Raw genomic sequence first — 56,035 nt, 5'->3', positions numbered from 1 at the left:
CGAGCGCCTCGGGCACGTCCTGCGGATGCAGCGGGACCACTACCTGCCGCTGAAGGTGATCCGCGAACACCTCGACGCCCGCGAACGCGGCGAGGAGGTCCGCATCCCGTTCCCGGGCCGGTCCCGTGAGGCCGGTGACGGGGAGCGGCTGGAGGACCTGCTCGCCGAGCCGGAGCCGCCCGCCGCCGCCCGCCTCGGCCGCGAGGAGCTGCTCGCCGCCGCGGAGATCGCCGAGGAGCAGTTGACGGAGTGGGAGTCGTACGGCCTGCTCGCGCCGCTGCCGGACGGCACGTACGACGCCGAGGCCGCCACCGTCGCCACTCTGGTGGTGGAGCTGGGCCGGTTCGGCATCGAGCCGCGGCATCTGCGGGTGATGAAGGCCGCCGCCGACCGTGAGGCCGGTCTCGTCGACCAGGTGGTGGCCCCGCTGCGCCGCCACCGCAATCCGCAGACCAGGGCGCACGCGGAAGCGCGTACCAAGGAACTGGCGGGTCTCGCGGTGAAACTCCACGCCGCGCTGGTGCAGACGGCGCTGGGCATACGCCTGCCCTGACCCGGTCGCGGGCCCGCGCTGCGCCCGCCGTGAGCGGCGTCACGGCCCGCTGTTCGCCGAGGGCGGATACCCGCCCCGATCCCGCCTCGACTACCCAAACGTCCCGCCGTCGGCCTAGGGTTGCTGTGTGAACGAGCTCGATGTCGTAGGTGTCCGGGTCGAAATGCCCTCCAACCAGCCGATCGTGCTCCTGCGTGAAGTGGGGGGCGACCGCTACCTCCCCATCTGGATCGGCCCCGGGGAGGCGACGGCCATCGCCTTCGCCCAGCAGGGCATGGCCCCCGCGCGGCCGCTGACCCACGACCTGTTCAAGGACGTGCTGGAAGCCGTCGGCCAGGAGCTCACGGAGGTGCGCATCACGGATCTGCGTGACGGCGTCTTCTACGCGGAGCTGGTGTTCGCCAGCGGGGTCGAGGTGAGCGCGCGGCCGTCCGACGCCATAGCGCTGGCCCTGCGCACCGGCACCCCGATCTACGGGAGCGACGGCGTGCTCGACGACGCGGGCATCGCGATCCCGGACGAGCAGGAGGACGAGGTCGAGAAGTTCCGCGAGTTCCTCGACCAGATCTCACCCGAGGACTTCGGCACCAGCAGCCAGTGATCCCGTCGGCTCCCGCGAGGGGCCTGCCGCCCCGGCGCACAGGGGGCGCATGACGGCGCACGAAAGGCGCACAAGGGCATTCGGCTAGCCTTTCCCCGCGGAAGGGCGCGGGAAACCACTCCCAGGGTGATTATCACTCGGCGTGCCGAGTGTGGCGATCGTTGACGCACCCCTGGTGACTGCCTACCGTCGAGAAGGCAGGTCAAGGACGGAGGTCGGCGTGAGAAGCAGCGGCGACGGTACGGCTGGGGGTGCCCCCGGACGCATTCCGGGGGAGAGCGGCCGGTATGTGCTTCGCGCCGGTGCGCCCGGCCACGCGCCGTCGCGCCCCCTTCCGGTGCCGCACGGGCAGGCCGTTTCCGCCGCCCCGGCCGACCCCGCGGGTCCGACCGACCCGGCGGAGCGGATCGGTTATCGGGGGCCCACGGCCTGCGCCGCCGCCGGCATCACCTACCGCCAGCTCGACTACTGGGCCCGGACCGGGCTCGTCGAGCCGAGCGTGCGGCCCGCGCACGGTTCGGGCAGCCAGCGGCTGTACAGTTTCCGCGACGTCGTCGTGCTGAAGATCGTCAAACGTTTCCTCGACACCGGGGTTTCCCTGCAGAACATCCGCACCGCCGTCCAGCACCTGCGGGAACAGGGGCTGCGGGACCTCGAGCGCGTGACGCTGATGAGCGACGGGGCGACGGTCTACGAGTGCACGTCGCCCGACGAGGTGCACGCGCTGCTCCAGGGCGGGCAGGGCATCTTCGGCATCGCCGTCGGAGTGGTCTGGCGGGACGTCGAGGGGGCCCTCTCCCAGCTGCACGGCGAACGCGTCGACACGGGCGAGACGCTGGTGGGGGCGCACCCGGCGGACGAGCTGGCGCGGCGCCGGAACCGGGCGGTCTGAGACCGCGACGGGAGCGCCGCCGAACGGCATGTTCTGGCGGTTTCCCCTGCGCCCGGCGGGGCGCGGACCGTGCGCGCCGCCGCGTCGCCGGTCCGCGTTGTCAGTGGTGTGGTGCAGCATCGGAGATGTGCGAAGCGCGCCCACGATCCTGCATCTCGACATGGATGCCTTCTACGCCTCGGCGGAGCAGGCAGCCAAACCCAGCCTGCGCGGAAAGGCCGTCGTCGTGGGCGGCCTCGGGCCGCGCGGGGTGGTGGCCACGGCGTCCTACGAGGCGCGGGTCTTCGGGGTCCACTCGGCGATGCCCATGGGACAGGCGCGGCGGCTCGCTCCGCACGCCGCCTACCTGGTGCCCCGCTTCGGCTTCTACCGCGCCATCAGCGACCAGGTCATGGGGCTGCTGCGCGCCCTCTCACCGCTGGTGGAGCCGCTCAGCCTGGACGAGGCCTTCGTCGACCTGGAGGCCGGGGGAGTCGCCTGGGACGAGGAGTCGGCGCGGCTGGCCGGGGTGAAGCTGCGCGCCGACATCAAGGCGGTCACCGGGCTGACGGGCTCGGTGGGGCTGGCCGCCTCCAAGATGCTCGCCAAGATCGGCTCCGAACAGGCCAAGCCGGACGGCCTGGTGATGATCCGGCCGGGCACCGAGCGGGCCCTGCTCGGCCCGATGTCCGTGCGCACGCTGCCCGGCGTCGGCCCCGCCACCGGGGACCATCTGCGGCGCGGCGGGATCACGACCGTCGAGGAGATCGCCGAGGCCGGGGAGGCGGAGCTGATCCGGCTCCTCGGCAAGGCGCACGGACAGTCGCTGTACGCCATGGCGCTCGCGCGCGACGAACGGCCGGTGGTGGCCGAGCGGGACACGAAGTCGGTCTCCGTGGAGGACACGTACGACGTCGACATCCACGACCGGGTACGGGTCCGTACGGAGGTGACGCGGCTCGCGGAGCGGTGCGTACGGCGGCTGCGGGAGGCGGGGCTCTCGGGGCGCACCATCGTGCTGAAGGTGCGGCGGTACGACTTTTCCACGCTGACCCGCTCCGAGACCCTGCGCGGGCCCACGGACGACCCGGCGGTGGTGCGCGAGGCGGCCGGGCGGCTGCTGGAGTCGGTGGACACGACCGGTGGCGTACGGCTGCTCGGGGTCGGGGTCAGCGGACTCGCCGACTACACGCAGGAGGACCTGTTCGCGCAGGCGCATCTGGAGGCCGGGGGGACTGCCGCGCCGCCGGAGGAAACGGGGCGGGACGCGGGGCCCGGGGAACCCGGCGGGGCGCCGCCGGGAGCGGACGACGACGCGGTGCGTGGAGAGCCCGCCGGAGCGGCGGAACGGCACTGGCGGCCCGGCCAGGACGTGACGCACGCCGAACTCGGGCCCGGGTGGGTGCAGGGCAGCGGGCTGGGGCGAGTGACCGTACGGTTCGAGACGCCGCAGTCCGCGCCGGGGCGGGTGCGTACGTTCCGGGCGGAGGACGCCGACCTCCAGCCGGCGGATCCGCTGCCGCTGATTTCCGCGCCGGGCCCGGGCTACGCCGGCCCGCCGCGGCGGATACCCGCGGCGAACCCGGGGGCTCCCGGCCCCGGCACGGACCCGCAGGGCTCCGGCGTCGGGGCGCGGGAGCACGGCGTCGATGCGCAGGGCCCCGGCGTCAAGGTGCAGGACTACGACATCGAGCCGCAGGGCCCCGGCGTCGAGGCGCAGGACCACGACACCGAGGCGCGGAAGCGCGGCGTCGATGCGCAGGGCCCCGGCACCGAGCCGCCTGGCCCCGACACTGAGCTGCGGAAGCGCGACACCGAGCCGCAGGAACCCGGCGTCGAGCCGCAGGAGCCCGGCGTCGAGCCGCATGGTTCAGGTGGCGTCATGCGCGCGGGCGTGGCCCAGCCGTCTCGCTCCGACGCCGAGGCGGGCGGAGGGGTTGCTGGAGCGGGCCCGGGCCCGGGCGCTGCCGAGGCCGGCGGTTCGGGCGCCGATGTCCACACGGGCGTCGGCGAGGCGCACGGCCCCGGCAGCGGGACGGGCGGGGGCAGCCCCGGCGCCAGGACGGGCGGGGGCGCCGTCGAGCCCCGTGGCTCCGGCGTCGTTGTACGTGGGGGTGCCGTCGAGCTCCCTGGCTCCGGCGCCGATGTCCGTGGCGGCGCGACGGGGGCCGGTGCCGACGCGTCCCGTGCCGACCGCCGGCCCCGGCGCGGCCGGAAGGCTCAGGACGCCTCGTCCGTGCCCGCCAGTTCGTCCGCCGGTGCCGGGAGGGCGCCGTCGGCGCCCTCGCCGACCTCCGCTCCGTCCCTGCCTCCCGCCACTCGGCCGAACGAGTGGTCCGGCGCCGGGGGAGGGGCGGCGGCGTCGAGTCCGTAGTGGTGGTAGAGCTGCAGTTCCTGCTCGGGGGAGAGGTGGCGGCCGACGCCGAAGTCCGGGGCGTCCCTGATCAAGGCGCGCTCGAAGGGGACGCGGAGGGTGCCGTCCTCCAGCGCGCTGGGGCCCAGCGGCACGAACGCGTCCCGGGAGAAGAGGCCGGTGCGTATGGCGGCCCACTCCGGGAGCCCGGTGGCGTCGTCGAGGTAGACCTCGTCGATCGTGCCGATCTTGGCGCCCTTGCGGTCGAACGCCTTGCGGCCGATCAGATTGCGCGGATCGATGTCGGTCTGCACGGTCCCGTCCCTCCTGGCGGTGCGTGTCGGAAACACCACGAAACGGCATCATCCGGGAGGCGGCCACTCGGCAACCGGTCCGAAGGACCCGCTGGTAGGCTGGTGAGCGGCCGTCGACCCCGCGCGGGAGAGCCCTCCGGAGACGATCCGGGGGCGCCGAAGGAGCAACTCCTCCCCGGAATCTCTCAGGCACCCGTACCGCGCGGACGAGGTCACTCTGGAAAGCAGAGCGGGTATCGACGGTGTCCGCTCTCACCGACGGTGAAAGCCGCAGCGCCCGCTCCGGGCCGGTCCGGCGAAGCTCTCAGGTCGAGATGACAGAGGGGGAGGCCGCCGGGGTACCCGCGCCGAGGTGCCCCTCGCAGGTCGCGCCAGACCAGGAGGCCTCCGCAATGACCGCCCACCGCACTCCGCTCTCCCAGCTCGAACAGGGCATCCCGTTCGAACAGCGCCACATCGGCCCCGACGCCGGGGACCGGGCGAAGATGCTCGCCCAGGTCGGCTACGGCTCGCTCGACGAACTGACCGCGGCCGCCGTCCCCGACGTGATCAAGAACGCCGAGGCTCTGGGACTGCCCGGTGCCCGTACCGAGCCCGAGGTACTGGCCGAGCTGCGCGGCCTCGCCGACCGCAACCAGGTGCTCACCCCCATGATCGGTCTGGGCTACTACGGCACGTTCACGCCCCCGGTCATCCTGCGCAACGTCATGGAGAACCCCGCCTGGTACACGGCGTACACCCCGTACCAGCCGGAGATCTCGCAGGGCCGCCTCGAGGCGCTGCTCAACTTCCAGACCGTCGTCGCCGACCTCACCGGGCTGCCCACCTCCGGCGCCTCCCTCCTCGACGAGGGAACTGCGGCCGCCGAGGCGATGGCGCTGTCCCGGCGCATGGGCCGCAACAAGAACGGCCTGTTCCTCGTGGACGCGGACACCCTGCCGCAGACCGTCGCCGTGCTGCGGACCCGGGCCGAGCCGACCGGCGTCGAGATCCTCGTCGCCGACCTGAGCGACGGCATCCCGGCCGGGATCGCCGAGCGGGAGATCAACGGCGTCCTCCTGCAGTACCCGGGGGCCTCCGGAGCCGTACGCGACCTCCGACCCGTCATCGAACAGGCGCACGAGCTCGGTGCGCTCGTCACCGTCGCCGCCGACCTGCTCGCCCTCACGCTGCTCACCTCGCCCGGCGAGCTCGGCGCCGACATCGCGGTCGGCACCACCCAGCGGTTCGGCGTCCCCATGGGCTTCGGCGGGCCGCACGCCGGCTACATGGCGGTGGGCGAGAAGTTCGCGCGCAGCCTGCCCGGCCGTCTCGTCGGCGTCTCCGTGGACGCCGACGGCAACAAGGCGTACCGGCTCGCCCTGCAGACGCGGGAGCAGCACATCCGCCGTGAGAAGGCGACCAGCAACATCTGCACCGCCCAGGTGCTGCTCGCCGTGATGGCCGGGATGTACGCCGTGTACCACGGCGCCGAGGGGCTGCGCACCATCGCCCGGCGCACCCACCGCTACGCCGCGATCCTCGCCGCAGGGCTCACCGCGGGCGGGGCCGAGGTCGTCCACGGCGCCTACTTCGACACGCTGACCGTGCGCGTGCCCGGCCGGGCCGCCGAGGTGGTCGCCGCCGCACGGGAGAACGGCGTCAACCTCCACCAGGCCGACGCCGACCACGTCTCGCTCGCCTGCGACGAGACCACCACGCGGGACGCGCTCGGCGCGGTGTGGGGCGCGTTCGGCGCGGTGTGGGGCGCGTTCGGCATCGAGGCGGACGTCGAGACGCTGGACGCCGCCGCCGAGGACGCGCTGCCCCAGGCGCTGCTGCGCACCGACGAGGTCCTCACCCACCCCGTCTTCCACCAGCACCGCTCCGAGACCGCGATGCTGCGCTATCTGCGCCGGCTCGCCGACCGCGACTACGCGCTGGACCGCGGCATGATCCCGCTGGGTTCCTGCACGATGAAGCTCAACGCGACCACCGAGATGGAGCCGGTCACCTGGCCCGAGTTCGGGCAACTGCATCCCTTCGCCCCGGCCGAGCAGGCGCAGGGCTACCTCACGCTCATCCGTGAGCTGGAGGAGCGGCTGGCGGAGGTCACCGGCTACGACAAGGTCTCCCTGCAGCCCAACGCGGGTTCCCAGGGCGAGCTGGCCGGGCTGCTCGCGGTGCGCGGCTACCACCGTGCCCGCGGCGACGAGCAGCGCACGGTCTGCCTGATCCCGTCCTCCGCGCACGGCACCAACGCCGCCAGCGCGGTCATGGCCGGGATGAAGGTCGTCGTGGTGAAGACCGCCGGGGACGGCGAGATCGACGTCGACGATCTGCGGACCAAGATCGAGAAGCACCGGGACGAGCTGGCCGTGCTGATGATCACGTACCCCTCCACGCACGGCGTGTTCGAGGAGCACGTGGCCGACATCTGTGCCCAGGTGCACGACGCGGGCGGCCAGGTCTACGTCGACGGCGCCAACCTCAACGCGCTGGTCGGGCTCGCCAGGCCGGGGCACTTCGGCGGCGACGTCTCCCACCTCAACCTGCACAAGACGTTCTGCATCCCGCACGGCGGCGGCGGTCCCGGCGTCGGCCCGGTGGCCGTCCGCGACCACCTGGCGCCGTACCTGCCCAACCACCCGCTGCAGCCCGCGGCCGGCCCCGAGACGGGCGTCGGCCCGGTCTCGGCCGCGCCCTGGGGTTCCGCCGGCATCCTGCCGATCTCCTGGGCGTACGTCCGGCTGATGGGCGGCGAGGGCCTCAAGCGCGCCACGCAGGTGGCCGTGCTCTCCGCCAACTACATCGCCAAGCGGCTCGAGCCGCACTTCCCGGTGCTGTACACCGGCCCCGGCGGGCTGGTTGCCCACGAGTGCATCATCGACCTGCGGCCGCTGACCAAGGCCACCGGCGTGAGCGTGGACGACGTCGCCAAGCGGCTGATCGACTACGGCTTCCACGCGCCGACCATGTCGTTCCCGGTGGCCGGGACGCTGATGATCGAGCCGACCGAGTCGGAGGACGTGAGCGAACTCGACCGGTTCTGCGAAGCCATGATCGCCATTCGCGCGGAGATCGAGAAGGTCGGCGCGGGCGAGTGGCCCGCGGACGACAACCCGCTGCGCAACGCCCCGCACACCGCCGCCGCGCTCGGCGGCGCGTGGGACCACGCGTACACCCGCGAGGAGGCGGTGTTCCCGGCCGGGGTGTCGGCCGCGGACAAGTACTGGCCGCCGGTGCGCCGGATCGACCAGGCCTTCGGCGACCGGAACCTGGTCTGCTCCTGTCCGCCGCTGGACGCCTACGCGCAGTAATCGTCCGCGCGAACGCGTCGGGGCCGGTCCGGGAGTGCTCTCCCGCCGGCCCCTTCGTGGTCGTGCTCCGTCCTCCGGCTCAGGCGGCCGTCATCGCCCGGGCGCCGCTGCGGTGCGGGGCGATGACCCGGCCGTCGGGCAGGAGCTCACCGGTGTCCTCGAAGAGCAGAACGCCGTTGCACAGCAGGCTCCAGCCCTGTTCGGGGTGGTGCGCCACGAGGCGGGCGGACTCCCGGTCGGCGGATTCTGCGGACGGACACGGTGGCTGGTGCTGGCACATGGTGGAGGGGATCTTTCGCTCTGTCGTGATGTGTGAGGTGAGTGTCGGTTCTGCCCTGCGGCTCGATGCGTCGTTCATGGCCGCCCCCCGTTGGCGAAGTGTCTTGCTCGGACCCAGTGTTGCCCTGCGGGCGTCGATCCGCAGGGATTTCGCGGCACCGCTTCTCACAGGTTCTAGACGCATCACTCGCCCGGGTGGTTCAGCCCGACAGTACCGTCACTTCGGATGGTTGGCGATGGCCGGAACAGGCTAGTCAGACCGGGCTGACCAGCGGATTTTCCCTCTAACGAGCGAGGGGGAGCGCGATTGAGCGCAGGTCCGTACCTAGGGTGTCGCGCCGTGCGCGAGGTGTGTTCGGGGAGGCGCCGTACGGCCCCTGACGGCGCGCGGCCCCGCCCGGTGAGGGGCGGGGCCGGTCCGGTCAGGCCGCCGGGGAGTCCGCGTGGGCCGGGCCCACGGGGTCCGGGGGGCCGAGGAGGGGGGACGGGGCCGTCGTGCGGAGGGTGAGCATCGGGAGCAGATCGGCGGCCCGGTACGGGCGGTGCGCGGCGATGCCGGGCGGTGCCGGCGCCAGCGGCACCAGCAGGTCGGTGGCGAGCGGGGCGCCGCTCGCCCCGTCGGCCGCGGGGTCGCCGTGCAGCCACAGCGTGAGCATGTACAGCTCCGGCACGGACAGCAGCCGGGGCTGGTACGGCTGTGCCGCCGCCTCGGCCTGGCGCAGCGCGAGCTCCGTGGAGGCGATGTACGGGCCCTCGAAGAAGTGCGAGAAGGCCCAGCCGTCGGGCGTCAGCATCGACTCCGCGGCGGCCACCGCCCGGTCGCCGCTGCGGATGAGGAACCGCCACCCGGAGAGCCTGGTGGTGGCGCCCGCGGCGGTGTTCCGCTCCAGGACGTGCACCGGGAGCGGCAGATCGGGCGTGACGGGGCCCGGAGCGGCGCGCAGCGAGGGAGTGCGCGCCTCACGGACCGCGGTCGGGGAACCGAGTGCCGTCAGGACGGAGCGCAGGGCGGGGGCGGGAGCCGGGGGGACGTGCAGCGGCATGGTGGGTCGCCTCTCATTCGACAGGCACGGTGGCGCGCAGGCGTGGGTGGGCGTGCGGACGACGCTGTCAGCTCTCGGGGTCAGAGGTGGCGGGGCCGGTACCCGGACGGATGACGGCACCGCGGTGGAAATGACGGTGCCGTGACGACAGGGCGGGGACCGCGAGCGCCAACTCTCTGCCTCGTTCGCGAATTTTATACGACGTGTGTTCGCCCGATGTTTCGTCTAGACGTTGTCGTCATCAACAACAAGCGGCTATTCGGCCGTGAAAAAGCGTGGGTTTGTCCCGGTCCGGAGTGGGTACCCGCCCCGTGACCTCGGAATACGCTGTGGAAGGGGACGGCTGAATCTCGTTGGCGTTTTTCACGAGATGCACGAGTTGGTTGAGAACCGGAACTGCTTACTGCTTCATGCCCCCTGAATGTGCCTGTGGACCACCGCTCCAGCGTAGCGGCGCGCCGGTTCGCGTGAAGGAGTAATCGAAGGAGTGGGCCATGAGCGGGACGGGACGGACGGTACGTGACCGGCCGTCGCCGACCGGGACGTTACCGATCGCCGAGCCGGGGCATCATCCCCCGTGACCCATGACAACAGCGGCCGTACCCTCGGCCTGCCCATTCGAGGAGGGACACTTCGATGGGGGAGAAGGTCGTGGCAGGGCCGTTCGACCTGTCGGATCGTCACCGGTATCGCGACAAGCTCCGGGACTGTCTGACCGGGCTGGGACGGCTGCTGGAGGAGAAGCGATTCGACCGGCCCAGGAACCTGATGGGCCTGGAGATCGAACTCAATCTCGTCGACGGCGACGGTCAGCCGCGCATGATGAATGCACAGGTCCTGGAAAGGATAGCCAGCCGGGATTTCCAAACAGAACTCGCCATGTTCAATCTGGAAGTCAACATTGCGCCACACCGGCTGGGTGAGCGGGTTTTCGACCGGCTCGCGGAGGAGTTGCGCACGTCACTCGCGTACGCCGACCGGAAAGCCGGCGAGCTCGACGCCGGAATCGTGATGATCGGCATTCTGCCGACGCTCGACCGGGACGACCTGGTGTCGTCGAACCTTTCCGCCGTCGACCGCTACACGCTGCTCAACGACCAGATCGTCGCCGCGCGCGGTGAGGACTTCAAGCTCGACATCGACGGCGTCGAACGGCTCGTCTGCACCTCCCGTTCCATCGCGCCGGAGGCCGCCTGCACCTCCGTGCAGCTGCATCTCCAGGTCACGCCCGAGCGGTTCGCCGACGTGTGGAACGCGGCCCAGGCGGTCAGCGCCGCGCAGATCGCCGTCGGCGCCAACGCGCCCTTCCTGTTCGGGCACGAGCTGTGGCGCGAGTCGCGGCCGCCGCTGTTCCAGCAGTCCACCGACACCCGCCCGCCCGAGCTTCAGGCGCAGGGGGTGCGGCCGCGGACCTGGTTCGGGGAGCGGTGGATCTCCTCCGCGTACGACCTGTTCGAGGAGAACCTGCGCTACTACCCCGCGCTGCTCCCGATCTGCGACGAGGAGGAGCCGCTGCGCGTGCTCGACGAGGGCGGCGCCCCCAAGCTCTCCGAACTCGTCCTGCACAACGGCACGATCTACCGCTGGAACCGCCCGGTGTACGAGGTCGTCGACGACGTCCCGCACCTCCGGGTGGAGAACCGGGTGCTGCCCGCCGGGCCGACCGTGATCGACGTCGTCGCCAACGCGGCCTTCTACTACGGCCTCGTCCGCGCGCTCGCCGAGGAACCGCGGCCGGTGTGGACGAAGCTGCCGTTCGAGGCCGCGGCCGACAACTTCGAGGCGGCCTGCCGGTACGGCATCGACGCCCGGCTGCGGTGGCCGCGACGCGGCCGGCTCGGCGGGGTCGCGGAGGTCGACGCGGTCACCCTCGTCCGCGAGGAACTGCTGCCGCTCGCCCGGGCCGGGCTGGACGCGTGGGGCGTGGAGCCCGCCGACCGCGATCTGTACCTCGGCGTCATCGAGGAGCGGTGCCGGCGGCGGACCAACGGCGCGAAGTGGCAGGCAGAGACGTTCCACCACGCGCTGGAGAAGGGCCTGAGCCGGGACGCGGCACTGGCGGCGACGACGCGGCGGTACCGGGAGCTGATGCTGAAGGGCGAGCCGGTGCACGGCTGGCCGGTGGGACTGCCGGAGCCGGTGCCGCTGGGAAGCTGAGCGGGGGCGCGCTCCGGCCGGGACTGCCCGCGCCCCCGCGAGGGCTCGTCCGCGCGCCGGAGGCGGCTCACGGGGCCGGGCGCCATGCGTCGGGCGTGCTCACGAGGCCGGTTCCCGTGCCTCGGGCATGCTCACGGGGCTGGGCCCCATGGGCCGGTCACCCTTACGGGGCTGAGCCCCGTCGGCCGGGCACGCTTACGGCGCCGAGCCACGCACCCGGCACGCCCCGCGGCTGCCGGCTTCCGCTGCCGGCGCCGCCTCAACCTGCCCCCCTTCGCCGGACCGCCCCTCGCGTCGGGCAAGCTGGGGGGGAAGGCGGGACGGTGCTACGGAGGCGGGTGTGCGGGTGGATGCGGAGCCGGCGGGGGATCTCCTGACCGAGGAACGGCCGGCGCGGCGGACGCTGCGGGACGAGACGCTGCTCGTGCTGGCGCTCTCGCTCGGGGCGAGCGGGGTCTCCGCACTGATCAGCTTCATCGGGTCGGTGACCAAGCCCGGCGGGCTCAAGGACCAGGCCGCCACGCTCAACGCCTCGGCCGCGCCCGGCCGCCCCTGGCTCGACCTCGCCTGGCAGCTGTTCGGGATCGCCACCGCGCTGGTCCCCGTCGCCCTCGTCGCCCACCTGCTGCTGCGCGAGCGGCAGTCGCTGCGCACCCTCGGCTTCGACCGCACCCGTCCCTGGCCCGACCTCGGGCGGGGCGCGGTGATCGCCGCGGTGATCGGCAGCACGGGCATCGCGTTCTACCTGGCCGCGCGCGGGCTCGGTTTCAACCTCACGGTGGTGCCGGAGGCGCTGCCCGACGTGTGGTGGAAGTACCCCGTGCTCGTCCTCTCCGCCGTGCAGAACGCGGTGCTCGAAGAGGTGATCGTGGTCGGGTATCTGCTGCGCCGCCTCGGGCAGCTCGGCTGGTCGCCGGGGACCGCGCTGGTCGGCAGTGCGGTGCTGCGCGGCTCGTACCACCTCTACCAGGGCATCGGCGGCTTCCTCGGCAACATGGCGATGGGCGTCGTGTTCGTCCTCCTCTACCGGCGTTGGGGGCGGGTGGGGCCGCTGGTGGTGGCCCACTCGCTGCTCGACATCGGCGCGTTCGTGGGATACGCGCTGCTCGCGGGGAAGGTGGACTGGCTGCCCACGGCGTGAGCCCGCGGTGGGCAGCGGGCGCCGTCAGGCGTGGAGTTCGCCGTCGATGACGGTCACCGCGTGGCCGGTCAGCAGGGTGCGCTCGCCGCGCAGCTCCGTGCGGACCAGTCCGGAGCGGGCGGAGGCCTGCAGCCCGGTGAGGGCGGTGCGGCCCAGGCGTGCCGACCAGTAGGGGGCGAGGGCCGTGTGGGCGGCCCCGGTGACCGGGTCCTCGTCGATGCCGATGCGCGGGAAGAAGCAGCGCGAGACGAAGTCGTGGCCCCGGGTGGGGTCGTCGGCGCGGGCGGTGGCGATGACGCCGCGCTCGAAGTCGCGGGCGAGGGCGCGCAGGTCGGGGGTCAGGTTCCGCACGGTCCTCTCGTCGGGGAGGACGACGAGCAGTTCGCCGACGCTCGGACCGGTGCCGAAGGCGGCGACCGGGGTGGCGCCCAGCACCTCGGCGAGGCCGGCCGGGACCGGCTCCTCGGTGAGCGGGGCGGTGGGGAAATCCAACGTGATCGCGCCGTCGGCGCCGGGCGCGGCCCGCAGCACACCGCTGCGCGAGGCGAACCGTACGGGACCTTCGTGGGCGCCCGTGGTGTGCAGGACGTGGGCGGTGGCCAGCGTGGCGTGGCCGCAGAGCGGGACCTCGGTGGTGGGGGTGAACCACCGCAGGGCCCAGTCGGCGTCGCCGTCCTCGGGCAGCCGGTGGGCGAACGCGGTCTCGGCGTGGTTGACCTCGCGGGCCACCTGCCCCAGCCGGCCGTCGTCCGGAAACTCGCTCCCGTCCAGGAGCAGGACTCCCGCCGGATTGCCGGCGAAGGGGCGGGTGGTGAAGGCGTCGACGATTCGGATGCGCATGGGACGACGCTAAGCGGGCCGCGGCGGAACCGGCCAAGGCCAATCCGCGGTGGGTGGCCTCGCTTCGGTGCGGGGTGCGCGTGCTGAAGCCGCAGGTCGGCAGGGGGTTGTCGTAAGTCGATTTCCGATATATCGTTGAGGCATCGCGAACGATCGACGATGGAATGGAAGTGATGAAGATGCGTACGCGTGGACAGGACTTCGGATTCGAGCACGAGCATGGACGCGGGCACGGTCACGGCGGCCGGCACGGTGGTGCGGGGCGGCACGGTGGGCCCGGCTTCGAGGGGGTGCGGGCGGCGTTCGGGCCGTTCGGTCCCGGAGGCGGTGGACCGCACGGTCCCTTCGGCGGGCCGGGCTTCGGGCCCGGCCCCTGGGGCGGACGCGGCCGGGGCGGGCCGCGGGGCAGGGCGCGGCGCGGCGACGTACGCGCCTCGATCCTGGCGCTGCTCAAGGACCGGCCCATGCACGGCTACGAGATGATCCAGGAGATCGCCGAGCGCAGCGGCGGGGCGTGGAAGCCCAGCCCCGGCTCGGTCTACCCGACCCTCCAGCTGCTGGAGGACGAAGGCTTGATCGTCAGTGAGACCGAGGGCGGCAAGAAGCTGTTCTCGCTCACCGAACAGGGCCGCGCCGCCGCCGACGAGGGCTCCGAGGCGCCCTGGGAGGAGGCCTCGCGCGGGGTCGACTGGGAGTCGCTGAACGAGATCCGGCAGGCCGGGTTCGGCCTCATGGAGGCGTTCGGCCAGGTCTGGAAGACCGGGAACAAGGAGCAGCGCGAGAAGGCCCTGACGGTCATCAACGAGGCGCGCAAGAAGCTGTACCTGATCCTCGCCGACGAGGACTGACAGCGACGCCCCGGACCTGACGGCGCTCCGAGCTCCGCAGGCATGGACGGCGCTCCGTGGACCACGGTCCGCGGGGCGCCGTTTCGTGTTCTCCTCTGCCCGGGGGAAATGCGGGGCCGTGTCATCCGTAAGGAGGAGGCGCGCGGGGTGGTACCCACCCTGCGTGGGATCCGTTGATGCTGCCGGCTGGGGATGACGTGGGGTGCCGAAGTTGATGGGGTGGGGGATGTGCCACCCACCCAGTGCCGGCCGCCGGCCGCCGTGCCCGGCCCGCGCCACAGCGATCCCGACGCGCAGCTCACCGACGACCTGGCGTCCGTCGTCGCTGCCGCACGCCGCCGGGCGGTGCGCGACGGCGACCGCCAGATCGACACCGCCCACCTCCTGCACGCCCTGCTCGAGTCGGACCCCGAAGTACGGGCCGCGATCGGGGACCCTCGTGCGGTGGCCCGGCTCCTCGGCTACCTCGTGCAGCGCAGCATCGGCTACGGGCTGCGCTGGCAGAGCAGCGTCGAGGACTCCGGCGCGGTGCCCACGCTGCGCGGCCCCGGCGGCTGGTCGCCGGCCGCGGCCGAGGTGATGGCGGCGGCATGCCGACGCGCACGGCGCGGCCGGCGCGGTGCGACGCGGGGGATGGACGTCCTGGCAGCGGTGGCCGCGGACCCCGGCTCCCGGGCGGTGGAAGTGCTGCGCCGGGTGGGGATCGACCCCGCGGTGCTGCTCGGGCGGATCGCGTTGACGGAGTACGTGACACGGGACTGACGGGACGTGCGGCCGGGGAGCGGCGGAGTGCGTGACCGGGGACTGACGGAGGACGTCAACGGGGACTGACGAAGGATGTCAATGGGGACTGACGCGCCTACGTGACCACCAGGAATCGCCGCACCGGCCGGGCGAGGCCGGTCAGGGGCCATCGGGGGTGACGGTCCTGTCGGTGGCTGGCATCATGTGCCGGTGCGTACCTCTGGAGACGGCCGGGACGGCCGGGGCGGCCGTGGACACGGTGTGGCGCTGGGGCTCGCCCTCGGCTCGGCGGTCGCCTTCGGCGGCTCGGGGGTCGCGGCGAAGCCGCTGATCGAGGCGGGGCTCGAACCCCTGCACGTGGTGTGGCTGCGGGTCGCGGGCGCCGCCGTCGTGATGCTCCCCGTGGCCGTACGGCACCGCGCGCTGGTGCGGCGGCGCCCCGTGCTGCTCGCCGGGTTCGCGCTGCTCGCCGTCGCCGGGGTCCAGGCCTGCTACTTCGCCGCGATCTCCCGTATCCCGGTCGGGGTGGCGCTGCTCGTGGAGTACCTCGCGCCCGCGCTGGTCCTGGGCTGGGTGCGGTTCGTGCAGCGGCGGCCGGTGACGCGGTCGGCGGCGGTGGGGGTCGTCCTCGCGGCCGGCGGGCTCGCGTGCGTGGTCGAGGTGTGGTCGGGGCTGGCCTTCGACGCGCTCGGGCTGGTGCTCGCGCTCGGCGCGGCCTGCTGCCAGGTCGGCTACTTCGTCCTGTCCGACCACGGCGGCGACGCGGAGGAGGCGGCCCCGGACCCGCTGGGCGTGATCGCGTACGGGCTGCTGGGCGGGGCGCTCGTGCTGACGGTGGTGGCACGGCCGTGGGAGATGGAGTGGTCCGTGCTCGGCGGCGACGCGGCCATGAACGGCACCCGGGTGCCGGCCGTGCTGCTGCTCGGCTGGATCGTGCTCATCGCGACCGTCCTCGCCTACGCCACCGGCGTACTGGCCGTGCGGCGGCTGTCGCCGCAGGTGGCGGGGGTCGTGGCGTGCCTGGAGGCGGTGGTGGCGACAGTGCTCGCCTGGGTGCTGCTCGGCGAACACCTGTCGGCGCCGCAGGTGATCGGCGGAGCGGTGGTGCTGACCGGGGCGTACGTGGCCCAGCGGGCCGCGCGGGCGGTACCGGCACCGGCGCCGGCACCCGTGGCGGCCGGCGGGGCGCACCCGCCCGCCGCCGCCCACACCGGGGAGTCTCCGCCCCGTTAGGCCGAGCTTGCCCGGGAGAGGTCACCGCCCCGGCAGATACCCCGGCACCGCCGTCCCCGGCGCCAGCCCGGGGTCGGCCACCGGTGCGCCGTATGCCGGGCGGACCGGTACCACGCCCGCCCAGTACGGCAGGCCGAGGTCCTCCGGCTCGTCGTTGACCCCGCCGGTGCGCACCTTCGCCGAGACCTCCTCGAGGTCCAGGCGCAGCACGGCGGTCGCGGCCAGCTCCTTGGCGTTGGCCGGGCGGGAGTCGGCCGAGCGGCCCGGGACCACGTGGTCGACCAGCGCGTCCAGCGCCGTCCGCCGCTCCTCGGGGTCGGTCACCTGTTCGGCGATGCCGTGCACCACCACCGAGCGGTAGTTGAGCGAGTGGTGGAACGCCGACCGCGCCAGTACCAGGCCGTCGACGTGCGTGACCGTCAGACACACCGGCAGCCCCGCCGACGCCCGCTCCTGCCCCTGCTCCGCCTGCTGGTCCCGACTCCGTCCGCGCCCCGCCATCCGCAGTGGCCGCGAGCCCGTCGACCCGTGCACGTACAGCCGTTCGCCGACCCTGCCGAACAGCGTCGGCAGCACCACCGGCGCCCCGTCGCGCACGAAGCCGAGGTGGCAGACGTAGGCCTCGTCGAGTATCGAGTGCACCAGCTCCTTGTCGTACGAGGCGCGGTTCGCCGAGCGTGTGGGAACGGTGCGGTCGGTCGGGACGTAGGCGGCGGGCGGCTCCGACGGCGGCTGCGGCGTGGTCTCCGGCGCGGTGGCGGCGGTGGCGTGCGACATGGCGTCTGGTCTCCCCTTGGATTTCGCTGACTGGGACCGGGGTGCACGGAATGTATTGCACTAGTGCATAATGGCCTTTGTGCTAGGAGAATATCGGATCGAAGGCCGGCGTGCGGCGGAGATTTCCGCGAGCATCGAACGCGGGGTGGGCAGCGGTGACCTGCTCCCCGGCCAACTGCTTCCCCCCATGCGGGAGTTGGCGACGTCACTCGGGGTGAATCCGAACACCGTCGCGGCCGCCTACCGCACCCTGCGGGAACGCGGGGTCATCGAGACCGACGGGCGGCGCGGCAGCCGGGTCCGGGCGAAGCCGGCGACCACCGCCCGGGAGTACGTCCGGGTCCAGGTCCCGGAGGGGGTGCGCAACCTCGCCGACGGCAACCCCGACCCCGCGCTCCTGCCCGCCCTGGGGAAGGCGTTCGCGGCGGCCGCCGGCCGGGCCGACCGCGCCCCCGTGCTCTACGGGGAGGACGCGGTGGAGCCGGAACTGGCCCGGATCGCCCGCACCGAACTGGACGCGGACGGCGTGCCGGACGGACCCGTGATCGTGGCCTCCGGATCGCTCGACGCGATCGAACGGGTGCTCACGGCCCACCTCAGACCCGGGGACGCGGTCGCCGTCGAGGACCCGGGCTGGGGCGGCCTGCTCGACCTCGTGCCCGCGCTCGGACTGCGTACGGTCCCGGTCCGTGTCGACGACGAGGGGCCGCTCGCCGAGGACGTCCGCACGGCCCTCGTCGCCGGGGCCCGGGCCCTCGTCGTCACCGGGCGGGCGCAGAACCCGACCGGCGCCGTGGTGGGCGCCGCCCGCGCGCGTGCCCTGCGTGCCGTGCTGGCCGCGCACCCGGAGACCCTGCTGATCGAGGACGACCACGGCCACGCCATCGTCGATCTGCCCCTGCACCCGCTGGCCGGGACCACCCGCAACTGGGCGCTGGTCCGCTCCGTGGCCAAGGCGTACGGCCCCGACCTGCGGCTCGCCGTGCTCACCGGGGACCCGGTCACGATCGACCGCGTGCACGGCAGGCAGCGGCTCGGCCCCGGCTGGGTCAGCCGGCTGCTGCAACGGGCCGTCGTACGACTGTGGGCCGACGGCGCGGTGGACGTGCCGGCGGTGGCGGCGGCGTACCGCCGGCGGCGCGAGGCGCTGATCGGCGCGCTCGCGGAGCGCGGGGTGGGCGCCCACGGCCGCAGCGGCCTGAACGTCTGGGTCCCGGTGCCGGACGAGACCGGCGCGGTGGCCCGGCTGCTGCACGCGGGCTGGGCGGTCGCCCCCGGTGCCCGCTTCCGGGCTGCGGCCCCGCCCGGCATCCGGATCACCGTCTCGACCCTCGCGCCGGAGGAGGCCGGGGCGGTCGCGGACGCCGTCGCCCTGGCGGTCGGGCCGGTGGACGGTCCGCGTTACGTGTGAGGCGGACTTCCTGTGCGTCGGCGGGCCAGTAGGGGCGCCATCTTCAGGGCCCCTACGACCGCCGCGCCCGGCTCTGTGTCAGGGCCGCACCCGCCACCACGATCACCGCTCCCACGGGCGTCGACCACGCGAGCGGCTCGTGCAGGATCGCCACACCCGCCGCCGTGGCGATCACGGGAATGAAGTACGTGACCATCTGCGCCGTCGTCGGACCGACCTCGGCGACCAGGCTGTACTGCACCAGCATCGCGAGGCCGGTGCCGAGCGCGCCCAGGGCGACGACGGCGAGCAGCGGCAGCACGGGAAGGCCGCTCGGCACGTCGGTGAAGAGCGGGGTGACCACCGCGAGCTGCACCGTCGCCAGCAGCAACTGGGCGCCGGTCAGCGAGAGGTGGGAGGAGTCGGCGCCGGTCAGGGTGCGGCGGACGTAGATCCAGCCGACGGGGTAGCTCAGCGAGGCGAGCAGGGCCAGCGCGGTGCCCGTGGCGTCCAGACCGTGGAAGCCCTGCCAGGCGCCCAGGACGGTGAGCACGCCCAGGAAGCCGAGGCCGAGCCCGGCGAACCGGCGCCGGGTCGGGCGGTCCTCGGAGAGCGCCACGAGGGACAACGCCATGCCCCACAGTGGCGAGGTCGCGTTGCAGATGCCCGCGAGCGTCGACGGAATGGTCAGCTCCGCGTAGGCGAACAGTGAGAACGGCAGCGCGTTGAGCAGCAGCGCCGCCACCGCGAGGTGCCCCCAGGTGCGGACCCCGCGCGGCAGCCGCTGCCGCTTCACCGCCATCGCGGCCACCAGCACCGCGGTGCCGAACAGCAGCCGGCCGAACGTCACCTGGAACGGGGCGTAGGCGTGTGTGCCCACCTTGATGAGCAGGAAGCTGAAACCCCAGATCAGCGACAGCGCGCCGAAGCGCAACCGCCAGTCGAGCGCGGTCCGACCCGCCGGGGCCGGGGCAGGGACGGGGGTGGGGGTGGGGACGGGGGAGGTGGGAGCGGAGGGCGGAACCGAATCCGGGGTGGGGGACGAGGCGACGGTGCTCATGGCGGCCAGCCTCGCGCAGCCAACCTCGTAGCACAATCGAGAATGCGCGCCCGATATCTCGTAGCATCGCTTACATGTTGAACCTGGAGCGCCTGCGCACCCTCGACGCCCTCGCCCGGCACGGCTCCGTCAGCGCCGCCGCCGAGGGGCTGCACGTGACGACCTCGGCCGTCTCGCAGCAGCTCGCCAAGCTGGAGCGCGAGGTGGGCCAGCGGCTGCTGGCCAAGAACGGGCGGGGCGTACGGCTGACCGACGCCGGGCGGCTGCTCGCCGAGCACGCCGCGCGCATCCTCTCCCAGGTCGAGCTGGCCCGCTCCGATCTGGAGGCCCAGCGGGGGCGCGTGGTGGGGGAGTTGCGCCTGGCGGCGTTCCCCACGGCGGCGCGCGGGCTGTTCCCGGCGGCGCTCGCGGGGCTGCGCGCTCGGCACCCCTCCCTCCGGCTGCGCTCCTGCGAGCTGGAACCGGAGGCCGGCGTCGCCGGGGTGGTCCGCGGGGACCTCGACCTCGCGGTCGTCCTGGACTGGTACAACAAGCCGATGCCGCTGCCGGACGGACTGGTCAAGGCCTCGCTCCTGGACGACCCGGCCGATGTGGCCATGCCGGCCGGGCACCGGCTGGCGGGCCGTGCGGAGGTGGACCTCGGGGAGTTCGCCGACGACGAGTGGATCACCTGGAACGAGGGTGAGTTCTGCCACGAGTGGCTGATGTTCACCCTGCGCTCCAAGGGTGTCGAACCGATCATCGGCCATCGGGCCGCCGAGACGCACACGCAGCTCGGAATGGTCGCCGCCGGGCTCGGGGTGTGCGTCGCCCCGCTGCTCGGCCGGGACCCGGTGCCGGAGGGTGTGGTCACCGTGCCGGTGCGGCAGCGGGTCCGGCGCCATGTCTACGTGGTGTGGCGGGCGGACGCCGACCGCCGCCCGTCGATCCGGGCGGCGGTCGCGGCACTGCGGGAGGCGGCGGAGACGGTGGGGGTCTCCCGCGACGGGGAGGGCGCGTGAGGCCCTACCGCCGGCCCAGTTTGCGGAAGTCCCAGGACACCGTCTTCTCCGGGGTGAGCCGGAGCCAGGCGTGGCGGCCGTCGTGCGGCATCTCCTCCAGGCCGAAGTTCTTCCGGGCGAACAGGGTCTCCGGTACGTCCAGTTCGGCACGCAGTTCGCCGGTGCGCGGTATCTCGCCCACGAACTCCACGGTCCCGGACAGCTCCACGCCCCGCAGCTCGTCGTACTCCTCGCCGGTGTCGACCACGACGGCGACCCGCGGGTCCCGGCGCAGCTGTGCCCAGCGCCTGCTGCGCACCACGGAGTACAGCCACATCGAGGCGCCGTCCCACACGAACCAGAGAGTGCTCACGTGCGGGGCGCCGTCCGCGGAGACGGTGGCGACCCGGCAGTTGCGCTGGGTGGTGAGGAACTGGTCCAGCTCCGCCGGCGTCATCATGATCCTGCGCCCCCGGCGCTGGGTGACGGACATGCGTTCCCCTTCCCCGTTTCCCCGTTCCTCCGGCTCCGTTCTTCCCGGATACCCACCCGCTGCGGCCGGGTACCCGCCGCGCACCGGTCAGGCGAGCTTGATGGACTCGCCGTCCACGGTGATCTTCGCGGCGGCCAGCGGCTGGGTCGCCGGACCCTTCTTCACGCTGCCGTCGCTGGCGGAGAACTGGCTGTTGTGGCACGGGCAGACGATCACGCCGTCGCTGATGCTGCTCACCGCGCAGCCCTGGTGCGTGCACTTGGACGAGAAGGCCTTGAACTCGCCCGCGCTCGGCTGCGTCACGACCACGCCCTGGTCGCCGAAGACCTTGCCGCCGCCCTCGGGGATGTCGGAGGTCTTCGCCAGTTCGGCGCCGCCCGAACCCGAACCCGACCCGGAGTCCTTCGTGGCGCTGTCGCCGCCGCCCGTGCCGCCGCCGGTGCTCGCGTCGGCGGCGGAGGAGTCGTCGTCCCCGCTCCCGCACGCGGTCAGCGCGACGGCGAGTCCCGCCGCGCCGACCGCCGTCACGACCGTACGACGGGTCGGAGTCGGAGCGGGGTGGAGCGATTCGCTGGTCATGCCGACGTTCCCTTCGAAGGTTGCTGCCGTGGTCACCGGCGTCCCCCGCCCGCGCCCACCGGCATGCGTGTCCTGCCGCCGGCTCGCCGCCGGTGACTGCTGGTGCTTCGACCATGGTTACGGCGGACGGGCACGGCCTGTTCAGGACGCGCCCGATCGACAGGAGATCGACAGCAGTCCGCCGGGATCCGGCCACCGGGCCGGGGACCGGGCCCACGCGGCCCCGATAACCTGGGGCGATGCTGAAGGAAGTCACCGCGACCCGCTACATCACGCCCCTGCGGGAGGGCGGTTCGCTGCCCGGACTGATCGAGGCGGACGACCTCGGCCTGTACGTGCTGAAGTTCAGCGGCGCCGGGCAGGGCCGCAAGACGCTGGTCGCGGAGGTGGTGTGCGGCACGCTCGCGCGCCGGCTCGGACTGCGCGTGCTCCCGCTGGTCACCGTCGCCCTCGATCCCGTGCTGGGCCTCGGGGAACCGGACGAGCAGGTGCAGGGGCTGCTGCGGGGGAGTGGCGGGCTCAACCTCGGGATGGACTTCCTCAGCGGCGCCCTCGGCTTCGACGCCCTCGCCTTCCCGGTGGACCCCGTGGAGGCCGGGCGGATCGTCTGGTTCGACGCCCTGGTCAACAACGTCGACCGCTCCTGGCGCAACCCCAACCTGCTGATGCGGCGGGGCGAGCTGTGGCTCATCGACCACGGGGCCACCATGATCTGGCAGCACAACTGGCCCACCGCCGAGACCTCCGCCGCCCGGCCCTACGACGCCTCCGACCACGCCCTCGCCCCCTTCGCGCCGGACGTCGCGGCGGCCGCCGCCGAACTGGCCCCGCGGGTGACGGCGGAGCTGCTGGCCGAGGTGACCGCCGAGGTCCCCGACGTCTGGCTGACGGACGAACCCGGCTTCGGCACCCCCGACGAGGTGCGCCGGGCCTACGCGGCCCCGCTGCTGGCCCGGGCCTCCGACATCCACACCCGCGTCACCGGCCTCGACACCACCGCCCGCGCGACCGCCCCGCAGGAGAACAAGTGAACGACCGGGACGTCTACGAGTACGCGCTGCTGCGGGTCGTACCGCGCGTCGAACGCGGCGAGTGCATCAACGCGGGGGTGCTCGTCTACTGCCGGGCCCGGTCCTTCGTGGCCGCGCGCACCCATCTGGACGAGGACCGGCTGCGCGCCCTGGACCCGACGGCGGACGTGCCCGGCGTGCGCGCCGCGCTGCGCGCCGTCGAGGGCGTGTGCGCGGGCGGCGGCGCGGCCGGCCCGGCGGCCGGGGACGACGCCGGGCGGCGCTTCCGCTGGCTGGTCGCGCCCCGGTCGACGATCGTGCGCCCCGGCCCGGTGCACACGGGTCTGACCGCCGATCCGGCGGCCGAGGCGGAGCGATTGCTCGGGCTGCTGGTGAGGTAATGGATCACACGCACCCGGTGTGCCGTTGACACCGGGTGCCAGGGCTTCTAGCGTCACGTCTGTCGAAGGTACTAAGCGGTCGCTCACCGGGCGTGCCGCAGGAGCCGCCACCTTCCGGAAGCCTCCGGGACCCCGGAGGCCGCCCGGTGACTTCCCCAGGACGAGGAGAAGCAGCAATGTCCACCACTGAAGCGCGGGTAGCCGTCGTCACCGGCGCGGCGCGCGGCATCGGCGCCGCCACCGCCGTACGACTGGCCGCCGAGGGCCGGGCCGTCGCGGTGCTCGACCTCGACGAGGCCGCCTGCAAGGACACGGTCGAGAAGATCACCGCCGCCGGCGGCAAGGCGCTCGCGGTCGGGTGCGACGTCTCCGACGAGGCGCAGGTCGCGGCGGCCGTCGAGCGTGTCGTCCAGGAGCTGGGCGCGCCGACGATCCTCGTCAACAACGCGGGTGTGCTCCGCGACAACCTGCTGTTCAAGATGAGCGTCTCCGACTGGGACACCGTCATGGGCGTGCATCTGCGCGGCGCCTTCCTGATGTCCCGCGCCTGCCAGAAGCACATGGTCGACGCGCACTTCGGGCGGATCGTCAACCTCTCCTCGTCCTCCGCGCTCGGCAACCGCGGCCAGGTCAACTACTCCGCCGCCAAGGCGGGGCTGCAGGGCTTCACCAAGACCCTCGCCAAGGAGCTCGGCAAGTTCGGCGTCACCGCCAACGCCGTCGCCCCCGGCTTCATCGCCACCGAGATGACCAAGGCCACCGCCGACCGCGTCGGCATGGGCTTCGACGACTTCAAGGCCGCCGCCGCCACCCAGATCCCGGTCGCGCGCGTGGGCGAGCCCGAGGACATCGCCAACGCCATCGCGTTCTTCACGGGCGAGGCCGCCGGATTCGTCTCCGGCCAGGTGCTGTACGTGGCCGGCGGGCCGCTCGACTAGGGCGACCGAGGAACCAGGGAAACAGGGAACATGACATCGGTGGAACTCTCCGGCAAGGTCGCCCTCGTCACCGGCGCCAGCCGCGGCATCGGCTACGGCGTCGCCGAGGCGCTCGTCGCCCGCGGCGACCGGGTCTGCATCACCGGCCGCAACGAGGACGCCCTCGCGGAGGCCGTGACGGCGCTCGGCGCCGACCGCGTCATCGGCGTGGCCGGCAAGGCGCACGACGAGGAGCACCAGGCCGTCGCCGTCGCGCGCACCATGGAGGCGTTCGGCCGCGTCGACTACCTCGTCAACAACGCCGGCACCAACCCGGTGTTCGGTGCGATCGCGGACGTCGACCTGAACGTGGCGCGCAAGGTCTTCGAGACCAACGTGCTCTCCGCGCTCGGCTTCGCCCAGCGGATCTGGCACGCCTGGCAGAAGGAGAACGGCGGGGCGATCGTCAACATCGCCTCCGTGGCCGGTCTTTCGGCCTCGCCGTTCATCGGGGTCTACGGCGTCAGCAAGGCCGCGATGATCAACCTGACCCAGCAGCTCGCGCACGAGTTCGCGCCGACTGTGCGGGTCAACGCGATCGCGCCCGCCGTGGTCAAGACGAAGTTCGCGCAGGCCCTGTACGAGGGCCGGGAGGCGGAGGCCGCGGCCTCCTACCCGCTCGGCCGGCTCGGCGTCCCCTCCGACGTCGGCGGGGCGGCGGCGTTCCTCACCTCCGAGCAGTCGGACTGGATCACCGGGCAGACGCTCGTCGTGGACGGCGGCATCTTCCTCAACGCGGGCGTCGGCTGACGCCGGCCGGGCCCCTGGATGCGGGCGGTTCCGCCTTCCGGCGGGGCCGCCCGCACCCGCGTGCCGGCCCTCGACGGCCGGGGGGCGGGGGCCCGTTGTCAGTGGTCGCCGGTAGGTTCTTCGGAACTGGAAGTGACCGTACGACGAAGGACGTTGAACGTGACCGACATCGCCATGCTGCCCGAGTCCTGGCAGGGCGTTCTGGGGGACGAACTGCAGCAGCCCTACTTCAAGGAGCTGACCGAGTTCGTCGAGGAGGAGCGGGAGAAGGGCCCCGTGTATCCGCCCCGCGAGGAGGTCTTCGCGGCGCTCGACGCCACGCCGTACGAGAAGGTGAAGGTACTGGTCCTGGGCCAGGACCCCTACCACGGCGAGGGCCAGGGCCACGGACTGTGCTTCTCGGTCCGCCCCGGTGTGCGGACGCCGCCGTCGCTGCGGAACATCTACAAGGAGATGCAGGCGGAGCTGGGCACGCCGATCCCCGACAACGGCTATCTGATGCCGTGGGCCGAGCAGGGCGTGCTGCTGCTCAACGCGGTGCTCACGGTCCGCGCCGGCGAGGCCAACTCGCACAAGGGGCGCGGCTGGGAGAAGTTCACGGACGCGGTGATCAAGGCGGTGGCCGGCCGGCCCGACCCGGCGGTCTTCGTGCTCTGGGGGAACTACGCGCAGAAGAAACTGCCGCTGATCGACGAGTCCCGGCACGTGGTGGTCAAGGGCGCGCACCCCTCCCCGCTGTCGGCGAAGAAGTTCTTCGGCTCCCGCCCGTTCACGCAGATCAACGAGGCGGTGGCGGCACAGGGGCACGAGCCGATCGACTGGACGATCCCGAACGTGGGGTGAGGGCGGGCGGGCCGGGTGCGTGACCCGGGGCGTCGACGGGGGCGCCTGAGCCGGATTGTCAGCGGTGGGGACTAGCGTCGGAAGGGTCGGGTTCGGCGGGACCGGAGGGACGTGACGGTGGAGCCACAGGAACGCGCGGAGGCGGCGGCCGACGCCGTGATGGGCCGTATCGGGCAGGCCGTCATGCTGCACCACGGGGGCGACCGGGAGGAGGCGCGCGGGCGGTTCCTGGAGCTGTGGGCGGAGATCGGGGAGGACGGGAACCCGCTCCACCGCTGCACGCTGGCGCACTACCTGGCGGACACCCAGGACGAGCCCGCCGACGAACTGGCCTGGGACCTGCGGGCGTTGTCGGCCGCCGAGGAACTCACCGACAGCCGGCCGGCCGCGCACGACGGCTCGCTCGCGGTGCGGGGCTTCCTCCCCTCCCTGCACCTCAACCTGGCGGCGGACTACGCGAAGCTGGGCCGTCGCGAGGACGCCCGCGGGCATCTCCACCGCGCCCGCGGCACGGCGGACGCGCTCGGGGACGACGCGTACGCAGACGGGGTACGGGCGGCGATGGACCGCCTGGAGCGGGAGCTGTCGACGGGCGGCCAACCACCGGTGGGGCCGCCGAGGCGGCCCTAGGCATGGTCGTCAGTGGCCGTACGTGTCGTCGCAGATCTGGGACTGGGGGCTGTCGGCGGGCCAGCCGCCGTAGCTGCGGCCCAGGTCGCAGATGCCCGCGTTGTCGGGGGGAGGCTTCGGAGCGGCGGGAGGTGGGGCGGCCCGGTGTTCGGTGCGGGGCTCGCGGGGGTGCTGCGCGGCCGGCGGTCGCCGGGGTGCGGGGGCCCGGGCCGCCGGTGGGGCCGGGGGGTGCGACGGGCGTACGGGGGCGTCCGGGGCGTCGGCCGACGGGGCGCGGGGGCCGGTGCGTTCCAGGGCCTCGTCCGCCGGGGCCTGGACGAGCCGGGGCTCGGCGCTGCCGTCCGGACGCGGAGCGGTCGTACGGGACGGGGACGGTGAGGACGGCGGCCCCGGAGCGACGGGCCGTTGGACCGTCGTACAGCCGGCGAGGGCGGACGCGGTCACCGTGACCAGGAGCGCTGCGGTGGTGGTTCGATGCACCCGGGCAACTCTGGCGGTCCGGGCGGGGTCTGCGACAGCGGACGGGGGCGAAATGCCCCGCACGGGTGATCGCCGTATGCTTCCCCGGAACCCGCGTCGAACACTGTGAGGAGACCACCGGTGAAGGTCGGCTGCATCGGACTCGGCGACATCGCGCAGAAGGCCTACCTACCGGTGCTCGCCACGCTGCCCGGTGTCGAACTGCACCTGCACACGCGCACGCCCGCCACGCTCACCCGCGTCGCCGACACCCTGCACCTCCCCGCCGGACAGCGCCACACCGAACTGCGGACCCTGCTGGACCAGGGGCTCGACGCGGCGTTCGTGCACGCGTCCACCGCCGCCCACCCCGAGCTCGTCGCACGGCTCCTGGAGGCGGGCGTGCCGACGTACGTCGACAAGCCACTCGCCTACGAACTGGCCGACTCCGAGCGGCTGGTGACGCTCGCGGAGGAGCGGAACACCGGACTGATGGTCGGGTTCAACCGGCGGTACGCGCCCGGGTACGTCCAGTGCGCCGACCATCCCCGCGAGCTGATCCTGATGCAGAAGAACCGCGTCGGACTGCCCGAGGACCCGCGCACGATGATCCTCGACGACTTCATCCATGTCGTCGACACCCTGCGGTTCCTGGTGCCCGGTCAGGTCGACGACGTCACCGTGCGGGCGCGCACCGAGAACGGGCTGCTCCACCACGTCGTGCTCCAGCTCGCCGGGGAGGGCTTCACGGCGCTGGGCGTGATGAACAGGCTGAGCGGTTCGGCCGAGGAGATCCTCGAGGTGTCCGGACAGGACAGCAAGCGGCAGGTGGTCAATCTCGCCGAGACGATCGACCACAAGGGCCAGCCCACCGTGCGCCGGCGCGGCGACTGGGTGCCGGTGGCCCGGCAGCGCGGCATCGAGCAGGCGGTGCTGGCCTTCCTCGACGCCGTGCGCGCCGGGAAGGTGCTCGGGGCCCGGGACGCGCTGGCCACTCACGAACTGTGCGAACGGGTCGTGACCGCGGTGCGGGAGCGGTCCGCCGGGTCCTGAACACCGGCGTGTGCCCGGTAGGCGCGCACCCCTTCCGTGACGCACAGCGCGGCCAGGACCAGCAGCGCCGCGTGGACCGGCCAGTCGCCGTGGCGCACATAGGGGGTCGTGCCGTGCGCGAGCGGCACCTCGTACACCGCCGAGATCCCGGCGTCGTCCGTGCCGAGCCGGGAGCCGAGGCGTTCACCGCCGGGGCCGTAGACCGCGGAGACGCCGGTCAGCGTGGCGTGCACCATCGGACGGCCGGTCTCGGCGGCGCGCAGCGCGGCCAGCGAGGCGTGCTGCGCGGGCGCCCAGCTGTGCTGGAAGCTCGACGTCGAGGACTGGGCGAGCAGCAGGTCGGCGCCGTCGGCGGCGAGGTGCCGGCTCATGTCCGGGAAGGCCGTCTCGAAGCAGACCAGCGGGCCGACGCGCAGCCCGTGCCCGACGTCCATCACCACCTGCTCGTCGCCGCGCCTGCGGTCCTCCCCGGCCGCCTTCCCGACGGAGGTGGCCCAGCCCAGCAGGGAACGCGCCGGTATGTACTCCCCGAACGGCACCAGACGCATCTTGTCGTACCGGTCGCCGGTGGGGCCGTCGGGGCCGACGAGGAGGGCGCTCTTGTAGATACCGGGGCGGTCGGCGCGGCGGGCGTCGACGTTGACGAGGACGTCGGCGTCCAGGCGGCGGGACAGGGCGGCGATCCGACGGGCGAGGTCCGGGCGGTCGTCCAGGTCGAAGCCGACGCTGCTCTCGCCCCAGACGACCAGGTCCACGTCCTGGCCGGCCAGCCGGCGGGTGAACGCTTCCTCGCGGTCGAAGCGGCGTTCGGGGCTGTCGTCACCGGAGACGATCCCCGACTGGACGACGGCGACGCGGACGTGGCCGTCGACGGCGGGGCGGGGCGCCCACGCCCACGCGGCCGAGGTCGCGAGCGCGACGGCGGCCAGGCCGGCGACGGGCACGACGACGGCGGCGACCGGGCGTCGCCAGGTGCGTGTGGCGAGCAGCGCGGTCACCGACACGTTGACGGCCACCACCAGGAGACTGAGCAGCCAGACCCCGCCGACGGAGGCGAGCCGCAGGGCCGGTCCGACCTGCCACTGGGTCGCGCCGAGCAGCCCCCACGGGCCGCCCAATCCCTGCCAGGAGCGGACGAGTTCGGGCAGCAGCCAGCCGGAGGGGACGACGAGCAGGGCGGCGGCGAGGCGGAGCGCGGTCGGCGGGCCGCCCGGTTCCCCCGTACGGGGGCCGAGGAAGCGGTGGACCAGCCACCCCCAGGGGGCCCACAGGGCGCCCAGCAGGGCGGCCAGGACGAAGAGGAAGACGTTCAGGCTCGGCAGCAGCCAGTGGTGGACGGCGACCATGAAGCCGAAGCCGCCGGCCCAGCCGTCGTACGCCGCCCGGCGCGCGGTCGGCGCGGAGCGGATGAGCAGCATCCAGGGGACGAGGGCGACGTACGCGAACCACCAGAGGGAGGGGGCGGGGAAGGCGAGCATCGGCAGCGCGCCGGTGAGCGCGGCGGCGAGGCTCCGCCGTGCGGTACGCCCTTCGGGCAGCAACGTCACGTGATCCCCTCCCCGGTGTGCGTCTGCGCGTGCTTTGAGTGTGCGCGGTGGGGGAGATCTCAAACGGGGATGGGATGAGGTGGGCCGCCGTGGAGCTCGGGGGGCCCGGAGGCGGAGCCTACGCCGCCTCGATCACGTCCTGGCGGATCGCCGAGGCCCACTGGATCACCAGAGCCTCGTACTCCGCCCGCTCCTGGGCCGTCAGAGACCCACCCGCACGCATCCACAGCGCACGGATCCGCTCGTTCAAGTCGGCGGCGGACCGCACGGAACCAGGGGGCACGGATTCGGGGGACATGCGGACAAGCGTAGGGGCAAGGTCTGACAGTCCGCTACCGCTCGGCTACGCACCCGCTATGGAATGGGTCACGGCGAGCCGTGACCACTCCTCGGTCCGCCCCCTCAGCCCGCCGACTCCGCCGCGTGCGGGCTCAGCACACCCGCCGCCACCAGCCCGATGATCGCCGCGCCCAACGCGATCCGGTACCAGACGAACGGCATGAACGACTTCGAGCTGATGAACTTCATGAACCACGAGATCACCACGTACCCGGACACGAACGCGATCACCGTGGCGAAGAGGGTCGGCCCCCAGGACACGTGGCCGCTCTCCGCCGCGTCCTTCAGCTCGAACACCCCGGACGCCAGGACGGCCGGAACCGCAAGCAGGAAGGAGTACCGCGCCGCCGCCTCCCGCTTGTAGCCGAGGAACAGGCCGCCGCTGATCGTCGCCCCGGAGCGCGAGACGCCCGGGATCAGGGCCATGGCCTGGCAGATGCCGTAGATCAGGCCGTCCTTGATGTTCAGGTTCTCCAGCGTCTTGCGCTGCTTGGGCGCGCGGTGGCGGCCGCCCTTCTCGTCGCGCGCGGCGAGCCGGTCGGCGACGCCCAGGACCACGCCCATGGCGATGAGCATCGTCGCGGTGATGCGCAGGTCGCGGAACGGGCCCTCGATCTGGTCCTTGAGCGTCACGCCGAGCACGCCGATCGGGATGGAGCCGACGATCACCAGCCAGCCCATGCGGGCGTCGGGGTCGTGCCGCCACTCCTTGTTCACGAGTGAACGCGACCACGCGGAGAGGATGTTCGCGATGTCCTTGCGGAAGTAGATCAGTACCGCGGACTCCGTGCCGATCTGGGTGATGGCGGTGAACGCCGCGCCCGGGTCCTTCCAGCCGGCGAACGCGGCGGTCAGCCGGAGGTGGGCGCTGGAGGACACCGGGAGGAATTCGGTCAGCCCCTGGACGAGTCCGAGGACGAGGGATTCAAACCAAGACATGGAGGCAGGAGGTCCAAGCGCTGATCGTAGAGAGGGGTGGGGTGGCAGCGTAGCGTCCCCAAGTGACGGGTCTGCGACAGGGGTTTCCCCCCACCGCCCCTGCCCTTCCCGTCCCTTCAAGAACCGCGGACCCGGCCCCGAGCCGCGCCCCCTACGGGGCGCGCAGGTGGTGGCGTTTGCGCCAGGCGATTGTCGTGGCGGCCAGGGCGGGGACGGCGATGATGGCGAGGGCGATGAGGAAGGCGGGGGAGGTGGGACTGGAGGCGCGGGCGCCGGCGACGACGTAGGCGGCGGTGTTGGGGATCGAGCCGAGCGCCGTCGCGATCAGGAACGGCGCCGAACGCATCCGGGAGACGGCGGCGCAGTAGTTCGCCGCCCAGAACGGCACCCCGGGGAAGAGCCGGGCCGCCATCATCGAACGGAAGCCGTGCCGGCTGAGCTGGCCGTCCGCCGCCTTCAGCCACCGGCCGCGCACCAGCGGCCGCAGCGCGTCCTGGCCGAGCAGCCGGCCCAGGCCGAACGCGAGCCCGGCGCCCAGCACCGTGCCCGTCAGCGCGCTGCCCGTGCCGAACTGCGAACCGAACAGGGCGCCCGCGGCCAGGTTGAGCAGCGGGCGCGGCACGAAGGCGACCGTGCACAGCCCGTACGCCACCGCGAACACCGAGGCGGCCGCGGCCCCGCCGAGCTGTGGTGGCCAGCCGTGCGTCAGCAGCCTCTGCGGTTCGAACAGCAGCACGCAGGTGGCGGCCGTCGCGAGCAGCGCCACGAGCAGGGCCAGCCGCGCCCAGGGCGAGAGCAGTGCTCTGCCGCAGCGCGCGGCGAAGGAGGGGGAGACGGCTGCGGCGACCGGGGCGCTCACCAACGACGGGGAAACGGCCGGTGCCGTGGCGGTGGTGGACTCCGTGGCGGTGGCCCGGGGAGAGGCCGTGGCGGTGCCGCCCGAGCGGGTGGTGGCATCGAGCATGTTGGTGACATTAACCGACGAACGCATGTGATCGCCGTATGGGCCATTTCACGGGTGGTGCGCTGAACGCCCGTCAGTCCCCCGGCCAGGACCGCGAGAACGTACCCTCCGGCGGGTCGGGGCGGGTTGCGATGGGTCGTGTGCGAGAGGTCGACGGCAGAGGTGCACCGGACGTACATCTCCGCGTCCACGATCCCGGGCGGGGCGAAAACCATTCGACCCGGAACGGGCGGCGGAGGCATGATCGGGGCATGTTCCGGTACGCCTTCCACCTCGCGGCATCCGCAGCCGCGGATGCCCCGAAGGCTGCCGTTCCCACTTTCCTCGCCGCAGTCGACGGCGCCCGAAGCTGACCCTCCCCGGATCGTCCGGCGGACCCCCCAGGGGGAGGGTCGGCCAGGTTCTCGGGGTCCCCGTCCCGGCCGCGCGCCCCATGCGCCGCGCCCGGGGCCGTTCACGCGTCACCACCGAAGAGACTTCGAGGTACCGCCATGTCCAAGACGGCGTACATCCGCACCAAACCGCATCTCAACATCGGCACGATGGGCCATGTCGACCACGGCAAGACCACCCTGACCGCCGCCCTCACCAAGGTCCTCGCCGGCCGCGGCGCCGGCACGTTCGTGCCGTTCGACCGCATCGACCGCGCCCCGGAGGAGGCCGCGCGCGGCATCACCATCAACATCGCGCACGTCGAGTACGAGACCGACACCCGGCACTACGCGCACGTCGACATGCCCGGCCACGCCGACTACATCAAGAACATGGTCACCGGCGCGGCCCAGCTCGACGGGGCGATCCTCGTCGTCTCCGCGCTGGACGGGATCATGCCGCAGACCGCCGAACACGTGCTGCTCGCGCGGCAGGTGGGCGTCGACCACATCGTCGTCGCGCTCAACAAGGCCGACGCCGTCGGCGACGGCGAGGACGCGGTGCTGACCGACCTCGTGGAGCTGGAGGTGCGCGAACTGCTCACCGCGCACGGCTACCCGGGCGAGTCCGTACCCGTCGTACGGGTCTCCGGGCTGCGCGCGCTGGAGGGCGACCCGCGCTGGACGGCGGCCGTCGAGGCGCTGCTCGACGCGGTCGACACCTATGTGCCGGTCCCCGAGCGGTACCTGGACGCGCCGTTCCTGCTGCCGGTGGAGAACGTGCTCACCATCACCGGGCGCGGCACGGTCGTCACCGGCGCCGTCGAGCGCGGCACGGTGCGCGTCGGCGACCGGGTCGAGGTGCTCGGGGCCGGTGTCGAGACCGTCGTCACCGGGGTCGAGACCTTCGGTCGGCCGATGGAGGAGGCGCAGGCCGGGGACAACGTGGCGCTGCTGCTGCGCGGGGTGGCGCGGGACGCGGTGCGGCGCGGGCACGTCGTCGCGGCGCCCGGCAGCGTCGAGCCGCGCCGCCGGTTCACCGCGCGGGTGTACGTGCTGTCGGCCCGCGAGGGCGGCCGTACGACGGCGGTGACCAGCGGTTACCGGCCGCAGTTCTACATCCGCACGGCGGACGTGGTCGGCGGCGTCGACCTCGGCGCGGCCGGCGTCGCCCGGCCCGGGGAGACGGTCACCATGATCGTCGAGCTGGGGCGGGACGTGCCCCTGGAGGCCGGGCTCGGCTTCGCGATCCGCGAGGGCGGCCGGACGGTCGGGGCGGGGACGGTGACCTCGGTGGAGTGAGCCGGGCGGGGGCGTCCTGCGGGGCGCCCCCGTGCCGCACAATGGTTCCGTGAGCGAAGCGATACCCGTGGTGCGGGACGTGGATCACGGGACCGCCCGGCTGATGCCCGACGTCGACCGGGAGCGCGCCTGGCTGCTGACCGTGGACGGGGCGCCGCAGTCGTACGTCGACCTGGACGCGCCCGAGCACCTGGAGTTCGAGTACGCCCGGCGGCTCGGGCACGTGCTGGACACGGTCGCCGGGCCGGGGGTGCCGCTGGACGTGCTGCACCTCGGTGGCGGTGCGTTCACCTTGCCGCGGTACGTCGCCGCGACCCGGCCCGGTTCGCGGCAGCAGGTCGTCGAGGCCGACCGGGGGCTGCTGGACCTCGTCCTGGAGCGGTTGCCGCTGCCCGCCGGTGCGGACATCACGCCGCATCGCGCGGATGCCCGGGCCTGGCTGGAGGCGGCGCCGGCCGGCTCGGCGGACGTGGTGATCGCCGACGTGTTCGGTGGATCCCGGGTGCCCGCGCATCTCACCTCGGTCGAGTACGCGCGGGCCGTGGCGCGGGTGCTGCGGGGTGACGGGGTGTACGTGGCGAATCTGGCGGATGCCACGCCCTTCGCCTTTCTGCGCGCGCAGCTCGCCACGCTCGGGACGGTGTTCGAGGAACTGGCGTTGATCGCGGAGCCGGGGGTGTTGCGGGGGCGGCGGTTCGGGAACGTGGTGCTGTACGCGGCGCATCGGGCGGCGGATGTCGGGGCGTTGGTGCGGCGTGTGGCGGCGGATGCGTTCCCCGCGCGTGTCGAGCACGGGGATCCTCTGCGGGTCTTCATGGGCTCCGCCCGGCCGGTTCATGACACGGACGCGGTGCCGTCGCCGGAGCCGCCGGACGGGGCGTTCGGTATCGGCTGACGGTGTGTGTCGTGCCGACGGCGCCGATGCGGTGCCCCCGGGCCGGTGGCGGCCGAGGCCGCCGGGCGTGGCTCGACGCCGGGATTTCCTCGCCCCCGCCGCCCCTACCCGTCCCATCCCTGGGGGCTGCGCCCCCGGACCCCCCTTGGGGGCTTCGCCCGGAGGGCGTGAGGGGCTTCGCCCCCGAGCGCGTTCTTGGGGCTTCGCCCCTGGCCCCGAGGGGGCTCTGCCCCCTGGACGCCCGAGGGGGCGGGGGCCCACTTGTCGGGAGCCGTCAGTCGGTGCCGGGCTGTGTGCGGGGCTGGGTGTGCTGCGGCTCCCCGGCCGTCGGTGCCGGTGCCGGTGCCGGCACCGATACCGACGGTGTGCGGCGGCGCAGGTTGCGTACCTCTGGGACGCAGAGGACTGCCGCTGTGACGACGAGGACCAGTGCGGCGCAGGCCCACAGGGCGTTGGCGCGGCCGAGGGTGGACTCCGCGGGGCCCGCCAGGGCCGTCGCGAGCGGGAGCATCGCGATCGAGCCGAACCAGTCGTATGCCGAGACCCGGGACAGCTTGTCCTCCGGTATCTCCTGGTGCAGAGCCGTCATCCAGGACACGCCGAACACCTCGACCGACAGGCCGGTCAGGAACATCACCGTGTACAGGACGCCGACCGGCACTGGCACCGCCAGGGCCGCGGAAGGCGCGGCGAGCGGGAAGACGCACAGGGTGCCGACGAGCAGCAGTCGGCGCGGCCGGAAGCGGGTCATCACGAGCGCCCCGGCGACCGTGCCCGCGCCGAACGCGCCGAGGGCGAGCCCCCACGGCCCCGCACCGCCGAGGTTCTCCTCCGCCACCAGCGGGCCGTAGACCGCGTCGGCCGCGCCGACCACCGCGTTCGCGATCGAGAACTGGGCGACGACCCCCCACAGCCAGGGCCGCCCGCTGAACTCCCGCCAGCCCTCGCGCAGATCGGCCAGCAGACCGCCGCCCGGCTCGCGCGGCGCGATGTGCCCGACGTCGAGGAAGGAGCGCAGCGAACCCGCCACCGCGAAGGCCGCCGCGTCGATCGCGAGCACCCAGCCGGGCCCCAGCGCGGCGACCAGCGCCCCGCCGAGCGCGGCCCCGCCGACCGCCGCCGACTGCATCGCCATCCGGAACACCGCGAAGGCACGGCCCGCCTGCTCCCCGCGCACCGAGGACATCAGCATGCCCTCGGCGGCCGGGTTGAAGAACGCCTGGCCGGTCGCGCCCAGCCCGGTGAGCAGCATCATCTGCCACAGCCGGGGCTCACCGGCCAGGACGAGCGCCGCGAACGCCGCCTGCGACAGACAGTTGAGGGCGTTGGCCGCGACCATCACCCGGTGCCGGGGCAGCCGGTCGGCGACCGCGCCGCCGATCAGCAGGAACAGGACGAGCGGCAGCGTGCGTGCCGCCGCCACGAGCCCCACGTCCCCGGCGTCGCCGCCCGCGTCGAGGACCGCGAAGGCGGCGGCGATCAGGGCCCCGTTGCTGCCCAGGTTGGTGACGACCGCCGCGGCGGCCAGCAGGCTGTAGTTCCGCCCCGCCCACTCGGGACGCCGAGGGCGTCGGCCCCCGAGAGGGCGGCGGGAGAGGTCCGGACGATGGTCGGGGCCGGGGTCGGCGGCAGAGGTCACCGGCCGACTATCGCCGCCATGGGGTCCGGATGCCAAACCGCCGGCCCACCGGCCTCACCGCACCCCGTCCGCCGCACGGGAACGGGCCGGGTCCGGCCCCCGGCGTGCCCGGGGGCCGGGGCGGTCAGGACGCCGTCGGTTCGCCGTGCAGCCGTACCGTGCTGAGGATCTTCATGATCGTGTCCTCGGACACTTCCTCGTCCACGCCGGTGGCACCGTAGAGCGTCCAGGAGACGAAGTCGCCCTTGGAGTTCTTGAAGCCGAAGCTGATCGCCTTGCCGTCGGTCGCGCACTTGCCCTTCGCGGGCGTGTTCTTGGACCGGGCCCAGGTGTAGCTGCCCTTGATCCCGGAGGTTGTCGTGTACGGCTTCGGCTTGTCGTGGGACAGGCTCTTCTCGTCGGGCTGCGTGTAACCGCCGTAGACCCAGTTGGTCGACTGCGCGATCGCGACCTCGTCGGTGTCCTTCGCGCCGTTGGCGCCCTTGACGCCCGTCGCGGCGAGCGAGGTGCTCTCGGTGCGGCCGTCCTTGTCCTCGTCGGCCGTGCACCACTCCTCCTTGAGGACGGCGGGCGCGGACATCACGATGAGCGGTTCGCCCTTCTCGTCCTCGAAACCGGTGATGTAGCTGGGCGACTTGACCTCCCAGTCCGCCGGCACGTCGAAGGCGACCCCCCACTTGGGGTTGATGTCGACCTTCCAGCCCTTGATCGTGGCCTTCTCCTCCCCGCCGCCGCGCGGATTGTTCTCCGGCGTGGCGGACTTCCCCGGCTCCGCCGACGCGCCGGCGGAGGCCGTCGCCTTGTCCTTGCCGTCCGCGGAGTCGTCCTTGTCGCCGCCGCCCAGGACCACGATCCCGGTCACCGCGGCGGCCACGACCACGGCACACGCCGCGACGATCGCCACGATCTTCGTACGGTTCCCGCCACCGCCTCCCGTGCCGCCCCCGCCCGGCGTCTGGAGCCCGGTGGGCGGCGTGGGAGCCCCCCACTGCGGCTGCCCCGGCTGTGTCGGTTGCGCATAGGGGTTGGGGGTCTGCTGCGGATATCCCGGCTGGGTGTACGGGTTCGGCTGCTGGTACCCCGGCTGCCCCGGCTGCTGATATCCCGGCTGGGTGTACGGGTTCTGGTTCTGGTCCTGCGGGTTCTGCTCGCCCCCGGGCGGCTGCTGTCCTGGCCACATGGGTAGTCACACTAGTGCTGCCCATGACACGTTTCGGTCACTTCCCTTCGTCAGGCCCGTACCGGACCGGTACCGGCCGCGTACCGAACCCGTGCCGGACCGGGGCTGGCCTCCCGTGGCTACTCGCGGGTAACGTGACGGCATGAGCGCAGACCAGATGTCTGTCGGCGAGATGCTCGCCGCGACCGTGCCGATGGCCAGGACCCTCCGGCTGGAGTTCCTGGAGACCTCCCCCGAGAAGGCGGTGGTGGCCCTCCCGGACCAGAGCGAGTACCACAACCACGTCGGCGGTCCGCACGCCGGAGCCATGTTCACGCTGGGCGAGTCGGCGAGCGGGGCGGTCGTGCTGGCCGCGTTCGGGGACCAGCTCTCGCGCGCCGTGCCGCTCGCCGTCGGCGCCGAGATCGCCTACCGCAAGCTGGCGATGGGCGAGGTCACCGCCACCGCGACGCTCGGCCGGCCCGCGGCCGAGGTCGTCGCGGAGCTCGACGCCGGCCGCCGTCCCGAGTTCCCGGTCTCCGTCGCGCTGCGGCGCGCGGACGGCGCCGTCACCGGCGAGATGACGGTGGTGTGGACCCTGCGTCCCAACGGCTGACCCTCCGTCCCGGGCGGCTCAGAACCGCAGGTAGCGGCTGGGGTTCCCGGCCGGGACGGTACGGACGTTCAGGGCGCGCGGACGGTGGCCGTTGGCGGCGCTGCGGAAGTTGTACTCGTAGAGGGTGACCCGCGTGCCGCGGGTGGCGGCGACATACGCCACATGCCCCCGGTGTCCCGCGCCGCCCACCCCCGGGTCCCACTGCGCGATGTCCCCCGCGCGCGGGGTCCGGACCGTGGCGGCGCCCCGCCAGGCGCGGGCGTCGCCGAGGAAGTCGGGGGAGTGGTGCCGGGGGCGGCCGTCGGCCCGGACCGCCCAGGCCGCGAAGGACGCGCACGAGCGCACGAAGTAACCGTGCCCGTCGGCCTCCCACGTCCTCCCGTCGCCCCGCCACGGATAGGCGTGCGGATCGATCCGGTGAGCGGCGGCCGCCACGCCGTGCGCCGCCCGCGCTCCGGCCGTCTCGTTCTCCGCCGCGGAGGCGGCCGCGACACCCCCGGCGGCTCCGGGAACGCCGAGTGCCAGCGCGGCACCCACCCCGGCCACCAGGAGACGCGACCACTTCCTCGACGTGTGCCGGCGCATGACAACGGTTCCTTCCGACGGAGTACGACCACGAACGGCCAGGTGCGGCCAGGTACGGCACCGGACCGGCGTGGCGCGCCGGTCCCGGCCGGGGTGATCCCTTCCCCGCCCGTCGGGGCCCAACGGGCCTACATACGAGGGGACTTGGCGCCCTCCGTTTGACGGACGGGACGGGCGCAGGGTGTCATCGGCGCGCGCGGGGGCGCGTGAGCGCCGCCGGGCGCCGCGCCGGCTCCGGGCGTCCGGCCGCGGCGGACGACTCGAACGCCGAACCGGTAGGCTTACCACGTGCGCTCGTGGAGCGGCAGGGGGAGGCGCGCGCCGGGCCGCCGGATGCGGTGAGGCGCGGCTTCAGGGGACTGGAAACACGGGAGGATCCGGCGTGCACGTCCAGGAATGGCTCGAGACGGTGCCGGCGGTCAGTATCTACGCGCTGGTGGCCCTGGTCATCGGCCTGGAGAGCCTCGGCATTCCGCTGCCCGGCGAGATCGTCCTCGTCTCGGCGGCGCTGCTCTCCTCCCAGCACGGCGAGATCAACCCCGTGATCCTCGGCGCCTGCGCGACCACCGGCGCCGTCGTGGGCGACTCCATCGGGTACGCGATCGGCCGCAAGGGCGGACGGCCACTGCTGGCCTGGCTGGGGAAGAAGTTCCCCAGGCACTTCGGCGAGGGGCATGTCGCCACGGCGGAACGGTCGTTCGAGAAGTGGGGCATGTGGGCTGTCTTCTTCGGCCGGTTCATCGCCCTGCTGCGCATCTTCGCGGGTCCGCTGGCCGGCGTGCTGCACATGCCCTACTGGAAGTTCCTGATCGCCAACCTGCTGGGCGGGGTGATCTGGGCGGGCGGCACGACCGCGGTCATCTACTACGTGGGCGTGGTCGCCGAGGACTGGCTCAAGCGGTTCTCCTACCTGGGCCTGGTCGCCGCGGCCCTGGTCGGCGTCGCCTCCATGCTGATCGTCAAGCGGCGCGCGGCGAAGGCGACCGCCCAGAAGTCCGAAACGGCCAAGGAGCCGGAACCGGTCCCGGCGACCGACTGACGAGCGCGCCCCCTGAGGGACGCGTGGCCTCCGTCACCTCACCTCACCGTGGGCCTTCGCCAGGTCCACATACATCGTCGCGTTGAGCGTCACCACCTCCCGCTCCTCCTCCGTCAACGCCCGCTTGACCTTCGCCGGCACCCCCGCCACCAGCGACCCCGGCGGCACCCGCGTCCCCTGCGGGACCAGCGCCTGCGCGGCGACCAGCGAGCCCGCGCCGATCACCGCCCCGTTGAGCACCGTGGCGCCCATGCCGATCAGGCAGTCGTCCTCCTCCCCCAAGCTCTCGGCTTCGCTCGAGCAGGGGGGACCCCCCACCGCCCCGTGCACCACCGCGTTGTGACCGAGGGAGACCCGCTCGCCGATGCTCACCGGGAAGCCCGGGTCGGCGTGCAGCGTGCAGTTGTCCTGCACATTGCTCCGTGCGCCCACGGCGATGCCCTCCACGTCGGCCCGCAGCACCGCCCCGTACCAGACCGCTCGCGCCCGCCCCCAGCGTCACGTCACCGAGCACCACGGACGTCGGCGCGAGGAACACCTCCTCGCCGAGCCGCGGTTCCTTGCCCCCGATGCCCCTGATCAGCGCGCCGTCCGTCATCACCGTCTCCTCGCTCCCGGCCGTCGGCCACCCGCCCGTCGCCCGGCGGCCGTCCCGGCACCGTACGCCATCCCCGGCTCACCCCCTGGGGTGAAGATCACAGCCGTACGGCGTCCTGCGCGCCGTCCGGCTTCAGTACCGTGAGCGGATGCTCAGCAGCAGGAACACGTGGTCGTCCTGGCGGCGCCGCCTCGCCCAGCGCGCCGTGCACGCGGGCTGGGCCTGGGCGCAGCGCACCGGTTCCGTCACCGCGGAGCACCCCGGACGGTTCCGCTTCGGCGCGCTGGGCGCGGGCACGCGGCTGGCCTTCCCGCTGGGCACGGTCTTCGGCGAGCCGTGGATCCACCTCGGGGCCTGCTGCATCGTCGGGGAACAGGTCACGCTCACGGCGGGGCTGATGCCCGACCTCGACCTCGGCCCCGAGCCCATCCTGCGCATCGGCGACGGTGTCGTCCTCGGCCGCGGCAGCCATGTCATCGCCGACACCACGGTGACCGTCGGCAGCGACTGCTACTTCGGCCCCTATGTCTACGTGACGTCCACCAACCACTCCTACGACGACCCGCACCAGCCCATCGGCAAGCAGTGGCCGCGCATGGAGCCGGTGTCGATCGGCCCCGGCTGCTGGATCGGCACCGGCGCGGTGATCCTGCCGGGCGCCCGGATCGGCCGGAACGTGGTGGTGGCGGCAGGCGCGATCGTACGGGGGGTCGTGCCCGACCACGCGGTGGTCGCGGGGGCGCCCGCCCGGGTGGTGCGGCGCTGGACGGCCGAGGAGGGCTGGCAGCCGCCGCTGCGCACCCCGCCGCCGGTGCCGATCCCCGACGGCATCACCCCGGAACAGTTGCTGGCGCTCTCCGAACTGGAGGCGGAGGCCTGAGAGGCGTACCCCGCCCGACGGGCCTGCCTGGTACACCGCGGTGGACGATAGGGTGCAGCCGACGGTGTTCCGCCGCCGCGCACCGCGTCGTAGACGAGGGTGGGTGCGCGGACGGAACGGCTGCACGGCGATACGGCGGATCGAACGGAATACGGGGCGGAACGTGTCGGACCTCGACCTGCTGACCCAGTCCCTGGCGCGCAACGTCAGGCGTTGGCGCGCCGAGCGGGGGTTCACCCTGGAGACGCTCGCCGCCCGCGCCGGGGTCAGCCGGGGCATGCTCATCCAGATCGAGCAGGCCCGTACCAACCCCAGCCTCGGCACCGTCGTCAAGATCGGCGACGCGCTCGGCGTCAGCATCCCCACCCTCCTCGACTACGAGCAGGGCCCCCGCGTCCGCGTCGTCCCCGCCGACCAGGCCGTGCGGATGTGGCACAGCGAGGCCGGCGGCCACGGCCGACTGCTCGCGGGTACGGAGGCGCCCGGACCGCTGGAGATGTGGGACTGGCGGCTGATGCCGGGCGAGCACAGCCCCTCCGACCCCCATCCCGTCGGCACGGTCGAGATCCTGCACGTCACCAGGGGGCGGCTGACGCTCACCGTGGACGGCGAGGAACACCGTGTGCCGACCGGCGCGAGCGCGTCGTTCGAGGCCCACCTCGCGCACACCTACGGCAACGACGGCGAGGAGCCGATGGAGATGGTGATGACCGTCTCGGTGCCCGCGGTCCGCTGAGCCGGGCCCCGCCCGGCGGCCTGCCCCGCCCGGCGGGCGCGCCCGCCCCTCCCCGCACGGCTGTTACCGTGCCGCCATGCGCGCGCCTCTCGGAGACTTCGACTCCGCCCGCCCCGCCCCCGAGTGCCTCGACACGCTCGTCCGCCCGGTCGCCGACGCCGTACGCCACTGGCGCGGCACCGTCCCCGCCGAGCAGCTGGTGTGCGTCGACACCGAGCCGGAGTGGGCCGACACCGCCACCTTCGTCCAGCACTACGGGCAGGAACTGCTGGAGCGGTCCGCGAACTGCGTGGTCGTGGCGGGCCGGCGCGGCGGGGAGACCACGCTCGCCGCGTGCGTCGCCCTCTCCACCACCCGCGTCGACGTCAACGGCGTGGTGCGCAAACAGCTCGGCGTCCGCAAGGCGTCGTTCGCGCCGATGGACACGGCGACGGGGGAGACCGGCATGGAGTACGGCGGGATCACGCCCGTCGGGCTGCCCGGCGAGTGGCCGCTCCTCGTGGACGCGGCTGTCGTCGACCTGCCGTACATCCTGGTCGGCAGCGGCCGGCGGCGCGGCAAACTGCTGCTGCCCGGCAAGGCGTTCGCGGAGCTGCCGAACGCCGTGGTGCTGGAGGGGCTGGGCGTCGCGGCCGGCTGAGCCGCCGTGCCCGCGACACGGCTGTGGGCCGGGACCCGTCGAGGTCCCGGCCCACAGCCGTTGTGCGCCGTACGTGCCCGTCGGCGTCGTGTGCCGGATCAGGCGGCCGTCGTGCGGAGGATCAGGCAGCCGCGGTGCCGGACTGCGCGACCAGCTGGTCGATGACCTTGCCCAGGCCCTCGACGACCTCGGCGTCGTCGGCCGGGTGCAGCTCGGCGAAGCGGATCACGGAGGACGGGATGGAGAGCTTGGCCTCCTCCACGACCTTGCCGCCGGCGATGCCGACCGACTTGCGGGTCTCGTCCTGCGCCCACACGCCGCCGTACTGGCCGTAGGCGGTGCCGACCACGGCGACCGGCTTGCCCGCGAGGGCGCCGGCGCCCATCGGACGGGAGGCCCAGTCGATCGCGTTCTTCAGCGCGGCCGGGATGGTGCCGTTGTACTCGGGGGAGAACAGCAGAAGGCCGTCCGCCTGGGCGATCGCCGTACGCAGGGCGGTGGCGGTCTCGGGCGCCGCACCCTCGGTGTCGATGTCCTCGTTGTAGAAGGGGATGTCGGCCAGGCCCTCGAAGATGCTCACCTCGACGCCTTCGGAGGCGTGCTTCACGGCGGCCTCGGCGAGCTGACGGTTGTGCGAACCGGCGCGGAGGCTGCCGACGAGCGCGAGGATGCGAACGGACATGGTGAGGAACTCCCAGGTAGAACGAGCGGGGGGATAAACGGACCGGAGTCCGTTGAATGTTGTACAACCTAAGCGGGCCGAGGTCCGGGTGTCAAACGGACCGTGGTCCACTCGGAGTAACGGACTCCGGTCCGGTTCTCTTCCCGGAGCGCTACTCTTCTTTTCATGACCGAGCCGCTCCCCTCCCCGCGCCCCCCGCGGGACGACCCCGCCGGCCGGGCGGACCTGTTCCTCGAACCCGTGGGCGAGGCGCCCCGGCTGCGGGCCGACGCCGTCCGCAACAGCGCCCGGCTGCTGGAGGTCGCCGCCGACCTGGTGGCCACACGCGGTGCCGCCAAGCTCACGATGGAGGCGGTCGCCAGCGGGGCCGGGGTCGGCAAGGGCACGGTGTTCCGGCGGTTCGGCGACCGGACGGGGCTCATGATCGCCCTGCTCGACAGCCACGAACGCGATCTCCAGGCGGCCTTCCTCACGGGCCCGCCGCCGCTCGGCCCCGGCGCCCCGGCCGCAGAGCGGCTGCGCGCCTTCGGCTCGGCCGTGCTGCGCCACGAACAGGCCCACCGCGACATCTACCTCGCCGCCCACGCCGACACCAGCCGCCGGCGCTCCGTACCTGCCTACCGGCTGCGGTTCAGCCATCTCCGTCTGCTGCTCGGGGAGATGAGGGCCGGCGGCGATCCCGACCTGATCGCGCACGCCCTGCTCGCCTACCTGGACGTCTCCCTCGTCGATCACCTGGTCGCCCGGGAGGGCATGCCCCTGGAGCGCGTCGAGGCCGGCTGGTACGACCTCGTCGCGCGGCACGTGGGCGCCGGCTGAGCGGACGCGCCCTGAAGGCCACCTCCCCGAGGCCCCACCCGGTGGACGGCATCGCCGCAGGTCAGAGTCGTGTTAACGGAGATGACAACGGTCACCGATGCAGCCTTTGCCGTTCCGTGCACGGATGCGTTTGACTTCCGTCGGGGCACCCACTGCGGTGCCCGGGCGAGGCGGCCGCCGCCGGCCCGGGCGTGGCAGTCGGAGCACCGCACCCCGACCGGGTGCGACGCGTCCGCGGCAATGGGGGAAGGCATCCGACATGAGCGACCACGACCACCGGCCCGACGAGCACCCCAGCACGGGCGGTGCACCCGCCGGTCACGTGAGTAACACGAGTAAGTCGAGCCACTTGACCCGCTCCGACCACGAAAGCCACGGCGGTCACGGCGGTCACAGCGGTCACGCCGGTCACTCGCACGGCGTCTCCCCCGACGCCGACCGCCGCTGGCTGGGGGCGGCGCTCGCGCTGATCACCGTCTTCATGGCCGCCGAGGTCGCCGTCGGTCTCGTCGCCGGGTCGCTGGCGCTGCTCTCGGACGCGGCCCACATGCTCACCGACGCCGCGTCCATCGTGCTCGCGCTGGTCGCCATGCGGTTGGCCGCACGCCCCGCGCACGGCGGGTTCACCTACGGGCTCAAGCGCGCGGAGATCCTGTCCGCCCAGGTCAACGGCCTCACCCTGCTGCTCCTCGGCGCCTGGCTGGCGTACGAGGCGGTGCGCCGGCTCATCTCCCCGCCGGCGGTCGAGGGCGGACTGATGCTGGTCACCGCGCTCGTCGGCATCGCCGTGAACGTGGTCGCCACCTGGTGTCTGTCCCGGGCCAACCGCACCTCGCTCAACGTCGAGGGTGCCTACCAGCACATCCTCAACGACCTGTTCGCCTTCATCGGCACCGCCGTCGCCGCGCTGATCGTCGTGCTGACCGGCTTCGCCCGCGCCGACGCGCTGGCCACGCTCGTCGTCGTCGCCCTCATGGTGAAGGCGGCGTACGGGCTGCTGCGCGACTCCGGGCGCATCTTCCTGGAGGCCGCCCCCGCCGACGTCGACCCGGACGTGCTCGGCGACCGGCTGGCCGGCCGGTCCGGCGTCGTCGAGGTGCACGACCTGCACGTCTGGCAGATCACCTCGGGACAGTCGGCGCTCTCGGCGCACGTCCTGGTGGAGCCGGGCGGCGAGTGCCACGAGGTGCGGCGCGATCTGGAGGAGGTGCTGCGGGACGAGTACGCCATCACGCACACCACGCTCCAGGTCGACCACGCCCCCGAGCGGCTCCTCCAGGTGGCGCTCCCCGGGGACGCCGCCCCGGCGCGCGGCCCGCACTGCGAGCGGGCGCACGGGCCGGTGCACCGCGAGAGCCCCCACCCCCACTGACCCGCGCACCGGACCGGACCGGACGCGGCGGACCAGCGGATCGGACGAGGCGCGTCAGGCCGGCCGGATCAGACCAGGCGCGGGATCTCGATGGCCGGGCAGCGGTCCATCACCATCTCCAGGCCCGCCGCACGGGTGCGCGCGTACGCCTCCTCGTCGATCACGTCGAGCTGGAACCAGACGCCCTTGGCGCCGATCGCGACCGCCTGGTCGGCGACCGGGCCCGCCAGCTCGCTGTTGACGAACACGTCCACCACGTCCACCGGGAACGGGATCGCCTCCAGCGAGGGGTACCCCTGCTCGCCGTGGACCGTCTCGGCCTTCGGGTGCACCGGCACGATCCGCTTGCCGAACCGCTGGAGCACCCCGGCCACGCCGTACGCCGCCCGGTTCTGGTTGGTCGACAGACCGACGACCGCCCAGGTGTCGCCCAGCTCCGTGAGGATCCTGCGGATGGTTGCGCTGTCGCCGTACACGTGGGGCTCCTTCGACGTCGGGGCGGTGCGTGTCACGGTGTGCGGCACGAGGACACGCCTGTGACGCGCAACGACGAGGAGCACCACGGGATTCCCGGGCCTACGCTCGGCAGCGTGCTGCACATCACCGACGCCCGGAGCGGCGAACCCACCGATCTCCCCCGCGGGCTGACCCGCGTCCACGTCCACGCGGCGGGTGAGGACACCTCCGCCCTGCGGCTGCTGCTCGTGGCGGACGTGCTGGCGCGCGCCCTGGACCTCGACGGCGGCCCCTCCCTCACCGTCGCCCGCCCGGGTCCGGAGCTGCGGGCCCGGGCCGACGCGCTCGGGATCCGGCGCGCCGAGCCGGAGGCCCCGCCCGGCGGCCGCATCCTGCATGTGCGCGGCGCGGGGCAGCCGGCCCCCGACGACGGGCCGCACCTGGAGGTGGCCCCGGCCGGCGACCCCTCCGGCACCCCGGACCCCGCCGCCCTCCGCCTCGCCCTGCTGACCACTCCCCGGGGGGTCGCCGCGGAGCTGGGCACCGGCGCCCTGGCGGAGGCGCAGCGGACGCTCGCCCGGTGGCGCCGGGCGGTCGCGGGCTGGGCGAATCACCCGTCCCGGCCCGTCCCCGACGCCGTACGGCAGCGGTTGCGTGCCGCCTGGGAGGACGATCTCGACGTGCCCGCCGCCCTGGAGGTGCTGCGGCGCCTGGAGGAGGCCGAGGACGTGCCGCCGGGCGCCCGCTTCGAGTCGTACGCCTACGCCGACCGGCTGGTCGGCCTGGAGCTGACCCGGGAGATCGGCGCCTGGGGCTGACGGGCCTTGGGGGAGCGGTACGACCACCGCATAGGCTGCCCGTATGCAGGACGAGTACCGCACGATCGCCCAGCCCGGCGTGCACGAGACCGAGGTCAACCGCTCGCGCTTCCTGTGCGCCCTCGCCCCCGCCGCCACCGAACGGGAGGCGCAGGAGTTCGTCGCCGCCGTCCGCAAGGAGCACGCCGACGCCACGCACAACTGCTTCGCGTACGTCATCGGTGCCGACGCCTCCGTGCAGAGGGCGAGCGACGACGGCGAGCCGGGCGGCACCGCGGGCGTTCCCATGCTCCAGATGCTGCTGCGCCGCGATCTGCGATACGCCGTCGCCGTTGTCACTCGCTACTACGGCGGCGTCAAGCTCGGCGCGGGCGGACTCATCCGGGCGTACGGCGGCGCCGTCGGCGAGGCCCTGGACGCGCTCGGCACGGTCACCCGCCGCCGTTTCCGGCTCGCCACCGTCACCGTCGACCACCAGCGCGCCGGCAAGGTACAGAACGAACTGCGCGCCGCCGGCCGCGAGGTGCGCGACGTCCGCTACGGGGAGGCGGTCGCCCTGGAGATCGGGCTGCCGGACGCCGACGTGGACGCGTTCCGCGCCTGGCTCGCCGACCTCACCGCCGGAACCGCCCACTTCGAGCTGGGCGGAGAGGCGTACGGGGCGGCATAGCCGGACAAAGGGTGCTGATCCGGCGGCCGTTGGGGCGATCGAGGCGCAAGGGTCCCACGAGTCGGGCATATCGGTCCGATACGGGAGTAGCCGCCCGCGTTGTCGTACCCTCCCGTTAGTCTCGGGGATCATGAGGCTTCTGCACACGTCCGACTGGCATCTCGGCCGGGCGTTCCACCGGGTGAACATGCTCGACGCCCAGGCCGGGTTCGTCTCTCACCTGGTCGCGACCGTGCGCGAGCGCGCGGTCGACGCGGTGGTCGTGTCGGGGGACGTGTACGACCGCGCGGTACCGCCGCTGGCCGCCGTCGAGCTCTTCGACGACGCCCTGCACCGCCTCGCCGACGCCGGTGTGCCCACGGTGATGATCTCCGGCAACCACGACTCGGCCCGCCGGCTCGGCGTCGGCGCCGGGCTCATCGGCCGGGCCGGCATACATCTGCGCACCGACCCCGCCGCCTGCGGCACCCCGGTGGTCCTCGCCGACGCCCACGGGGACGTCGCCTTCTACGGCCTGCCCTACCTCGAACCGGCCCTGGTGCGCGAGCGGTTCGGGGTGGAGAAGGCCGGGCACGAACAGGTGCTCGCCGCCGCCATGGACCGGGTCCGCGCCGACCTCGCCGCCCGACCCGCGGGCACCCGCTCCGTCGTCCTCGCACACGCGTTCGTCACCGGCGGTGAGGTGAGCGACAGCGAACGGGACATCACCGTCGGCGGCGTCGCCTCCGTTCCCGCCGGGGTCTTCGACGGCGTCGACTACGTGGCCCTCGGTCATCTGCACGGCAGCCAGACGCTCACCGCGCGCGTCCGCTACTCCGGCTCCCCGCTGCCGTACTCCTTCTCCGAGGCCGGCCACCGCAAGAGCATGTGGCTCGTCGACCTCGGCGCGGACGGAGCGGTCGCCGCCGAGCGCGTCGACTGCCCGGTGCCGCGCCCGCTCGCCCGGATCCGCGGCCGCCTGGAGGACCTGCTCGCCGACGCGGAACTGGCCCGGCACCAGGAGGCATGGGTGGAGGCCACCCTCACCGACCCGGTCCGGCCCGCCGAGCCCATGGCCCGGCTCACCGAGCGGTTCCCGCACACCCTCAGCCTCGTCTTCGACCCGGACCGTGCCCCCGAGGAACCCGGCGTCAGCTACGCCCGCCGGCTGGCCGGCCGCTCCGACCAGGAGATCGCGGAGGACTTCGTGACCCATGTGCGCGGCGCCGCCCCCGACGACCGCGAACGGCTCGTCCTCCAGGACGCGTTCGACGCCGTACGCGCCGAGACCACGGTTCGGGAGGTCGCCCCATGACCACCGAGGCACACAGGGACGTCACGGCACACACCGGCGCCGCGGCATCGGCACCGGCACTGTCACGGGGGAGGGCGAGCCGATGAGGCTGCACCGGCTGGACATCACGGCCTTCGGGCCCTTCGGCACCACCCAGAGCATCGACTTCGACGCCCTCTCGGCCGCCGGGCTCTTCCTGCTGCACGGCCCGACCGGCGCCGGCAAGACCTCCGTCCTGGACGCCGTCTGCTACGCGCTCTACGGGGCCGTGCCCGGCGCCCGGCAGACCGGCCACGGCCTCACCCTGCGCAGCGACCACGCCCCGCCCGGCACCCGTACCGAGGTGCGGCTCGACCTCACCGTCGCCGGCCGCCGCCTGGAGATCACCCGGCAGCCGCCCTGGGCCCGCCCCAAGAAACGCGGCACGGGCACGACCACCGACAAGGCACAGTCCTGGCTGCGCGAGTACGACACCCGGGCCGCCGCGTGGAAGGACCTCAGCCGCTCCCACCAGGAGATCGGCGAGGAGATCACCCAGCTCCTCGGCATGAGCCGGGAGCAGTTCTGCCAGGTGGTGCTGCTGCCCCAGGGCGACTTCGCGCGGTTCCTGCGCGCCGACGCCGAGGCCCGCGGCCGGCTGCTCGGGCGGCTGTTCGACACCCGCCGTTTCGCCGACGTCGAGAAGCGGCTCGCCGAGCGCCGGCGCGCCGCCGAGGCCGACGTGCGCGAGGGGGACGCCGCGCTGCTCGCCGACGCCCACCGCATGCAGCAGGCGGCGGGCGACGGCACCCCGCTGCCCGAGCTGACCCCGGGCGACCCCGGACTCGCCGAGGCGGTGCTGACCTGGGCCGCCCTCGCCCGCACCACCGCCCGCGAACGGCTCACGATCGCGACCTGCGCGCACACCGCCGCCGGTACGGCCGCCGTCGCCACCGCCCGCGCCCTGGAGGAGGCCCGCCGACTGGCCGGGCTGCAACGCCGGTTCGCGGAGGCCGAGGAGCGGGCCGTCCGCCTCCGGGAGCACGCCGACGCCGCCGAGCAGGACCGGCTGCGGATGGAGCGGTCCCGCAAGGCCGAGGCGGTCGCCCCGGCGCTCGACCTGCGGGAGGCCGCCGAACGCGAGCACGCGCACGCGGCCCGGGCGGAGGCGGCCGCGCGTGCCGCGCTCCCGGAACCCCTCGCCGGGCTCGACGCCTCCGGGCTCGCCGCCGCCTCCCGGCGGTCCGCCGAGGAACGCGGGGAACTGGAGTCGGCCCGCCGCGCGGAACACCGGCTCGCCGCACTCGCCGCCGAGCAGACCTCGCTGGACCGCGAGGAGTCGGCCGACGACGCCGAACTCCAGGACGCCGAGAGCTGGCTCGCCGACTGGGAGACGGTCCGCGAGGAACTCCAGGGCCGCATCGACGCCGCGCAGGAGGCCGCGACCCGGGCCGAACAACTCGCCGTCCAGCGCGAACCGGCCCGCACCCGGCTCGACGCCGCCCGGCTGCGCGACCGGCTCGACCGCGACACCGAGGCGGCGGCCGCCCGCGCCCTCGCCTCCCGGGAGCGCGCCGCCGAGGCCCACGAGCACTGGCTCACCCTGAAGGAACAGCGGCTGCGGGGCATCGCCGCCGAACTCGCCGCCGGCCTCGTCGACGGCGCACCCTGCGCGGTCTGCGGCGCCACCGACCACCCCGCGCCCGCCCGCAAGGACGCCGGGCACGTCGACCGCGAGACCGAGGAGCGGGCCCTCGCGGAGTACCGGCGCGCGGAGGAGGAGCGAGCCGAGGACGAACGACGGCTCGGCTCCGTACGGGAGTCGCTGGCCGCCGCCGGCGCCGAGGCCGGCGACACCCCGGTCGACGAACTGGCGTACCGGGCGGCGGAGTTGGAGAGCCAGTACACGCGGGCCCGGGACGCCGCCTCCGCGCTGCATCCCGCACAGGAGGAGCTGCGCCGGGCCGAACAGGAGCGCGAACGCCGCGGTGCCGCCCGGCAGCAGGCCGCCCTGCGCGCCGCCGCCCGGGTCTCCCGCCGGGACGCGCTGGAGCGCGAACGGACCGCGCTGGAGCAGGAGGTGTCCCGTGCCAGGGGGGATGCCGGCAGCGTCGCCGCGCGCGCCGCCCAGCTGGAGCGCGAGGGCGCCCGGCTCACCGAGGCCGCCGAGGCGGCCCGCGTGGCGGACGACACCGCGCAGCGCCTGAAGACCGCCGACGCCCGCCTCGCGGACGCCGCGTTCCGGGCCGGCTTCGACACCCCGGCCGAGGCGGCCGCCGCCCTCCTCGACGACGACGCCCACCGCGCGCTGCAACGGCGCCTCGACGTCCGGCAGCAGGAGGAGGCCGCCGTCCGCGCGGTGCTCGCCGAACCGGAGACCGCGGCCGCCGCCCGGCGCCCGGCCGCCGACGTCGACTCCGCCGAACGGGTCGCCGAGCGGGCCGGCCGGCGCCTCCAGCAGGCCGCCTCCGCCCGGGACGCGGCGGTCCGGCGGTGCGCCGAGCTCGACCGGCTCTCCGCGCACGCCGCCACCGCGGTACGCCGGCTCGCCCCGCTGCGCGACGCCCACGACCGGGTGGCCCGCCTCGCCTCCCTCACCGCGGGCACCTCCGCGGACAACGAACGGAAGATGCGGCTGGAGTCGTACGTACTCGCCGCCCGCCTCGAACAGGTGGCCGCCGCCGCGACGGTACGGCTGGGGCGGATGTCGTCCGGGCGGTACACGCTGGTCCACTCCGACGACCGCTCCGGGCGCGGCCGCAGCGGGCTCGGACTGCACGTCGTGGACGCGTGGACCGGCCGCGAACGCGACACCGCCACGCTCTCGGGCGGCGAGACGTTCTTCGCCTCCCTCGCCCTGGCCCTCGGCCTCGCCGACGTCGTCACCGACGAGGCCGGGGGAGTGCGGCTCGACACCCTCTTCATCGACGAGGGCTTCGGCAGCCTCGACGACCAGACCCTCGACGAGGTCCTCGACGTCCTGGACGCCCTGCGCGCACGCGACCGCAGCGTGGGGATCGTCAGCCACGTCCCCGATCTGCGCCGCCGGGTGCACGCGCAGCTGGAGGTGGTCAAGGAGCGGACGGGGTCGAAGGTGCGCCACCGGGGCCTATGAGGGGCGCGGGGCTGTGCCAACCTGCGGCTCCGCCGCGTGGGCGCAATCCTTCAGGGGGTCCGGGGGCGCGGCCCCCGGGGTTGGGACGGGAAGGGGCGGCGGGGCGAGATAATTCCCCCGCCGCGCCCCCGCCTCACAACCGTGACAACTCGTCCACCAGATCGTCCAGCCCCAACGACCCCTGGGACAACGCCGCCATGTGCCACGCCTTCGCATCGAAGGCGTCCCCCCGCCGCTTCCGCGCGGCCTCCCGGCCGAGCAACCACGCCCGCTCGCCCAGCTTGTACCCGATCGCCTGCCCCGGCATCGACAGATACCGCGTCAGCTCGCTCTCCACGAAGTCCGCCGGCCGGCTGCTGTGCGCCCCGAAGAACTTCTGTGCCAGCTCCGGCGTCCACCGCTCACCGGGATGGAACGGCGAGTCCGCCGGGATCTCCAGCTCCAGATGCATGCCGATGTCGACGATGACCCGCGCCGCCCGCATCATCTGGGCGTCCAGATACCCCAGCCGCCGCTCGGCGTCGGTGAGGAACCCGAGTTCGTCCATCAGCCGCTCCGCGTACAGCGCCCACCCCTCCATGTTGGCGCTGACCCCGCCGATGGTCGCCTGGTAGCGCGAGAGGTCGTCCGCGACGTGCGCCCACTGCGCGAGCTGGAGGTGATGGCCCGGCACCCCCTCGTGGTACCAGGTGGAGACCAGGTCGTAGACGGGGAACCGGGTCTGCCCCATCGTGGGCAGCCAGGTCCGCCCGGGCCGGGAGAAGTCCGGCGACGGCGCGCTGTAGTAGGGGGCCGCCGCACTGCCCGGCGGGGCGATGCGGGACTCCACCCGGCGCACCCGCTCGGCGAGTTCGAAGTGCGTGCCGTCCAGCGCCTCGATCGCCTCGTCCATCAGCGCCTGAAGCCAGGTGCGCACCTCCTCGACGCCCTCGATGTGCGTGCCGTGCGCGTCCAGGTGCGCGAGCGCCACCCAGGGGGTCTCGGCGCCGGGCAGGATCTTCTCCGCCTCCTGCCGCATCTCGCCGAGCAGCCGGTGGAACTCCGACCAGCCGTACGCGTACGCCTCGTCGAGGTCCTGGTCGGTGCCGTTGAAGTAGCGCGCCCAGCGCGCGTACCGCTCCCGGCCCACCGTGTCCGGCGCGCCCTCGATCGTGGGCACGTACACGTCCCGCATCCAGTCGCGCAGTGCGACGACGGCCGCGGTCGCCCCGCGGGCCGCCGTGTCCAGTTCCGTGCGCAGCGCCTCGGGGCCGGCGGCGGCGAAGTCCTCGAACCAGCCGCGCCCCTCTCCGGTGTCCGCCCACTCCGTGAGCTGTCCGACGAAGGTCGCGGCCGGGCGCGGGCCCCCGTACAGCTTGCGCTCCAGACCGAGCGCGAGGGACTCCCGGTAGCCGGCGAACGCGGCCGGAACCGCGCGCAGGCGCTCGGCGACGGCCGCCCAGTCCTCCTCCGTCTCGGTCGGTGTCAACGTGAAGATGTCGCGGATCGAATGGATGGGGGAGTGGATGTTGCTGACCGCGCGCAGGCCCTCGTCGGCCTCGTGCACGGCGAGTTCGGCGGTGAGCCGCTCGCGCAGCAGGCGCGCGCACCGGCGCTCGATGTCACTGTCCGCGCCCGGCAGTCGCTCCGCCTCGTCGAGCCGCGCGAGGGTCTCCCGCGCCAGCTTCGCGAGGGCCTCCTGCCCCGCGGGGGAGGTGTCCGGAAGTCTGCTCGAGCTCTCCTTCACACCGAGGTAGGTGCCGGTGACGGGGTCGAGGAGGACGAGGGCGTCGACGTAGGCGTCGGCGACCTGACGGGGCAGCTGGCTGTTGGTGTCAGACATGCGGACCATCCTCGTACGGAAGGGCCGCCCGCGTCAGCAGGGGGCCGGTGTCCGACTGCCCGTACTGCCCGGAACTCATCCCCGTGCGGCCGGTCCCAGCGGCGCCTCGCGCCCGGGCGGCAGGAGCGGTCCGCACTCCCACTGCTGGAAGATCAGCCGGGTCTCCACCCGGGCCACCTCGCGGCGGGCCGTGAACTCGTCCAGGACCAGCCGCTGCAGATCGGCCATGTCCGCGACGGCGACGTGCACGAGATAGTCGTCGGGCCCGGTGAGGTGGAAGACCGTCAGCGCCTCCGGCAGCGCCCTGATCCGCTCGACGAACGGCCCCACCAGCTCCCGCCGGTGCGGCCTGACCTGCACCGACAGCAGCGCCTGGAGCCCGCGCCCCAGCTTGGCCACATCCAGCCGCAGCCGGTGGCCGACGATCACGCCCGAGCGGCGCAGCCGGTTCACCCGGTCCAGACAGGTCGACGGCGCCACCCCGACCTGGGCGGCGAGGTCCCGGTAGGGGGTCCGGGCGTCGTTCTGCAGCAGCCGCAGCAGATGGAGGTCCACCGGATCCAGTGCGACGGAATCGGACATGCGGCGAACGTAGCACGGAGCTCGCCCCCGAAAGCCCGGCCGCTGTTCAGTCTGCCGTGCATGGACTTCGGTACGCGTGACACGTACGACGGCCCGCGGCGGCACGAGGAAGCCCGCTCCGCCGTCCCCCTCCCCGCCCGGTCCCCGGACACCGAGGCGGTGCACGCCGGGCGGGAGGACCTCGCCGCCCTGGGACTGCACGCCCCGCCCCTCGACCTGTCCACCACCTACCCCAGCGCCGACAGCCGGGGCGAGGCCGCCCGCATCGACGCCTTCGCCGCCGAGGGCGCCGAGCCGGAGGGGCCGCCGGTGTACGGGCGGCTCGGCAACCCGACCGTCGCCCGGTTCGAACACGCGCTCGCCAAGCTGGAGGGCACCGAGAGCGCGGTCGCCTTCGCCACCGGGATGGCCGCGCTCAGCGCCGTCCTGCTCGCCCGGGGCGCGGCCGGACTGCGGCACGTCGTCGCCGTACGACCGCTGTACGGGTGCAGCGACCATCTGCTCACCGCCGGGCTGCTCGGCTCCGAGGTGACCTGGACCGACCCGGCCGGCATCGCGGACGCGCTGCGCCCCGACACCGGGCTGGTGATGATCGAGACCCCGGCCAACCCGACGCTCGCCGAGGCCGACGTGCGGGCCGTCGCCCACGCGTGCGGCTCGGTGCCGCTGCTCGTCGACAACACCTTCGCCACGCCCGTGCTCCAGCGGCCCGCCGGGCAGGGGGCGCGGCTGGTGCTGCACAGCGCGACCAAGTACCTCGGCGGGCACGGCGACGTGATGGGCGGGGTCGTCGCGTGCGACGAGGAGTCCGCCCGGTGGCTGCGGCAGATCCGGTTCGCCACGGGCGGTGTCCTGCATCCGCTGGCCGGTTATCTGCTGCTGCGGGGTCTGTCGACGCTGCCGGTACGGGTGCGGGCGGCGTCCGCCACCGCCGCGGAACTGGTCCGGCGACTCGCGGCCGACCCGCGCGTGGCCCGGGTGCGCCATCCGCGGATCGGCGGCGCGATGATCGCCTTCGAGGTGCACGGCGACCCGCACGAGGTGATCGCCGGGGTCCGGCTGATCACCCCGGCGGTGAGCCTGGGCAGCGTCGACACGCTGATCCAGCACCCGGCGTCGATCAGCCACCGCATCGTCGACGCGGGCGACCGCCGGGACGCCGGCGTCACCGACCGGCTGCTGCGGCTGTCGGTCGGCCTGGAGGACGTCGAGGATCTGTGGGCCGATCTGGACGGCGCGCTGGGGGCCGGCGCGGGGGAGGAACGGATCGCGGCGGGCCGCGAAGCCGCGCGGTGACGGTGGTGCGGTTGCGGGCTGACCCGCGGTGACGGCGGCGCGGCCTTGGGCCGACCCGCGGTGATGGCCGCGCGGCTGCGGGTCGACTCGCCGTGAGAGCGGTACGGCCGCAGGCCGACCTGCGGTGAGAGCGGTACGGCCCCGGGCCGACCCGGAGTCGCACCGGCCGGGTCAGTCCCGTACGGCCCCGTCGCCGTGGACCCCCGCCGTGTCGTGGGCGACCGCGGGGGCCGCTCCCAGGCGGGCGGTGATCACGAGGGTGCCCTCCTCGATCTGGTAGTCGAGGGGCAGCCCCAGCGCCCGCATCGCGGCGACCATGCCCGTGTTGGACGCCTGGGTCACGGCGTACACGTGTCCGCAGCCCGCCTCCACCGCCATCGCGACCAGCCGCCCGAGGAGCCGGCCCCCGACACCCCGCCGCTGCCAGGCGTCCTCGACCAGCAGGGCGACCTCCGTCTCGTCGCCGTCCCAGAGCAGATGGCCGAGCCCGACGATCCGCCCCGACGCGGTCCGCGCGGCCAGCGTGCGGCCGAACCGGGGGCTGAGCAGGTGGTCGAGGTAGCGGTCGGCGTCGCCGACCGGGCCGTGGTACCGCATCCGCAGCGTGTGCGGCGAGCAGCGCTCGTGCATCGCCCGGGCCGCCGCCAGGTCGGAGACGTCCGCCCGGCGCACGGTGAGCGTGTTGCCCTCGGGCAGCGTGAGCACGTCCTGCCCGTCCGGCACCCGGGGGCCGAGCCGCGCGTCCAGTTCGACCAGGGCCCGGGCCCGGGCGAACTCCGTCGGCGTGAACGGCGGATACGGCCGCTCGACGGTGATCACTCCGCCCTCCGGCGACCGCAGCCGCATGACGGTCTCCTCCAGGGCGCCCTCCACCGGCGTGTCCTGCCCGGCGCGTCCGGTGGCGCCGGCGGGCAGTGAGCGGATGGTGCAGCGGCCCAGCAACTGCCGCAGCGCGAGCGGCAGTTCCGCCGCGTCAAGGGCCGTACGGGTGGCCAGGGCGAGCACCCGGGTGGGCGCGTCCACCAGATCGTGGGCGTCGGCCCGCTCGATCCAGGTGCCCCGCCCGCCGGCCGCCGCCACGGACCGGGTGACCTCGGCGGCGGTCAGTCCGGCGGGGCCGCGCAGCAGGAACTCGTCGACGACGCCCTCGGCCAGCGGGTGCGTCTGCAGGCTCAGGATGTCGACGCCGTGCCCGGCCAGCGCGGCGCACAGCGCGGCGAGCGC

Annotated in this window: 52 protein-coding genes, 3 pseudogenes and 1 riboswitch (2 of these 56 cut by a window edge); of the genes and pseudogenes, 33 read left to right on the top strand and 22 right to left on the bottom strand. The window is 73.8% G+C overall.

What is annotated here, in order from left to right; all coding sequences use genetic code 11:
• The 4 genes and pseudogenes from ftsR to OIE12_RS05245 all read left to right on the top strand — a co-directional run.
• Nucleotides 1-553, top strand: partial view of a transcriptional regulator FtsR gene (gene ftsR, locus OIE12_RS05260; RefSeq protein WP_329132231.1) — the 3' portion only. 203 nt of this gene lie to the left of the window's left edge; only the last 553 of its 756 coding nucleotides appear in the window; its start codon lies off the left edge, out of view; its stop codon occupies nucleotides 551-553.
• Nucleotides 554-680: 127 nt separating this feature from the next.
• Entirely contained in the window at nucleotides 681-1,154 is a 474-nt protein-coding gene (locus OIE12_RS05255) for a bifunctional nuclease family protein (protein ID WP_006144119.1), read from the top strand.
• 220 nt (nucleotides 1,155-1,374) lie between these two features.
• On the top strand, nucleotides 1,375-2,046 hold the full coding sequence (locus tag OIE12_RS05250; RefSeq protein ID WP_329132229.1) for a MerR family transcriptional regulator: 672 nt from the start codon (nucleotides 1,375-1,377) through the stop codon (nucleotides 2,044-2,046).
• A 127-nt stretch (nucleotides 2,047-2,173) separates the two neighbouring features.
• Nucleotides 2,174-3,658, top strand: a pseudogene (locus OIE12_RS05245) (DNA polymerase IV); the annotation flags it as partial.
• 668 nt (nucleotides 3,659-4,326) lie between these two features.
• On the opposite strand, the pseudogene OIE12_RS05240 reads toward OIE12_RS05245, so the two are convergent.
• A pseudogene (locus tag OIE12_RS05240) lies at nucleotides 4,327-4,692 on the bottom strand (PRC-barrel domain-containing protein); the annotation flags it as partial.
• Nucleotides 4,693-4,806: 114 nt separating this feature from the next.
• Nucleotides 4,807-4,903, top strand: a riboswitch (glycine riboswitch).
• Between the two features lie 181 nt (nucleotides 4,904-5,084).
• On the opposite strand from OIE12_RS05240, the gene gcvP reads away from it, so the two are divergent.
• Nucleotides 5,085-7,991: an aminomethyl-transferring glycine dehydrogenase gene (gene gcvP, locus OIE12_RS05235; protein WP_329132225.1), complete on the top strand. Its 2,907-nt coding sequence runs from the start codon at nucleotides 5,085-5,087 to the stop codon at nucleotides 7,989-7,991.
• Nucleotides 7,992-8,070: 79 nt separating this feature from the next.
• On the opposite strand, the gene OIE12_RS05230 is transcribed toward gcvP, so the two are convergent.
• Entirely contained in the window at nucleotides 8,071-8,271 is a 201-nt protein-coding gene (locus OIE12_RS05230; protein WP_329132223.1) for a DUF5999 family protein, read from the bottom strand.
• Between the two features lie 421 nt (nucleotides 8,272-8,692).
• Entirely contained in the window at nucleotides 8,693-9,313 is a 621-nt protein-coding gene (locus OIE12_RS05225; protein ID WP_329132221.1) for a hypothetical protein, read from the bottom strand.
• Between the two features lie 636 nt (nucleotides 9,314-9,949).
• On the opposite strand from OIE12_RS05225, the gene OIE12_RS05220 reads away from it, so the two are divergent.
• On the top strand, nucleotides 9,950-11,470 hold the full coding sequence (locus OIE12_RS05220) for a glutamate--cysteine ligase (protein WP_329132219.1): 1,521 nt from the start codon (nucleotides 9,950-9,952) through the stop codon (nucleotides 11,468-11,470).
• Between the two features lie 340 nt (nucleotides 11,471-11,810).
• Nucleotides 11,811-12,611 (top strand): CPBP family intramembrane glutamic endopeptidase, encoded by an 801-nt coding sequence (locus tag OIE12_RS05215; RefSeq protein WP_030380909.1) that lies wholly within the window; start codon nucleotides 11,811-11,813, stop codon nucleotides 12,609-12,611.
• 24 nt (nucleotides 12,612-12,635) lie between these two features.
• Here OIE12_RS05215 and OIE12_RS05210 read toward each other — a convergent pair whose 3' ends face one another.
• Nucleotides 12,636-13,451, bottom strand: coding sequence for a PhzF family phenazine biosynthesis protein (locus OIE12_RS05210; protein WP_329132216.1), 816 nt, complete (start codon nucleotides 13,449-13,451; stop codon nucleotides 12,636-12,638).
• A gap of 179 nt (nucleotides 13,452-13,630) precedes the next feature.
• On the opposite strand from OIE12_RS05210, the gene OIE12_RS05205 reads away from it, so the two are divergent.
• The 3 genes from OIE12_RS05205 to OIE12_RS05195 all read left to right on the top strand — a co-directional run bounded on the left by OIE12_RS05205 (nucleotide 13,631) and on the right by OIE12_RS05195 (nucleotide 16,276).
• Nucleotides 13,631-14,299 (top strand): PadR family transcriptional regulator, encoded by a 669-nt coding sequence (locus OIE12_RS05205; protein ID WP_443053764.1) that lies wholly within the window; start codon nucleotides 13,631-13,633, stop codon nucleotides 14,297-14,299.
• A 228-nt stretch (nucleotides 14,300-14,527) separates the two neighbouring features.
• Nucleotides 14,528-15,061, top strand: a complete 534-nt coding sequence (locus tag OIE12_RS05200; protein WP_443053763.1) for a Clp protease N-terminal domain-containing protein — start codon at nucleotides 14,528-14,530, stop codon at nucleotides 15,059-15,061.
• Between the two features lie 186 nt (nucleotides 15,062-15,247).
• A complete protein-coding gene (locus tag OIE12_RS05195; RefSeq protein WP_443053762.1) occupies nucleotides 15,248-16,276 on the top strand; it encodes an EamA family transporter in 1,029 nt (342 codons plus the stop codon).
• A 21-nt stretch (nucleotides 16,277-16,297) separates the two neighbouring features.
• On the opposite strand, the gene OIE12_RS05190 is transcribed toward OIE12_RS05195, so the two are convergent.
• Entirely contained in the window at nucleotides 16,298-17,053 is a 756-nt protein-coding gene (locus OIE12_RS05190) for a pyridoxamine 5'-phosphate oxidase family protein (protein ID WP_329132209.1), read from the bottom strand.
• Nucleotides 17,054-17,132: 79 nt separating this feature from the next.
• Between OIE12_RS05190 and OIE12_RS05185 the strand changes: the two genes are divergently transcribed.
• Complete coding sequence (locus OIE12_RS05185; protein WP_329132207.1) at nucleotides 17,133-18,464, top strand: aminotransferase class I/II-fold pyridoxal phosphate-dependent enzyme; 1,332 nt, start codon at nucleotides 17,133-17,135, stop codon at nucleotides 18,462-18,464.
• A gap of 52 nt (nucleotides 18,465-18,516) precedes the next feature.
• Here OIE12_RS05185 and OIE12_RS05180 read toward each other — a convergent pair whose 3' ends face one another.
• On the bottom strand, nucleotides 18,517-19,503 hold the full coding sequence (locus OIE12_RS05180) for a DMT family transporter (RefSeq protein WP_329132205.1): 987 nt from the start codon (nucleotides 19,501-19,503) through the stop codon (nucleotides 18,517-18,519).
• A 74-nt stretch (nucleotides 19,504-19,577) separates the two neighbouring features.
• On the opposite strand from OIE12_RS05180, the gene OIE12_RS05175 reads away from it, so the two are divergent.
• Nucleotides 19,578-20,504 (top strand): LysR family transcriptional regulator, encoded by a 927-nt coding sequence (locus OIE12_RS05175; protein ID WP_329132202.1) that lies wholly within the window; start codon nucleotides 19,578-19,580, stop codon nucleotides 20,502-20,504.
• A gap of 4 nt (nucleotides 20,505-20,508) precedes the next feature.
• Here the strand turns inward: OIE12_RS05175 and OIE12_RS05170 are convergent, their stop codons facing one another.
• Both OIE12_RS05170 and OIE12_RS05165 read right to left on the bottom strand, forming a co-directional pair.
• On the bottom strand, nucleotides 20,509-20,976 hold the full coding sequence (locus OIE12_RS05170; RefSeq protein WP_329132200.1) for a pyridoxamine 5'-phosphate oxidase family protein: 468 nt from the start codon (nucleotides 20,974-20,976) through the stop codon (nucleotides 20,509-20,511).
• A gap of 87 nt (nucleotides 20,977-21,063) precedes the next feature.
• Nucleotides 21,064-21,555 (bottom strand): Rieske (2Fe-2S) protein, encoded by a 492-nt coding sequence (locus tag OIE12_RS05165; RefSeq protein ID WP_329132199.1) that lies wholly within the window; start codon nucleotides 21,553-21,555, stop codon nucleotides 21,064-21,066.
• Nucleotides 21,556-21,794: 239 nt separating this feature from the next.
• On the opposite strand from OIE12_RS05165, the gene OIE12_RS05160 reads away from it, so the two are divergent.
• From OIE12_RS05160 to OIE12_RS05135, 6 genes are all read left to right on the top strand, one after another.
• Complete coding sequence (locus OIE12_RS05160) at nucleotides 21,795-22,586, top strand: HipA family kinase (protein WP_329132197.1); 792 nt, start codon at nucleotides 21,795-21,797, stop codon at nucleotides 22,584-22,586.
• The gene (locus tag OIE12_RS05155; protein WP_329132195.1) at nucleotides 22,583-22,966 is read left to right on the top strand and encodes a DUF3037 domain-containing protein; all 384 of its coding nucleotides are present in this window, start codon (nucleotides 22,583-22,585) and stop codon (nucleotides 22,964-22,966) included. The genes OIE12_RS05160 and OIE12_RS05155 overlap by 4 nt, the downstream gene beginning before the upstream one ends.
• A 176-nt stretch (nucleotides 22,967-23,142) precedes the next feature.
• A complete protein-coding gene (gene fabG, locus OIE12_RS05150; protein WP_329132193.1) occupies nucleotides 23,143-23,904 on the top strand; it encodes a 3-oxoacyl-ACP reductase FabG in 762 nt (253 codons plus the stop codon).
• Between the two features lie 30 nt (nucleotides 23,905-23,934).
• A complete protein-coding gene (locus OIE12_RS05145) occupies nucleotides 23,935-24,693 on the top strand; it encodes an SDR family oxidoreductase (protein WP_329132191.1) in 759 nt (252 codons plus the stop codon).
• A gap of 159 nt (nucleotides 24,694-24,852) precedes the next feature.
• Nucleotides 24,853-25,536 (top strand): uracil-DNA glycosylase, encoded by a 684-nt coding sequence (locus OIE12_RS05140; protein ID WP_329132189.1) that lies wholly within the window; start codon nucleotides 24,853-24,855, stop codon nucleotides 25,534-25,536.
• A gap of 117 nt (nucleotides 25,537-25,653) precedes the next feature.
• On the top strand, nucleotides 25,654-26,166 hold the full coding sequence (locus OIE12_RS05135; RefSeq protein WP_443053761.1) for a hypothetical protein: 513 nt from the start codon (nucleotides 25,654-25,656) through the stop codon (nucleotides 26,164-26,166).
• A gap of 9 nt (nucleotides 26,167-26,175) precedes the next feature.
• Here the strand turns inward: OIE12_RS05135 and OIE12_RS05130 are convergent, their stop codons facing one another.
• On the bottom strand, nucleotides 26,176-26,646 hold the full coding sequence (locus tag OIE12_RS05130; RefSeq protein WP_329132188.1) for a hypothetical protein: 471 nt from the start codon (nucleotides 26,644-26,646) through the stop codon (nucleotides 26,176-26,178).
• Nucleotides 26,647-26,766: 120 nt separating this feature from the next.
• On the opposite strand from OIE12_RS05130, the gene OIE12_RS05125 reads away from it, so the two are divergent.
• Nucleotides 26,767-27,678 carry a Gfo/Idh/MocA family protein gene (locus OIE12_RS05125; protein ID WP_329132186.1) on the top strand — a complete coding sequence of 304 codons (912 nt, stop codon included), beginning with the start codon at nucleotides 26,767-26,769 and terminating at the stop codon, nucleotides 27,676-27,678.
• Here the strand turns inward: OIE12_RS05125 and lnt are convergent.
• The 4 genes from lnt to OIE12_RS05105 all read right to left on the bottom strand — a co-directional run bounded on the left by lnt (nucleotide 27,621) and on the right by OIE12_RS05105 (nucleotide 31,467).
• Nucleotides 27,621-29,225 (bottom strand): apolipoprotein N-acyltransferase, encoded by a 1,605-nt coding sequence (lnt, locus tag OIE12_RS05120; protein WP_329132184.1) that lies wholly within the window; start codon nucleotides 29,223-29,225, stop codon nucleotides 27,621-27,623. The genes OIE12_RS05125 and lnt overlap by 58 nt on opposite strands.
• A 118-nt stretch (nucleotides 29,226-29,343) precedes the next feature.
• Complete coding sequence (locus OIE12_RS05115) at nucleotides 29,344-29,523, bottom strand: hypothetical protein (RefSeq protein ID WP_030380928.1); 180 nt, start codon at nucleotides 29,521-29,523, stop codon at nucleotides 29,344-29,346.
• Between the two features lie 104 nt (nucleotides 29,524-29,627).
• Entirely contained in the window at nucleotides 29,628-30,503 is an 876-nt protein-coding gene (locus tag OIE12_RS05110; protein ID WP_329132181.1) for an undecaprenyl-diphosphate phosphatase, read from the bottom strand.
• 151 nt (nucleotides 30,504-30,654) lie between these two features.
• Nucleotides 30,655-31,467: a TVP38/TMEM64 family protein gene (locus tag OIE12_RS05105; RefSeq protein ID WP_329132179.1), complete on the bottom strand. Its 813-nt coding sequence runs from the start codon at nucleotides 31,465-31,467 to the stop codon at nucleotides 30,655-30,657.
• A gap of 491 nt (nucleotides 31,468-31,958) precedes the next feature.
• Here OIE12_RS05105 and tuf point away from each other — a divergent pair, with 491 nt between their 5' ends.
• Together tuf and OIE12_RS05095 are read left to right on the top strand one after the other, a co-directional pair.
• Nucleotides 31,959-33,140 (top strand): elongation factor Tu, encoded by a 1,182-nt coding sequence (gene tuf, locus OIE12_RS05100; protein ID WP_329132177.1) that lies wholly within the window; start codon nucleotides 31,959-31,961, stop codon nucleotides 33,138-33,140.
• 49 nt (nucleotides 33,141-33,189) lie between these two features.
• Complete coding sequence (locus OIE12_RS05095; protein ID WP_329132175.1) at nucleotides 33,190-34,035, top strand: spermidine synthase; 846 nt, start codon at nucleotides 33,190-33,192, stop codon at nucleotides 34,033-34,035.
• A gap of 274 nt (nucleotides 34,036-34,309) precedes the next feature.
• Here OIE12_RS05095 and OIE12_RS05090 read toward each other — a convergent pair whose 3' ends face one another.
• Together OIE12_RS05090 and OIE12_RS05085 are read right to left on the bottom strand one after the other, a co-directional pair.
• Complete coding sequence (locus tag OIE12_RS05090) at nucleotides 34,310-35,674, bottom strand: MFS transporter (RefSeq protein ID WP_443053760.1); 1,365 nt, start codon at nucleotides 35,672-35,674, stop codon at nucleotides 34,310-34,312.
• A gap of 124 nt (nucleotides 35,675-35,798) precedes the next feature.
• Nucleotides 35,799-36,854: a hypothetical protein gene (locus OIE12_RS05085; RefSeq protein WP_329132173.1), complete on the bottom strand. Its 1,056-nt coding sequence runs from the start codon at nucleotides 36,852-36,854 to the stop codon at nucleotides 35,799-35,801.
• A 157-nt stretch (nucleotides 36,855-37,011) separates the two neighbouring features.
• Between OIE12_RS05085 and OIE12_RS05080 the strand changes: the two genes are divergently transcribed.
• Complete coding sequence (locus OIE12_RS05080) at nucleotides 37,012-37,449, top strand: DUF4442 domain-containing protein (RefSeq protein ID WP_030380947.1); 438 nt, start codon at nucleotides 37,012-37,014, stop codon at nucleotides 37,447-37,449.
• Nucleotides 37,450-37,467: 18 nt separating this feature from the next.
• On the opposite strand, the gene OIE12_RS05075 is transcribed toward OIE12_RS05080, so the two are convergent.
• A complete protein-coding gene (locus OIE12_RS05075; protein ID WP_329132171.1) occupies nucleotides 37,468-38,034 on the bottom strand; it encodes a CHAP domain-containing protein in 567 nt (188 codons plus the stop codon).
• Nucleotides 38,035-38,416: 382 nt separating this feature from the next.
• Here OIE12_RS05075 and OIE12_RS05070 point away from each other — a divergent pair, with 382 nt between their 5' ends.
• Nucleotides 38,417-39,073 carry a DedA family protein gene (locus OIE12_RS05070; protein ID WP_329132168.1) on the top strand — a complete coding sequence of 219 codons (657 nt, stop codon included), beginning with the start codon at nucleotides 38,417-38,419 and terminating at the stop codon, nucleotides 39,071-39,073.
• 33 nt (nucleotides 39,074-39,106) lie between these two features.
• Here OIE12_RS05070 and OIE12_RS05065 read toward each other — a convergent pair.
• A pseudogene (locus OIE12_RS05065) lies at nucleotides 39,107-39,671 on the bottom strand (gamma carbonic anhydrase family protein).
• A 148-nt stretch (nucleotides 39,672-39,819) separates the two neighbouring features.
• On the opposite strand from OIE12_RS05065, the gene OIE12_RS05060 reads away from it, so the two are divergent.
• The 3 genes from OIE12_RS05060 (at nucleotide 39,820) to OIE12_RS05050 (ending at nucleotide 41,927) form a co-directional block, all read left to right on the top strand.
• Complete coding sequence (locus tag OIE12_RS05060) at nucleotides 39,820-40,551, top strand: acyltransferase (RefSeq protein ID WP_329132166.1); 732 nt, start codon at nucleotides 39,820-39,822, stop codon at nucleotides 40,549-40,551.
• A gap of 163 nt (nucleotides 40,552-40,714) precedes the next feature.
• Nucleotides 40,715-41,287: a helix-turn-helix domain-containing protein gene (locus OIE12_RS05055; RefSeq protein WP_329132164.1), complete on the top strand. Its 573-nt coding sequence runs from the start codon at nucleotides 40,715-40,717 to the stop codon at nucleotides 41,285-41,287.
• Between the two features lie 76 nt (nucleotides 41,288-41,363).
• Entirely contained in the window at nucleotides 41,364-41,927 is a 564-nt protein-coding gene (locus OIE12_RS05050; RefSeq protein WP_329132161.1) for a YbaK/EbsC family protein, read from the top strand.
• Between the two features lie 121 nt (nucleotides 41,928-42,048).
• On the opposite strand, the gene OIE12_RS05045 is transcribed toward OIE12_RS05050, so the two are convergent.
• Nucleotides 42,049-42,609, bottom strand: a complete 561-nt coding sequence (locus OIE12_RS05045) for an NAD(P)H-dependent oxidoreductase (protein WP_329132159.1) — start codon at nucleotides 42,607-42,609, stop codon at nucleotides 42,049-42,051.
• Nucleotides 42,610-42,774: 165 nt separating this feature from the next.
• Between OIE12_RS05045 and OIE12_RS05040 the strand changes: the two genes are divergently transcribed.
• Nucleotides 42,775-43,428, top strand: a complete 654-nt coding sequence (locus OIE12_RS05040; protein WP_329132157.1) for a TetR/AcrR family transcriptional regulator — start codon at nucleotides 42,775-42,777, stop codon at nucleotides 43,426-43,428.
• A gap of 259 nt (nucleotides 43,429-43,687) precedes the next feature.
• A complete protein-coding gene (locus tag OIE12_RS05035; protein ID WP_329132155.1) occupies nucleotides 43,688-44,800 on the top strand; it encodes a cation diffusion facilitator family transporter in 1,113 nt (370 codons plus the stop codon).
• Nucleotides 44,801-44,868: 68 nt separating this feature from the next.
• Here the strand turns inward: OIE12_RS05035 and OIE12_RS05030 are convergent, their stop codons facing one another.
• Nucleotides 44,869-45,276: a CoA-binding protein gene (locus tag OIE12_RS05030; RefSeq protein ID WP_329132153.1), complete on the bottom strand. Its 408-nt coding sequence runs from the start codon at nucleotides 45,274-45,276 to the stop codon at nucleotides 44,869-44,871.
• A 60-nt stretch (nucleotides 45,277-45,336) separates the two neighbouring features.
• On the opposite strand from OIE12_RS05030, the gene OIE12_RS05025 reads away from it, so the two are divergent.
• From OIE12_RS05025 to OIE12_RS05010, 4 genes are all read left to right on the top strand, one after another.
• Nucleotides 45,337-46,074, top strand: coding sequence for a hypothetical protein (locus OIE12_RS05025; protein ID WP_329132151.1), 738 nt, complete (start codon nucleotides 45,337-45,339; stop codon nucleotides 46,072-46,074).
• Between the two features lie 43 nt (nucleotides 46,075-46,117).
• Complete coding sequence (locus tag OIE12_RS05020) at nucleotides 46,118-46,744, top strand: YigZ family protein (RefSeq protein ID WP_329132149.1); 627 nt, start codon at nucleotides 46,118-46,120, stop codon at nucleotides 46,742-46,744.
• A gap of 130 nt (nucleotides 46,745-46,874) precedes the next feature.
• Nucleotides 46,875-48,038 (top strand): exonuclease SbcCD subunit D, encoded by a 1,164-nt coding sequence (locus tag OIE12_RS05015; protein WP_329132146.1) that lies wholly within the window; start codon nucleotides 46,875-46,877, stop codon nucleotides 48,036-48,038.
• 82 nt (nucleotides 48,039-48,120) lie between these two features.
• A complete protein-coding gene (locus OIE12_RS05010; RefSeq protein ID WP_329132144.1) occupies nucleotides 48,121-51,111 on the top strand; it encodes an SMC family ATPase in 2,991 nt (996 codons plus the stop codon).
• 133 nt (nucleotides 51,112-51,244) lie between these two features.
• Here the strand turns inward: OIE12_RS05010 and OIE12_RS05005 are convergent, their stop codons facing one another.
• Nucleotides 51,245-52,933, bottom strand: coding sequence for a DUF885 domain-containing protein (locus OIE12_RS05005; protein WP_329132142.1), 1,689 nt, complete (start codon nucleotides 52,931-52,933; stop codon nucleotides 51,245-51,247).
• A 75-nt stretch (nucleotides 52,934-53,008) separates the two neighbouring features.
• Nucleotides 53,009-53,515 (bottom strand): Lrp/AsnC family transcriptional regulator, encoded by a 507-nt coding sequence (locus OIE12_RS05000; protein WP_329132140.1) that lies wholly within the window; start codon nucleotides 53,513-53,515, stop codon nucleotides 53,009-53,011.
• Nucleotides 53,516-53,575: 60 nt separating this feature from the next.
• Between OIE12_RS05000 and OIE12_RS04995 the strand changes: the two genes are divergently transcribed.
• Entirely contained in the window at nucleotides 53,576-54,811 is a 1,236-nt protein-coding gene (locus OIE12_RS04995) for a trans-sulfuration enzyme family protein (protein ID WP_329132137.1), read from the top strand.
• A gap of 171 nt (nucleotides 54,812-54,982) precedes the next feature.
• Here OIE12_RS04995 and OIE12_RS04990 read toward each other — a convergent pair whose 3' ends face one another.
• On the bottom strand, nucleotides 54,983-56,035 hold the 3' portion of the coding sequence (locus OIE12_RS04990; protein WP_329132135.1) for a GNAT family N-acetyltransferase. 387 nt of this gene lie beyond the right edge of the window; only the last 1,053 of its 1,440 coding nucleotides appear in the window; its start codon lies beyond the right edge, outside the window; the stop codon is at nucleotides 54,983-54,985.

The organism is Streptomyces sp. NBC_00670, from assembly GCF_036226765.1.
GTDB lineage: Bacteria > Actinomycetota > Actinomycetes > Streptomycetales > Streptomycetaceae > Streptomyces.
Note: the sequence above shows the minus strand (reverse complement) of the source record. Positions and strands in the feature narration are given on the sequence as shown.

Coding starts and splice junctions, on each gene's coding strand:
- gcvP (WP_329132225.1), top strand. CDS start 5,085: ATGACCGCCCACCGCACTCCGCTCTCCCAGCTCGAACAGGGCATCCCG.
- OIE12_RS05230 (WP_329132223.1), bottom strand. CDS start 8,271: ATGTGCCAGCACCAGCCACCGTGTCCGTCCGCAGAATCCGCCGACCGG.
- OIE12_RS05225 (WP_329132221.1), bottom strand. CDS start 9,313: ATGCCGCTGCACGTCCCCCCGGCTCCCGCCCCCGCCCTGCGCTCCGTC.
- OIE12_RS05220 (WP_329132219.1), top strand. CDS start 9,950: ATGGGGGAGAAGGTCGTGGCAGGGCCGTTCGACCTGTCGGATCGTCAC.
- OIE12_RS05210 (WP_329132216.1), bottom strand. CDS start 13,451: ATGCGCATCCGAATCGTCGACGCCTTCACCACCCGCCCCTTCGCCGGC.
- OIE12_RS05205 (WP_443053764.1), top strand. CDS start 13,631: ATGCGTACGCGTGGACAGGACTTCGGATTCGAGCACGAGCATGGACGC.
- OIE12_RS05190 (WP_329132209.1), bottom strand. CDS start 17,053: ATGTCGCACGCCACCGCCGCCACCGCGCCGGAGACCACGCCGCAGCCG.
- OIE12_RS05180 (WP_329132205.1), bottom strand. CDS start 19,503: ATGAGCACCGTCGCCTCGTCCCCCACCCCGGATTCGGTTCCGCCCTCC.
- OIE12_RS05175 (WP_329132202.1), top strand. CDS start 19,578: ATGTTGAACCTGGAGCGCCTGCGCACCCTCGACGCCCTCGCCCGGCAC.
- OIE12_RS05170 (WP_329132200.1), bottom strand. CDS start 20,976: ATGTCCGTCACCCAGCGCCGGGGGCGCAGGATCATGATGACGCCGGCG.
- OIE12_RS05165 (WP_329132199.1), bottom strand. CDS start 21,555: ATGACCAGCGAATCGCTCCACCCCGCTCCGACTCCGACCCGTCGTACG.
- OIE12_RS05160 (WP_329132197.1), top strand. CDS start 21,795: ATGCTGAAGGAAGTCACCGCGACCCGCTACATCACGCCCCTGCGGGAG.
- fabG (WP_329132193.1), top strand. CDS start 23,143: ATGTCCACCACTGAAGCGCGGGTAGCCGTCGTCACCGGCGCGGCGCGC.
- OIE12_RS05145 (WP_329132191.1), top strand. CDS start 23,935: ATGACATCGGTGGAACTCTCCGGCAAGGTCGCCCTCGTCACCGGCGCC.
- OIE12_RS05115 (WP_030380928.1), bottom strand. CDS start 29,523: ATGTCCCCCGAATCCGTGCCCCCTGGTTCCGTGCGGTCCGCCGCCGAC.
- OIE12_RS05110 (WP_329132181.1), bottom strand. CDS start 30,503: ATGTCTTGGTTTGAATCCCTCGTCCTCGGACTCGTCCAGGGGCTGACC.
- OIE12_RS05105 (WP_329132179.1), bottom strand. CDS start 31,467: ATGCTCGATGCCACCACCCGCTCGGGCGGCACCGCCACGGCCTCTCCC.
- tuf (WP_329132177.1), top strand. CDS start 31,959: ATGTCCAAGACGGCGTACATCCGCACCAAACCGCATCTCAACATCGGC.
- OIE12_RS05085 (WP_329132173.1), bottom strand. CDS start 36,854: ATGTGGCCAGGACAGCAGCCGCCCGGGGGCGAGCAGAACCCGCAGGAC.
- OIE12_RS05080 (WP_030380947.1), top strand. CDS start 37,012: ATGTCTGTCGGCGAGATGCTCGCCGCGACCGTGCCGATGGCCAGGACC.
- OIE12_RS05075 (WP_329132171.1), bottom strand. CDS start 38,034: ATGCGCCGGCACACGTCGAGGAAGTGGTCGCGTCTCCTGGTGGCCGGG.
- OIE12_RS05060 (WP_329132166.1), top strand. CDS start 39,820: ATGCTCAGCAGCAGGAACACGTGGTCGTCCTGGCGGCGCCGCCTCGCC.
- OIE12_RS05050 (WP_329132161.1), top strand. CDS start 41,364: ATGCGCGCGCCTCTCGGAGACTTCGACTCCGCCCGCCCCGCCCCCGAG.
- OIE12_RS05045 (WP_329132159.1), bottom strand. CDS start 42,609: ATGTCCGTTCGCATCCTCGCGCTCGTCGGCAGCCTCCGCGCCGGTTCG.
- OIE12_RS05040 (WP_329132157.1), top strand. CDS start 42,775: ATGACCGAGCCGCTCCCCTCCCCGCGCCCCCCGCGGGACGACCCCGCC.
- OIE12_RS05035 (WP_329132155.1), top strand. CDS start 43,688: ATGAGCGACCACGACCACCGGCCCGACGAGCACCCCAGCACGGGCGGT.
- OIE12_RS05020 (WP_329132149.1), top strand. CDS start 46,118: ATGCAGGACGAGTACCGCACGATCGCCCAGCCCGGCGTGCACGAGACC.
- OIE12_RS05015 (WP_329132146.1), top strand. CDS start 46,875: ATGAGGCTTCTGCACACGTCCGACTGGCATCTCGGCCGGGCGTTCCAC.
- OIE12_RS05010 (WP_329132144.1), top strand. CDS start 48,121: ATGAGGCTGCACCGGCTGGACATCACGGCCTTCGGGCCCTTCGGCACC.
- OIE12_RS05005 (WP_329132142.1), bottom strand. CDS start 52,933: ATGTCTGACACCAACAGCCAGCTGCCCCGTCAGGTCGCCGACGCCTAC.
- OIE12_RS05000 (WP_329132140.1), bottom strand. CDS start 53,515: ATGTCCGATTCCGTCGCACTGGATCCGGTGGACCTCCATCTGCTGCGG.
- OIE12_RS04995 (WP_329132137.1), top strand. CDS start 53,576: ATGGACTTCGGTACGCGTGACACGTACGACGGCCCGCGGCGGCACGAG.